We start from the raw sequence: 56,818 nt of genomic DNA, 5'->3' as shown, positions 1-56,818 counted from the left end.
TTGCCTGCACCTCAAGCCTGCCGGAGTTGCTGATGCCATTGGTGTCCTGCCAGGCGATGCGGCGCTGCCTGTCGTCCGTGGTTACCGCCGAATCCCATTCCACGGCGCGGTTTGCCATGGTTGTGGTCCAGCGCAGATGCGTGTCATCGATCCGCTCCACGTGTTCAACGTTGTCCATGAATTGCCCGTAATCCTCGAACCGGGTGAGATGGTTGAAGAGTGTTTGAGCGGGAACGTCCACGTCGATAGAATGTTGAATCGTTGCCATGCCTGATGTCCTTTCATTGCGGGAAATGGAACGCCTGACCGTTCCGCGGTTCATCGGACATCAGAGTGGAAATCGATCGACAAGTTGCCCTTTCGCCCAAGCCGGGCGATCGGGCATTCGATAGAAAACGTGACGGCAAGGCTTGCATGAAAGCACCAGACACATCAGGCACATCAGGCACCTTGATTATTCTTCCGCGCCTTCTCCAGCGCAGGCTTGAGAAGGCGGCATCGCAATTCATCAGCGAGGGAAATGCTTTTTCGGTGGACTTCGCGCATCCGCCCGGTGAAGCGGCACTGGTTCCAGCGGACTCGATTTCATGGAGAATTTTCAAGAATCCAGTTGCGTTGTTCCTCGGCGGCATCGCTGCCGTGCTGCTCGAACTTGCCGAGCCCAAGGTGCGCAGCGGGGTATGGGGCCATACGAACTTTCGTTCTGCGCCGCTGCGGCGCATGCAGCGTACCGGCTTTGCCGCCATGGTGACAGTGTATGGCGCCCGCAGCGCGGCCGAGGAAATGATTCGCCATGTCGGGCGCATGCATGCGAGTATCAGCGGGATCACGCCGGACGGCAGGGCTTATCGTGCCGATGACCCTGCGCTGCTTTCCTGGGTGTACGCAACTGCAAGCTTCGGCTTCATCGAAGCCTATCACGCCTATGTGCGCCGGCTTGCGCCGGAAGACTTCAGCCGTTTTTATACCGAGGGCCAGGCTGCCGCTGGCCTGTACGGGGCAAGATGCACGATCGGCTCCCGGCCTGAAATGGCTGCCTTGCTCGACCAGATGGGCGGCGCGCTGGAACCCTCAAGCATCCTGTTCGAATTCCTGGACATCATAGAAAACGTTCCGGTATTGCCATCCCCGCTGTATCGGCTCCAGCCCATGCTGGTCAGGGCGGCGGTCGAACTCGTGCCGCCGGCTCTTCGCGCGCGGCTCGGGCTCTCGCAGCACTGGAGCCTGCGGCCGTGGCAGCGCGGCGTTGTCGCCCGGCTGGGTGCGCTCTCCGACCGGGTCCTGCTGACCTCGTCACCCGCGGTTCAGGCGTGCCGGCGTATTGGCCTGCCGGATGGTTATCTCTACAGGAGCGCCGGCTAGAACGGCTTCGCCCTGACCGGCTTAGGCGAGGTCGAGGCGGATTGTTTCTGGGACAAGGCGTGGCGAGGCGACATGGCGGGCTCGGCGGCCCCGCACAACGCGGTACCAGAAGCAATCCGCCTGGGGTCGGCAAGCAGGTCAGGGCGAAACCGCTCTAGGTGCGTTCTGATCTCTCGCAGCCTTGCGAAGCTGTAGGCTATTCAAGTCATGAGAACTCTCGGCGGAACCAAGGCAAGAATTGCCATTATCCGCTATGCAACAACTGGCCTGTGATACAGAGCGGAGCCGGCTTAATTACCTCTCGGAGGGCCCTTGGATGGCTAAAACCCATTTGAATCAAATCGAAGGCGACAATCGCACATGATTGTGGAACTTCCCAAGTCTGGTAACCACATAAAATAACTGAATATTTTTGCAATACATACATGGCAATTGTAGTCGAGACCCCGCATGACTTTCATAGGACTGTTAAGGAAAAAGTTTTGTAAGCGTTGAATTGAAGTAAATCGTGTTTCATCGCATTCACGATGATTAGCCGGGTTCAGTTGGTCTGGCTCGACATAGCTTTATCAAAAAATTTAAAGTTGCTGAGATTTATTATTCATTTCATTTCTGCGAAAGGACTACAGTATGGCGATCCCTCCCAACAGCCGTCGCAATTTCGACCCGAGCGTATTCAATGAGTCAGATATGCGTAAGACTGATGGTAGATACGTTGCGACTGACTACCAAGCCACCCTGGAACTTAGGAAATTTATCAAAGATAATTCGTCGGACGGATTTATTTCGAAGGACCAGCTCACTGAAGGCGTCGCAACGGGAACGGTGAATATTGGCGGGAAAGACGTTTCGCTCAACGAGAAGCAAAAAGCGGCTTTCGCGAAGCTTGCCGCTGACGACTACAGTCTTTTTAATAGACTGGATGCCGGCACCAAAGGGGTAAAATCCTATGATGGCTTTGTTGGTGTAGTGGATTGCAATGACGCGATTCAGGACTCCGCAAAATTGCACGGAAGTGATAAGTCGAAGAAAGGATACTGGACTGATGCTGCCAAAACCATGTCGGAAAGTGAGGCAAAAAAAATCCTATTGGATGTCTTCGGAGATGACAGTCCAGATGATTCACAGAGGTCTATGGAATGGGTAAGAGGTTGGGCTAATAACCCTGCGGCGTACACTGACATTGATCCGGAGCGGGCTCATGCAGCAATCGTGCTGTTGTCTCACCTTGACGAGGTCAACCAGAAAGGTGGCGACCCGAATATGATTACCAAGGGAGAAATACGCAATTGGAAAACTGATTGAATCAGCCCGCATCGACAAGCGATGACGTGCGGTCCATGACGTGCAGTATCTCTCTGCCGAGGACTTATCGACAAAAACCCGCAGGAGGTAGGTCACTGTGATCTTGATAAATCCGGATTGGTAAAAGCAACTCGCGTCCGTCGCATAAAAAACAGATAGACGGGAATCGAATTTACATTCGCAATCTTAAAATGCAATTGCGATGAGAAACTACCGGTCAATCCGATAGTGAATGGTTTTCGTGGCCGTTTTCTAATCTTCGGTCCAGCAGCGATGTGCTCGCTGACATGAAATCACTTGAACGAACTGGACGGAACAAGCAGATTAATCTGTACCGCACGACACTGGTTGCCAGCCGGTTTTGAGCAATGAAAGACGAAGCCGGCGAAATTCGGCGACGCCAAATATCAATGAATTCAGGTCGTGCTGCGTGCCGCTTCTGCAAGCTGCAGCGCAAGCCGCTGATGCCGCTCAATCAGCGGACCGGTTTCCACTGTCGTGCAGCGGCCGTCGCGCACGACCACGCGGCCGTTGATGATGCTGCACCATACATTCGACGGCGTCGAAAAGACCAGCGCCGCGACCGGATCATGCAGTGCGCCGGCAAATCCGATCTGGTCGAGGCTGAACATCACGATATCGGCCGACATGCCGGGTTTCAGCGCGCCGATATCGTCCCGGTTCAATACCTTGGCGCCGCCCAGCGTCGCAATTTCAAGTGCCTCGCGCGCGGTCATGGCGTCCGGTCCGAAGCCCACCCGCTGCAGCAGCATCGCCTGGCGCACCTCGCCCAGGAGATGGCCCGAATCATTGGAGGCCGAGCCGTCGACGCCAAGGCCGACCGGCACGCCTGCGTCGCGCATCTTGCGCACTGGCGCAATGCCCGACGCCAGCCGCATGTTGGAGCAGGGGCAGTGCGCCACGCCAGTCCCGCTGCGCGCAAACAGCGCAATACCGTCGTCGTCGAGTTGTACGCAGTGCGCATGCCATACATCGTGCCCCACCCAGCCGCAATCCTCCGCATACTGGGCCGGCGTCATGTTGAATTTCTCCCGGCTGTAATCGATGTCGGTCCGGCTCTCTGCAAGATGCGTGTGCAGCGAAACGCCATAATGGCGCGCCATTGCCGCTGACTCCCGCATCAGGTCGCGCGACACCGAGAACGGCGAGCAGGGCGCCACCACGATGCGCCGCATCGCATGGCGGGCCGGGTCATGCCATGTCTCGATCAGGCGCTGCGTATCCTTGAGGATATCGGCTTCCTCTTCCACAACGCGGTCGGGAGGCAGGCCGCCCTTGCTCTGGCCCACGCTCATCGAGCCGCGCGCGGCATGGAAGCGCATGCCGATGCGCTGAGCCGCCTCGATGCTGTGGTCCAGCCTGCATCCGCTCGGATAGATGTACAAGTGATCGCTGGTGGTGGTGCAGCCGGACAGCATCAGTTCCGTCATGGCGGTCAGCGTCGAGACTTCCACCATTTCCGGCGTGAGATTGGCCCAGATCGGATACAGGTTCTGCAGCCAGTTGAACAGCTCGCCGTTCTGTGCGCCGGGAATGACGCGCGTCAGGCTCTGGTACATGTGGTGATGAGTATTCACGAGGCCGGGAAGTACGACGCAACCGCCGGCGTCGATCACCTCGTCCGCCTCCTGCGGCAGGCTTTCGGTGCTGCCGACCTGTTCGATCACGTTGCCGCGCACGAAGACTGCGCCGTCGGCGATCTCGCGCCGGGTATCGTCCATCGTGACGAGGACGCGGGCATGTTTGACAAGGAGGGTTTGGCTCATGATCTGGCCTTCGATAGTTGGAAGCGTTTGTGCGCAGCGGACGCCTGCATTCCCGGTGCGGCAGTCGGCATGCTAACCGATATGCAGGAAATTCCTATCCATGTTGAATGATAGATAAATTATGCAAAACGATATAACGGCCATGTCTTGCGGAATATGAGTACCTTGTCTCGGCGAATGGTTCAGCACTCTTTCACTTGAGGAAGGATTGACAACGTTTTAATAAAATGCGGGCGTGGGCGGTGAGGAAAGATGCATGGTGTTCGTTTTCCTGCCAGCTGCAGGAAGCACAGTTTCCATTCGGCTTGAACCTGCAAATTCCCCTCAAGCACGTCTCGCGCAATTCTTATCGAACCATTCGATTTAATTCGCACGACTCAGCATTTTCTTGTATCGTTCGTTGATAAATGCTGTAGTCGCAACGAAAAATATGCTCTCAATAAATACTTCGACAGACAGTTCTTTCCAAGACATTGCGCCCCCATCCTCCGTTCATGCCGATCAGGGGCTCGCATTCCCTGGCACCGGTCTGCGTGTGCGGGTCTTGCTCATAGACGATCAAGCCATCGTGGCCTATGCCGTCCAGCAATTGATCAAGACTCAGGAGGATATCGAATTCCTTGCAGTCCAGCACGCCGACCGCGCAATGGCTGCCGCATTGCAGTGGCTGCCCACCGTGATCCTGCAGGACCTCGTCATGCCCAATACCGACGGGTTTGAGCTTGTGCGCCGGTTTCGCGAGCATCCGCGCACGCGCGATATTCCCATCGTCGTGCTTTCCACCAAGGAAGATGCGGAGGTGAAAGCGCAGGCCTTCGCCGACGGTGCCAACGACTACCTGATCAAGCTGCCCGCACAGGCGGAAATGCTGGCGCGGCTACGCTATCACTCGGCGGCTTATGTGCATCATCTGCAGCGGGATGCGGCCTATACGCAGCTGAGCCGCGAGCTCAACATGGCGAGGAGAATGCTGCTCGGCCTGCTGCCGGAACCGGGCCATATCGGACCGGCGCATTTCGACTGGCTGTTCCAGGCATCAAGCTACGTCAGCGGCGACTGCTTCGATTATTTCCCGATCGACAGCCGCCACCTGTGCTTCTACGTGGTCGATGTGTCGGGACACGGCGTATCGGCCGCAATGCTGGCTTTCAATGCGCAGCACCAGATTCGCGCATCCGACCGCCAGGCCGCAGCCATGATCGGGCAACATGGCGGCATCGGCCCGGCGGCGGCGGCAATGGTAACGGATTTCAACAACCGTTTCATGCAGATGCGCGAAACCAGCCTCTACCTCACCATGGTGTACGGCATCCTGGACCAGGAAACAGGCGACGTGGCGCTGGTGCAGGCAGGACATCCTCCGGCCATGCTTATGCCGAAGGAAGGACCACCCGTGCCCATCGGTGATGGCGGCTTGCCGATCGGATTTGTCAGCGATACGCAGTATGAAAGCCATCTGCTGCGGCTGGAGCCGGGCGCGCGGCTCTATCTGTATTCCGACGGCATCACGGATTGCCAGAACATGCATGAAGAATGCTACGGCGCCGGCCGCCTGCAACAGGTGCTGGAGTTCGGCCGCAACTTGCCGCTCAAGGATGTCGGAGAGCGCTTGCACCATGCATTGCGCCATTGGCAGGGCGGCATAGACAATTTTGCCGACGACGTCACCTTCCTGGCGATCGAGTTCAAGCCGTGATCCATGCACTCAAACCGCAGGCGGCAATGCGGCGAGCTTGCAGAACCTTGGCCCGCCAATGCGGCCAAAGTGGAAAATAACCCTTCTAGCACTCATGATCGCCGCTCCCATACCTTCCGATGATGCACAGCGCGTGGAGAATCTCGACAGTTACCTCCTCCTGGATACGCCGTTCGAAGCCGTCTTTGATGAAATCGCTTCGCTCGCCGCGAAGATATGCAGCGTTCCCTATGCGCTGATCACGCTGGTCGCCAAAGACCGGCAATGGTTCAAGGCCGCGCATGGCTTGAAGAATCTCAGGGAAACGCCGCGCGACATCAGCTTCTGCGGACACGCCATCCTGCATGACGAAGTCTTCCACGTGCCGGATGCGTCGGAGGATGAACGCTTCAGCGACAACCCCTTCGTCACCGGGGAATTGTCGATCCGGGTCTATGCCGGCATGCCTCTGACCAGCGAAGAGGGCTACAAGCTCGGCACGCTCTGCGTGCTGTCGGATCGTCCGGCCCGGCTCAACGACTGGCAGCTTGAATCCCTCAAGCAACTCTCCACCGTCCTGTCCGCGCTCCTCAAGGCAAGAAAGCGGGAAGCGCGTCTCGCCTTGCTGGGCCAGGTGCTCAATCAGCTCGACGACGAGGTGCTTCTCGTGGACGGGCGCTCGACCGAGTGTATCTATGCCAACGCCGCCGCCTGCGCTGCGCACGACTGCGCCGACACCAGCCTCGCCGGCCGCAAGCTGGCCGATCTCGTGCAGATGGAAGGGCGCCAGGAAAAGGAGCGGCTGGTCGATACCTTCCGCACCGGGCAGCGCGACAGGGCATTGCTGGAACAGCGGCGCGTCGGCCCCGCCGGTGAAGAACGCCACCTGGAACTGAGAATGCAGAGGCTGACGCAGAATGGCCTGCAGGTCATTGTCGCCATCGGCCATGATGTCTCTGAACAGAAAAGGCTGGAACAGGCCCGGGCTGAACTGCATGAAGACCTTGAAAAGCGCAATCTTGAATTGTCGCGTGCCTATGCAAAGCTGAGCGAGGAAATGGCGATTGCGAGGGAAATGCAGCAGCGCTTCCTGCCTGCGCCGAAATGCATCGACAGCGTCCGTTTCGACTGGTTGTTCCGGGCATCGAGCTTTCTCGGGGGAGACATCTTTGACTTCTTCCCGCTGGGGAACCGCTATCTCTGCTTTTACGTTATCGATGTATCCGGGCACGGCCTGTCGGCGTCGCTGCTGGCCTTCTATGCCCAGCGGCAAATGGTGTCCGGCCGCCAGGACATGCTGCAGTTGCTGCAAGCGAAGCAGGGAGATATCGGGCAGGTTGCGCCGATGGTGGTCCGGGATTTCAATTCGCGCTTTACCTCGATGACCGAATCCGGCCTGTACCTGACCATGGTGTTCGGCATCCTCGACCGCGAATCCGGCGAGGTCGCCCTGGTACAGGCAGGGCATCCCCCGGCGCTTCTATGCAGACCGGGTTCGCCCGGCGTCGAAGCGGTAGGCAGTGGCGGTTTGCCTATCGGCATCCTGGACCAGGCCGACTATGAATCCCATTTGCTGCGCCTGGCGCCGGGTACGCGTCTCTACCTGTATTCGGACGGCGTCCCGGATTGCGAGAACGGCGACGACGAAGTGTTCGGCCAGGAGCGCATGGAGCGCGTGCTGTCGCAGACGCGCGACCGGCCGCTGCAGGAAGTCAAGGAGGCGATTAACCAGGCGCTGACCATCTGGCGCGGCGGAGACGAGGGCTACAAGGACGACATCACCTTCCTGAGCATGGAATTCGGGACCGATCCGAAACGCGGCACCGAACAAAGGTTGCCGAATTGAAGGTCCGGTGGCGCAGTCAAGGCAGCAGTCAGGTCGGCAGACAGAGTTTGCTGGCAGGCGCCGTATCGCTTGCAGCCGCGGCAGCCCCGCTGTTCGCAACCGCGTTTCCGGCGCAGGCTTCGGACTGGAACCGGCCTGCGTTGCCCGCGCCGGATACGCACTCCGCAAGCGCGTCCAGAGAGGTACCGACCGCTATCGCACCCTCTGCATTGGCGGTCGACACCGCCGAAGCCGATGCCGGGGCGCGCCCGCTGCGGCTGCGGCTGGGCTTCGATTATCCGCTCCGGACCAGCGCCGGCGGCGATCTCGGCGCCGGCACGCAAGGTTCGCCGGCGGTCTCGCCGACGCTGCAGGCGGAGCTGAGATACAACCCAGTGAGTTACTGGTTCGGCAGCGCTACCTTCTACCGTTATCTGATGGGCGACCGCCAGCGGCCGTGGAATCCGGACTTCACCTATTCCTTCGGCTACGACGACTGGCATCCGAATACCTTCAGCCTGGTCTATGGCAATTACTCGGGTAACCGCCTGCGTCCGGAAGGCGCGGAAACGGTCAGCCGTTTCCGGCAGGGTGTCTGGTCGCTGGGCTACAAGTTCGTGATGCCGCAATTTCTCGATCCGCTGTTCAAGGCCGCGGACGATCACCAGGTCAACTGCAGCGTCAATGCCAACCTGACGCAGCGCTATACCGATCTCGCTACCCAGTCGCTGAAGAAGAACAAGCGCACGCTGTCGCTAGGCTGCCGTTACAGCCTGCCGAACAACCTGTACGCGAATGCCACCGTCTTCCATTACCCGGACCGTGCGCAGCAGCAACCCTGGGATCCGGACTTTACCTACGGCTTCGGTTATTTTGATTGGCTGCCCGGTACTGTTACCATCCAGTACAACAATTACGCCGGAAACCGCTATCCGGGGCGCGAGACGCCCGGGCAGGGCGGTTTCCGGCGCGGAAGCATTTCGGTTTCCTGGTCGGCGAGCTGGTAGGCGGCAGGATGAGCAGGCAAACTTCTTGTCGATGACATGGTCAATCGGGAAAGGATTCCTTGAATGCCGCACCTCAAAAAATAAAATGGAGAAAGCATGGAATTGATTGAAGTCAGCAGGGAACGTGACATCGCCATCATCAAGCCGCAGCTCAAGCGCATCGATGCTTCGGTCGCCCTGTCGTTCAAGGAAGCGGTGCTCAAGGTGGTGGAATCCGGCGAGAAAGCCATCGTCCTCGATCTGGAACTGGTGCAGTTCATGGATTCGAGCGGCCTCGGTGCCATCGTCTCGGTACTAAAGGCGCTGGGCACGCGCGGCCTGCTGGCGGTGTGCAACGTGAAGGGCGCCGTGCTCAGCCTGTTCAAGCTGACCCGGATGGACAAGGTGTTCCTCATCGCGGAAACGCCGTCCGACGCCGTCGACAAGCTGAGCTGAGGAGGCCGGCGTGAAGGCAATGATATTGGCCGCCGGAAAAGGCACGCGCGTACGGCCGCTCACCAACGTGATGCCCAAGCCCATGATTCCGCTGATACGCAAGCCGGTGATGGAGTCCATCATCGAGCACCTCGCGCAGCACGGCTTCGACCAGATATTCATCAATACCAGCTACCTGTCCTCGGCCATCGAAAACTACTTTCGCGACGGCGAGAGGCTGGGCGTGCAGATCGCCTATTCCTATGAAGGCCAGCTGGAGAACGGCCAGTTCGTCGACCGCCCGGTCGGCTCGGCCGGCGGCATGCGCAAGATACAGGATTTCTGCGGCTTCTTCGACAGCACCTTTGCCGTCCTGTGCGGCGACGCGCTGATTGATGTCGACCTGGGCGCGGTCCTGGAATTCCATCGCAGCCGCGGAGCGGCGGCCACCATCGTGACCAAGGCGGTGCCGCTGGAAGAGGTCAGCAAGTACGGCGTGGTGGTGACCGACGACGACGGCCGCGTGAAGAGCTTCCAGGAAAAACCGAAAGCCGAGCAGGCCCTGTCGACCAATGCCAACACCGGCATCTACATTTTCGAGCCTTCGGTATTCGACCATATACCTTCCGGACAGGAATACGATATCGGCGGCCAGCTGTTTCCGGCACTGATCGCGAAGGGCGCTCCGGTCTATGCGGTGGCCCAACCTTTCCAGTGGGTCGATATCGGTTCCGTCACGGACTTCTGGCATGCGACCCGGCTTGCGTTGAGCGGCGAGGTGCGCGGCTACCGCCTGCCCGGCGTCGAAATCCGGCCAGGCGTGCGCGCCGGGCTCGGCATCCGCGTCGACTGGTCGAAAGTCCAGATCAGCGGTCCGGTGTATATCGGCAGCGGCACCTCCATCGGCGACGGCGCAGTGATCGAAGGGCCAGCCGTGATCGGGTCCAACTGCGTGATCGAAGCCGGCGCGCAAGTCAGGGCGAGCATCATCGGCGACTATACGCGCGTGGCATCGGTGGCATCGCTGAGCGAGCGCATTGTTTTTGCCGGCAAGCTGATCGATCCCTACGGCGAGGTGGTCGACATCGCGGACGCCGATATCGGCTGGCTGCTCGACGATGCGCGCAAGGCGCTGATCGATGATCCCGCGCACGACATGCTGCGTGAAATCGTGCAGCAGAGCGAGCCTGCGCAATGAGCGAGCGATGACGATGCCTGCGACGACCGCGCCTGCGGACACTGGCATGCCTTCCCGCATGATCCGCAAGGTCGAGTTCAGCGTGCCTGCCCGGCTGGAGGAGGTGCGGTCCATTGCCGAATCGCTGCGCGCCTTCATGGCCGACGGCATTCCGCCGGAAGCGCGCGACGCCATCGAACTCGGCATCGTCGAAGCGCTGACCAACGTGGTCTCGCATGGCTATGCGGGCATGCACCCGGCGGCGATGCAGCTGCGTTTCGAGCAGTCTCAGGACGCCGCCATAGTGGAACTGTTCGACACCGGCAAGCCGATCCCGCAGGAAAACCTGGACCGCGACAGCGCGGCGCCTTTCGAATTCGACCCCGATGACCTAGCCGCGCTGCCCGAGCATGGAATGGGGCTTGCACTGGTCAGGCTGTCGTTCGACGCCGTCCAGTACCAGTCCGTCGACGGCGTGAATCGCCTGACCATGGCCAAGCGGTTCGGAACAAGCGCGATGGATAAGGAGTCCGATCCTTAACAATGTCCTTTACAGGAAGTGCGAGCGCAACAGCATCGTTACCGATTCATCAAGATAGGCAGGAGCAACGCTTGGCATTCTATTTCAGCAAATTCGAACACCGCAGGCCGCCACCCCCATTGGCGCATTCCCCGGCCATCGAGCTGATATGGCAGTTTCTGGTGGTTGTCGCGCTCATCCTGGGCGCCAACTACATCCGTTGGCGCTGGACCGAATCCCTCAACTTCGATGCCTTGTGGTTCGCCATTCCGCTGGCCCTGGCCGAGACGCTTGCCTATATCGGCCTGGTGCTGTTTGCAATCAATCTATGGCAGGTGCGGGACTATCCGCGTCGTCCTCCGCCGCGCACCCTGGCCGAATGCGCCGACACGCACGGCGACGATGACCGGCCGATCTCGGTCGACATCTTCATCACCACCTACAGCGAAGAGGAAGAGCTGGTGCGGCTGTCGATCCGCGATGCCAAGGCCGTCCGCTATCCGCACCCGATCGACATGCGCGTGCATGTCCTCGACGACGGCCGCCGCCCGCTGATGCGCCAGGTGGCCGAAGAGGAGGGCGTCAATTACATCACCCGCTCCAGCAACATCGGCTTCAAGGCCGGCAACCTGCGCAATGCGATGGAGCATACCAGCGGCGACTTCATCATCATCTGCGACGCCGACACCCGGCTGTTTCCCACTTTCCTGGAACATACGCTCGGCTATTTCCGTGATGTGGATGTCGCCTGGGTGCAGACGCCGCAATGGTTCTACGATATCCCCGAAGGCGAGAGCCTGCCCCGGTGCTGGGAGCGCAAGGCCGGCCGCATCGGGCGCTGGCTGGGCGTCGGCGTGCAGCGTCTGGTCGGGCCGGTGCGCGTAGGCGAAGACCCCTTCGTCAGCGATGCGCAGATGTTCTACGACGTCATCCAGCGCCGGCGCAACTGGGCCAATGCCGCGTTCTGCTGCGGCGCCGGTTCGATCCATCGCCGGGAAGCGGTGATGCAGGCGGCGCTGCGCGCGTATGCCATCAAGGTGGACAAGGAAGTCGAGAAATACGCATCCGACATCAAGGACCCATCGCTGCGCGAAGACTTCAGCGGCGCCATGCGCACCCAGGTGGCGCTGGAAACCGAATTCACGCCTTACAAGTTCCATGTCTCGGAAGACATCTACACCTCCATCGTCCTGCACAACGATGTGGCCCGGCGATGGAAGTCGGTGCTGCATCCTGAGGTGGAATCGAAGATGCTGTCGCCGCAGGACCTGCTGTCCTGGATGATCCAGCGCTTCAAGTATGCCGGCGGCACCCTCGACATCTGCTTCCGCGACAATCCCCTGTTCCAGGGGAAGATGAGCTGGGCCCAGCGGACGATGTACCTGTCGACCTTCTGGTCCTACTTCGGCTGCATCTGGAACATCGTGTTCATCGCCGCGCCGGTCATCTACCTGTTCACCGGCATTCCGCCGCTGTCGTCCTATTCGAACGCGTTCTATCTGCACTCGCTGCCTTTCCTGCTTGCCACCGAACTGGCCTTCATGTTCGGCATGTGGGGCGTGCGCTCCTGGGAGGGCAAGGCATCCTACCTGTCGTTCTTCTCGATCAATTTCCGCGCGCTGTGGACCGTGCTCAAGGGAGAAAAGATCAAGTTTCCGGTGACGCCGAAGGAAAGGCAGGAAGGGAATTTCCTGCATCTCGTGATTCCGCAGATGACCGTGATTGCATTGACGGTCGCCGGCATCGTGTACGGCGCCTACCGGGTGTTCGGCCTCGGGCATTCCCATGAGCTGCAGAGCCTGGTGGTCAATGCCGCATGGGGCCTGAACAATATCCTGGTCATGCTGCCGATGGTCAGGGCAGCGCAATGGACGCCGCCGGAGGAAGACACTCCGGCTGCTTCCGCAACCGAGTCGGCGAGGATCGCATGAACAAGGAAAATCTCTTGCGCGCACGCAGCAATATCGTTTTCATCCTGGCGCTGGCGGTGGGCTTCGCGCTGGTGATGTGGATAGAGAAGCACAGCGGACCGCCGCAGGCGGGTAGCGCATCGGCAAACGCTCAGGGCGCACGGATTCAATACAGCAGCGACATGCCGGCGCCCGCCGAACCGAAACCGCTGAGCGACCAGGAACGGGAATGGGCACGCATCGCCTGGAAATATTTCGACAACAATACCGACCCGAAAACCGGCCTGGTCAATTCCGTCGACAAGTATCAGGCCGCCACTATGTGGGACACCGGGTCCACCATGCTGGCGCTGATTTCGGCGCACCGCCTCGATCTGCTGGCGGAAAAGGAATTCGATGCGCGCATGTCGAAACTTCTCGACTCCCTGGCCGGCATGCCGCTGTATGACAACCTGCTGCCGAACAAGTCCTACAGCACCGCCACGCTGGAAATGGTCGACTATACGGGCAAGCCGGCGGCGCAGGGCATCGGCTGGTCTGCCATCGATATCGGCCGCATGCTGGTGCCGCTGACCATTGTGGCCTGGAATTTTCCGCAGCATACCGAGGCCGCGCGGCGCGTCGTCGGCCGCTGGCAGCTGGCGCGAATGTCGCGCGACGGCGCGCTGGTCGGCGTTCACGAGACCGAAGGCGGCAAGCTTGAGCTGCTGCAGGAAGGCCGTCTAGGCTATGAGCAATATGCGGCCAAGGCCGCCGCGCTGCTCGGGACGGATGCCGCCGAGGCGCTCGACTACAAGGCGCAGCTCGAATTTGCGGACGTGTACGGCATCAAGGTGCCGCATGACCGCCGCGACGCGCGAACCTCGGGCGGGCACAACTACGTAGTCAGCGAACCCTATCTGCTCGACGGCCTGGAATTCGGCGGCGACCGCATCTCGCGCGAATTCGCATGGCGGGTTTTCCGGGCGCAGGAGGAGCGCTTCCGCCAGACCGGAAAGCTGACCGCCGTCACCGAGGACCACGTGGACCAGGCGCCCTACTTCGTCTACAACACCGTGTTTAGCAACGGCAAGACGTGGAACACGCTGACAGAGAAGGGCGAGGATGCCGGCCGGTTGCGCAGCCTGAGCGTCAAGGCGGCATTCGGCTGGCATGCACTTTACCGCAATGACTACTCCGGCAAGCTGATCAAGGAAGTCGCAGCACTGTATGATCCGCAGCGCGGCTGGTATGCGGGCAAATATGAAGAAGGCGGCGCAGCCAACAAGGCGCTCACCGCCAATACCAATGCCGTCGTGCTGGAAAGCCTGGCCTATATCGCCGGCGGACGGCTGCTCGGCCATGCACAGGGAGAAAAACCATGATGCGATCCTGCATCGCTGCCGCTGCCGCCGGCTTGCTGCTTTGTTCCCAGGCTCCGTCGATGGCCGCCGGCTGCATCAGCGGCGAACTGCCGGCAGCGCGCTATGTCCAGCGCAGCGGCCCGCTCAACGAGGCGGAAATGAATATGGCCCGCATCGCCTGGAAGTATTTCGAGAACAACCTGCAGCCGGAATCGGGACTGGTGAATGCGGTGGACGGATATCCTTCCACCACCATGTGGGACACGGCTTCCTACCTGGCCGCCATTGTCGCCGCGCATGAGCTTGGGATCATCGAACGCAGGCAGGCGAGCGAGCGGATCTCCGCCGCGGTAAACACCTTCAACCGCATGGCCTTCTTCCGCGACGAGCTGCCGAACAAGGTGTATCACACCAAGACGGTCGAGAAGTCCGACTATGCCAACAAGCCCGGTGAGATCGGCTATTCCGCCATCGACCTCGGCCGGCTGCTGATCTGGCTTAGGATCGTCAAGGAGCGCTATCCGGAGCAGGCTGACCCGATCGACCGTTTTGTGCTGCGCTGGAACTTCGATCACATCGTAGACCGCAGCGGCATTCTGTACGGCTCTCGCCTCAATGAAAAGAAGCAGGTCGAGTATGTGCAGGAAGGCCGCCTCGGCTACGAAGAGTATGCGGCCAAGGGTTTCGAACTGTGGGGCATATCCACTGAAATGGCGTCGAAGCCGGAGCCGTATGAATTCGTGAATACGCATTGCGTCGACGTGCCTTTCGACTCGCGCGATCCGCGCAAGACCTATCAGCATAATTACGTGGTGTCCGAAAGCTATGTGCTCGACGGCATGGAATTCAATTGGGATCTGCCGCTTGACCGCGACACCAATGATCGCCGCCACAGCCACGGGTGGATGCGCGAATTTGCGCAGCGCGTCTACCAGGCGCAGGAAAACCGCTATCGCGACACCGGCATCATCACGGCCCGTTCCGAGCACCAGCTCGATCAGGAGCCCTATTTCGTGTACGACACGGTGTACTCGGACGGCTTTACCTGGAACACCATCACCGACACCGGCAAGCATGTACCGCAGTTCTCGGCGATCTCGCTCAAGGCTGCGCTCGGCATGTGGGTGATGTGGAAGTCCGACTATACCGATTTGCTGTTCAACACCATCGCCAAGACTTATGACCCGGCAAAGGGCTATTACGAGGGCATACTCGAAAACGGCAAGGGACCGATCAAGACCTTCACTGCGAACAACAACGGCATCATGCTCGAAGCCTTGCTGTACAAGGCCAAGGGCAAGCTGCTCAAGTGGGGCGAACGCCGGACGGGCCTCTGGGAAAGAACCGCCGGCAACGCCTATGGCGACAAGGCGCGCACGCGCTTCAACATGCGCCTGAACGAGGCGGCCTCCTGCGGCGGAGCGGGACCATGCTGAAGCGGCGCGCATTGTCGGCCGCCTGCGCACTGGCGGCGGGCGCGCTGCTGGCTGGATGCGGCGTGGTTTCAAGCCAGCTGGGCAAGGCCAGGGACGCCGCGCTGCATGAAGGCGACGTGGGCCGCTACGGCCGCCTGAATGCGCAGGAACTGCAATGGGCCAAGGTCGCCTGGCGCTATTTCGAAAACAACACAAATCCCGACAACGGACTGGTCAATTCCTTCGACCGCTATCCGACCTTCTCGATGTGGCATGCGGCTGATTACATGGCCGCGCTCGCCGCCGCACATGATTTCGGCTTGATCGATGCGCGCGAATTCGACTCGCGCATGTCGCGCCTGCTGAAATTCCTCAACACCATGGACCTGTCCGAGGGTAGCGTTCCCAACAAGCTCTACAACTCGCTGACCGGAAAAATGGTCAGCTATGCCAATCAGCCGGGCGATATCGGATGGTCGGCTATCGAGGTCGGCCGGTTGCTGACCTGGATGAGGATCATCGGCGGCCGTTATCCGCAATACCAGGAATATTTCGACAAGGCGGTGCTGCGCTGGAATTTCTGCCAGGTGATCGACAACTGCGGCGCCATGTCCGGCGTCTCGCGCGAGAATGGCCAGCGCAGCAGCTACCAGGAGGGCAGGCTGGGTTATGAACAGGTCGGAGCGGCCGGTTTTGCCGCCTGGGGATTCGATGCGTCGCGCATCTGGAATTCACCCCGGATCGAGAGCGTCACCATACTCGGCGTGCGCGTGCCCTATGATGCGCGCGATCCGCGCATCACCGGCGCCCCGAGCAGCGCGCTGACCATGCCCTATGTGCTGATGGGCATGGAACTGGGCTGGCGCTATCCGGGCGGCGTCGATGCGCCACCTGCTGGAGCCGACTACCGCGACATGGCCGAGCGCATCTACCGGGCGCAGGAAGCGCGCTTCCGCCGCGAAGGCGTGCTGACCGCGCGCAGCGATTACCAGATGCGCGAGCCGCCCTATGCGGTGACCGACGGCGTATTCGTGTCGGGCTTTCCCTGGAATACGGTAGGTGCAGACGGCAAGGAATATGAAAAACTGGCGCTGGTTTCCACCCGCGCCGCATTCGGCATGTGGGTGCTGTGGCCGGGGGAGTACACCGATCGCCTGATGCAGGCGGTGCAGCCGCTCCATCATCCCGAGCGCGGCTGGTTCGAAGGCCGGCTCGAACACAGCGGCGCGGTGCTGGAAACCGTATCCCTGTCCACCAACGCAATGGTACTGGAGACGCTGTTGTTCAAGGTCAGGGGGAGGCTGATGCCGGACGAGACCAGGAAAGGCTATTTCGCGCGCAAGCTCGACGATCCGTTTGCGCGTCCCAATCAGTGCCTCCCTTCGGAGCGGCCCATGTGCACGCCGATCCCGGCAGCGGCGCGCTAGCCATGTTATGAGTTTGGATCGGTGTTACTTGCCGATCCAGACCGAGCTGTATTCGGCCTTGCCGCTTGTGCCGTCGTAATAACCGGGGAAATGGATCGCCGTGTCGAGATTGTCGCCATACCAGGCATTCATCATCAGCTTCATCGGCACGGCAAGGCTGACCGCTTCCCGGCGCACCTCGATCCATTGTCCGGCATCGTTCATCACATGCCAGGCAATTGCATCCGGCTGCCAGATGAAACGGTATTTGCGGCTGCGCTGGTAAGGATCGATGCCGAGCGCGGCCAGATCGATATCGCGTGGCGATTGCACTCCGGCGACCCAGAAATTGGTATGCAGCAGCGACGTTCCACCGATGAACTCGATATCGATTTCATGATGCGTGCTCGTCCGCGAAGTGCCGTCGTAGAGGAAAAACGAGCTGACGGTGCCGCGCACATCGGACGGCTTCATGTCCACGACGAAGCTGCCGTATTGCCAGGTTTGCCTGGTGCGTACCTCGGCGCACTTGCCGGAATTGCCGGAAAAACTCAGGCGCAGCACGCCCTTGCTCTTCGAGACGTCCTGGTCGGAGAAGGTGCAGCCGAACGGATGGCCGTTGACCCAGGTCGCAATCTCCCATGCGCTGCCCAGACTTCCCTTGCCGCTGAAATCGTCATAAAACAGTTGTGTGGACTGTGCATTCACACCGGCTCCCGCAGTCAGGCCCACCAGGCCCAGCACGCATGCCAAGGCCGCAAATCGCTGTTTGACCTTCATTCTTCAGTTTCACTTCATGCCAATTGGATAAACCGGCAATCCAGCGGCGGTGTGGCCATTGGGAAAACGGAGGCACCTCGCTGATATTGCCATCTGGAAACCATATCATGGAAGGAGGCTTGGACAGGGATAAGTGAAGAGGCCGCGCAGCGATGCGGCAAAAATTGTGGCTGGAAATCCACAAGACTTGTTGAGGTGTCAGATCGCTTGCGCCCTGACTTGATTGCCGATTCCGGACGAAATTGCTCTAACGCGGAATCCAGCGGAACAGGAAGCGGGTCTTCACCATCGCCCAGCACAGCAGCAGCATGCCGGCATGGATCGCTGTATTGATCCACACATTGTCCATTGCCGGCAGCGGTGTGTTCGAAATCAGCAGGATCAGATAGATATGCACGAAGAAAACATACATGGATTCCTGGCCGAGCGGAATGAACAGCCAGCCCAGGCTGCGTTCGATCGGCTTCCAGGCTGCGGTCAGCAACGCAAACAGGCTGATCAGCAACACCAGGGTATTGAGCAACCGGCCCGGTCCCAAGTTGTATTTGACGAAATAGCTTTGATACCACTGCAGGAAGACGTCCGGCGGGATGAAGGTCGCGACTGCCCAGCGCGGAAGCGTGTCGAGCGGATGGTTGAGCGAAAAGGCCGCGAATAGCATCGACGAGACAATGCACAAGCCCAGCAGCGTATGGCCCGTCCTGGTGAGAAAGAACCGAAGAATGCGTTGCTTGTGATATCCGGCTGCGACGCCATGCACGAAGATCAGCTGCCATGCCATCAGCGGGAATGCATATTCGAATTGGCCACCGGTGATTCTCAATGCGGCCGCGCCGGGTTCCGGCTCCAGTGCAAAGTAATTGATCAGATACGCCGCCCAGCTCAGCACAAGGAGCGAGCCGGTCCGGCCGCGGTAAATTGCCGAAAAGATGATCGGCGTGAGCAGGAACAGTACGACATAGAGGCCGACAACCTGGAACTGGTCTGGCACCGCCTTGAGAAGCAATACTTCGAAGAAAGTCAGCACACCGTTGTCCGCCGGGGGATACAGCGCATAGCTCCGTCCGCTGACCGGATCGGTGAAACTCGTGAGAGCGGTGGTGTCAAGTCCTGGAACAAGTCGCAGCAAGGCAACGGATCCGGCGACGAGGATCGCCAGCTTGTAGAGCGTCCAGGCGCGGCGGAACAGCTTGATGTTGCAAGGCCCGGGTCCTTCGCTCTTCAGTTTCTTGCCGTAGACCGCGCCGGTGACGATGCCCGCCAGGATGATGAAAGCTTCCGCCGATGACACGACGCCAACCCTTTCCCAGGCAATCAGGGCGAACCAGGATTGATAGCGAAAATGAGTCGTAAACAGTAGGACGAAGACCAGTCCGCGCATGAAGTCGATACGCAGATCGCGCGTGGCGTCCGACTCGGCATAGCGCCATGGATGACGAGACGAATGGAGCGGTATAGCGACGGCGTTTCCACTCAAATTGAATCTCCCGAGGTGTCCTTCAGCCTGATCAGTGATCGAATGCAGCGCCATGTGTCTTTACGAAAAGACATTGCATTGGATTGACTGGTCAATCCATTAACAAGACCATGCGTGGGCAAAATGATTCCGGGATTTGGAGAAGGGTATTGCATACGCCGCGAGCAGCCTTGCAAAGCATCCGCAGCAAGGAAGCGCAACGAATCTATGCGTCGGGTTGGCTATTGCGAAGTCCTGGGTTTTTCATGGGCGCATGTCATTGTCTGCAGCCCGCGATGATTCCGGACCGGTCCGTCAACGTACCAGCAGCGATTTCGCCGTCGAGGAAATCAGCTCGCGCAGCCATTTGTGTTCCGGCGCCTGGTGAACTCGCTCGTGCCACAGCTGGTAGAAGCGCATCGCCGGAAATGCGATGGGCACCTTGAAGGTCTTCAGCGGCAGGTTCTTTTCATAGAAGCGCATGAATTGGCGGCCGGTGGTCAGCACCAGGTCGCTGCGCGTGAGCATATAGGGAATCAGGCCGAAGTAGGCGGACTCGACAACCACGTTGCGATGCAGGTTTTGCTTCGCGAGGAAAGCTTCGATGACGCCGAAATACCCGGCCAGCATCTGCGACGGCGCGACATGCGGCAACGACAGGTAGTCTTCGACCGTCATGTCGTCCGCTCCGGTGCGCAGCGCGTACGCGCAGTCGGCGCGCATGATGCAGGCGATCTCGTCCTCGAACAGCTTCGACATGTGCAGGTGCTGCGGCGGCTCATCCCAGTTGGCGATCACCACGTCGAGTTCGCCGTCCGACAGCAGGCGCAGGTAATCGATCTCGGGACCCAGGCCGTAGATCACGACGCGGCTCTTCGGCGACTCGCGGCGCACGCTGGCGACGATATTGGGGAGGAACTGGCTGTCGAGATAATCGGGTGCGGCAATGTGGAAGGTGCGCGCCTCATGCTGCGGCAGAAAGGCTGTTTTCTGGGAAAAAAGCTTTTCCGTCTCGTCCAGTATGCGCTTGGCCGGTTGCAGCAGGCTTTCGCCGTGCTGGGTCGGTACCATGCCGCGGGCGCCGCGCACCAGCAGAGGGTCTCCCGTCAGTTCGCGCAGCTTGCGCAGTGACGCGGAGATCGAAGGCTGGGGCTGGTTCAGTTTCAGGGCGACGCGCGAGACATTCCTTTCCGACAGGAGCAGGTACAGAATGCGGATTAGATGAATGTCCAAATGATCTGGCAAGCCTGACATTGCGTGTCTCTATATTGGGTTTGTTATGCGAAATATACTTGATGCCGGATGCTCCGGGCTATAAAAAAGTCTATCTTGTCAACCTGTCGGTTCACACAGGTGCACGCTTATTCCGGGTATATCGGAATGCCATGCCTGCGCCCGCGCATTCTGTGCGCAGGCGTTCGCATACCGGTTTGCCGGGCATGCCCGGGCGACGCGCGGACTGTGTGGAACTCCGATGGAGTGTGAGTTGGAGGCAGGGCGACCTGCCTCCTTTTTTATGTACGGGCTATCGGTTATTGGCCATTTGTTATCGGCCCGAGGGTCAGGGATCGATGACCGCGGCGCAGGCATCGGTGGGCAGCGCGGCGGCATGGCCGACGATCGGAACCATCTTGATGCCGGCGGAGGCGATCCGGCAGGGCGCGGCAAGTACGCCGCAGCCGGAGAGAGTGACGGGAAGAAGAATGGCGGCTGCGAGGAGTCGAAGGCGAATCATGGGGTTCTGCCAGGCGACGCTGGCCGCCCGTGTAATCCGGAAATGAAGTGGAATCGCCAATATACCGCGCCGATGCCGGGAAGGAACAGGCCAGATACACGCCGGATACAATTCAACGGTCGTATGTTGCTGATCCCGTACGCGGTGCCGCATGTTCCGGCGCGCCGGCGTGCCTGGCCGGTTGAAATCCGGAGGAATTGCGCGGCACCGAAGCCGCAGCCTTCACCATGCCCCGCACGAGCAGGCCGGCGCCGAAGGACGCATAGGTCATGAACAGCGAGACGCGTGATACCCGCTTCTCGAAGCCGGGACGCAGCCGCCGCGGCGTCATCCGATAATCAACGAAGCAGGCCATGGCGGCGGTTGCCGCCCCGCCGGCGACCGCCTTGCCGAAGCCGGCAAGATCCATGCGATCGGCATGCTCGCTGAACCATTTTTCATAGAGCACCGCCCATAGCGTCACCGACGCATGATGGATGCCGTAGCCGATGACGGTGTGACTCAAGCTCGGCTCGTCATGATAGGCCGCCTGTTCGCCGTACACCCACTGGCTGGTGGCATTGGTCGGCCCGTACGGCGTGTCGGCCTCGCGCACGCCGCGCATGGTCAGCACCGCGGTCGATGCCATGCTGGCGATGCTTCCCGATACCAAACCATCCTTGAATGCTTGTTCCCACGACTTCATCGTTCCTCCTGGCAATCGGGCTCCTGCGGGCGACCGGTTTTCCGGCGTCGCCGGCTCAATGAACTCGGAGCGATACTTGCCGGTCGTATAACAGACGCACAAAACAGGAGCATGGTTCCATAAGGAGTCGCGATTGGTCGTATTGCTAACCGGGGGCAGCGGATTCATAGGAAGCCATCTTGCGGAGGCGCTGCTCGCCGCAGGGCACCAAGTCGTCTGCGCGGTGCGTAATCCCGATGCGCGGCGCGATCCACGCTTCCAATACGTCGCCGCGGACTTTACCCGGGACTTCGACGCCTCCGCATGGATGCCGCGTCTGCAGGGCGTCGATGTCGTCGTCAATGCGGTCGGCATCATCCGCGAACGCGGCGTCCAGACGTTCGACGCCATCCATGTGCGAGCGCCGATCGCCCTGTTCGATGCCGCCGCCCGCTGCGGCGTCAGGAAGATCGTTCAGATATCGGCGCTCGGCGCCGACGAACTGGCGCAAAGCCGCTATCACCTCAGCAAGAAGCAGGCGGATGATTTTCTGTCCGGGCTCGCAGTGCCCTCGGTCGTCGTGCAGCCATCGCTGGTATTCGGGCCGGGCGGCACCAGCGCCCGGCTGTTCACGGCGCTCGCCAGCCTGCCGCTGATCGCGCTGCCGGGAGGCGGGCATCAGCAGGTGCAGCCGGTGCACCTGGACGATCTGGTTGCCGCGATCATGGCCTTGCTTGAAGATGATCGCGAATCGCCAACAAGTCCGGGGGGAAGAGTCGCCATCGTCGGGCCGGAACCAATGTCTCTCCGGCAATTTCTGGCGACGCTGCGTACCGCGCTGGGGTGGCCGCGCGCGCATTTCATCCCGGTGCCGATGCCGCTGGTCAGACTGGGCGCTTCTGCTGGACGGCTGCTGCCGGGGAGCCTGCTCGATCCTGAAACCCTGCAGATGCTCGAGCGCGGCAATACCGGCAGCGCCGCCCGCATTACCGAGCTGCTGGGAAGACCGCCGCGAGCGGTACGCGACTTCATCGCACCGCAGGACAGGGCGCAGTCACGGCTGCAGGCAAAGCTGGCCTGGCTGCTGCCGGTACTGCGGATCAGCATCGCGCTGGTGTGGATCGTGACCGGCATTGTGTCGCTCGGACTGTATCCGGTGGAGGACAGTTATGCGCTGCTGGCGCGCACCGGCATCACCGGGGCGATCGCACCGCTGATGCTGTACGGCGCGGCGCTGCTCGACCTGGCCTTCGGCATCGGAACGCTGATGCTCAAGCGGGGGCGGCGCTGGCTGTGGCTGGCGCAGCTTGGCCTGATTGGGTTCTATACGATCATCATCAGCTTCCGCCTGCCGGAATTCTGGCTGCATCCCTATGGCCCGCTGCTGAAGAACCTGCCGATGCTGGCCGCGATCTGGCTGCTGCTCGAGCTTGAGGAACCTGACGAACCGCGCGCACGGAACAAGCACAATCCGGTCAAACCCAAGGAGCGCTGATGGACTATGTCACTGTCAAATGGCTGCACATCCTGTCGTCGACCTTCCTGTTCGGCACCGGCATCGGTTCCGCCTTCTACCTGCTGTTCGCCACCATTTCGCGCGACATACGCGCCATCGCCGTGGTGACGCGCATCGTGGTGCTGGCCGACTGGCTGTTCACGTCGACCACCGTCATCATCCAACCCCTGACCGGCTATATCCTGATCCGCCTCGCCGGCTTTCCGATGAATAGCCGCTGGATCGTCTGGTCCGTCATCCTGTACGTGATTGCCGTGGCCTGCTGGCTGCCGGTGCTGTGGCTGCAGATGAAAATGAAGCAGCTGTCGCGCAGCGCGGCCGATGCCAACACGCCGCTTCCCGACGCCTACTGGCGCTATTTCAAGGTCTGGGTACTGCTCGGCATACCGGCGTTCTTCGCCTTTCTCGCCATCTTCTACCTGATGGTGGCCAAGCCGGCATGAAAAAAGGGGAGACCATGGTCTCCCCTTTCATTGCCGGTGTCGCGCCGCGTGGACCGATACCGGATTAGACAATCAGCGGATCAATCGCTTTCCAGGAACGTCTTCAAGCGGTCGGCGCGCGACGCGTGGCGCAGCTTGTTCATCGCCTTGTTCTCGATCTGGCGAATGCGTTCGCGGGTGACGTCGAACTGCTTGCCCACTTCTTCCAGCGTGGCGTCGCTCGCCATGTCGATGCCGTAGCGCATGCGCAGCACCTTGGCTTCGCGCGGCGGCAGCGAGTCGAGCACGTCGCGGATCACGCTGCGCATCGATGCATGCATCGCCGCATCGGCCGGCGCCAGCGTGGTGCTGTCCTCGATGAAGTCGCCCAACTGCGAATCGCCGTCGTCGCCCATCGGCATGTCCATCGACACCGGTTCCTTGGCGATCTTCATGATCTCGCGCAGCTTCTTCTCCGGCAGGTCCATCTTGGCCGCCAGCGTCGCCAAGTCCGGCTCCGAGCCGGTTTCCATCAGGATCTGGCGCGAGATGCGGTTCATCTTGTTGATCGTTTCGATCATGTGCACCGGCACGCGAATGGTGCGGGCCTGATCGGCGATCGCGCGGGTAATGGCCTGGCGAATCCACCAGGTGGCATACGTCGAAAACTTGTAGCCGCGACGGTATTCGAATTTGTCCACCGCCTTCAGCAGGCCGATGTTGCCTTCCTGAATCAGGTCGAGGAACTGCAGGCCGCGGTTGACATACTTCTTCGCGATCGAGATCACCAGGCGCAGGTTGGCCTCCGTCATTTCGCGCTTGGCCTGGCGTGCGCGCATTTCGGCAGTTGTCATCTGCTTGTTGATCTTGCGCAGTTCGGCCAGCGGCACGCCGGCAGCTTTCTCCAGTTCGATCAGCTTCTTCTGGTATTCCTTGATTGCCGGGCTGTTGCGGCGCAGGATCGGGCTGTACGCATGCTCCTGTTCCGCCTCGCGGTCGACCCATTCCAGATCGGTTTCATTGCCCGGGAAACCGCTGACGAAGCGAGGACGCGGCATGCCGCACTTGTTGACGGCGATATCGAGGATCTGCCGTTCGATCTGGCGGATTTCATCGACGCGCGAGCGCAGGGTGTCGCACAGCTTCTCCACCAGCTTGGCGGTGAAGCGCAGGCCGAGCAGTTCCTGGGAAATCACCTGCTGCGACTGCAGATAGGCCGGCGAGCCATAGCCTTCGCTGTCGCGCGCGGCCCGCATCTTGTCGAATTCTGCCGAAACGGTGTCGAACTTCTGCAGTGCCTGCCTGCGCATGTCGGCGAGCTGGGCCTCGCTCATGCTGGCGGCCGCGGTGCCGCTGCCGCTGTCTTCTTCCTCGTCCTCGTCGAGATCTTCCTCGAGCTCCTCTTCCGCTTCATCTTCATCGGAAGCCGCGGCCGCGGCCACGACCTGAGGCTCGTCGTCCTGCGTGCTGAGGTCCACCAGGCTGTCCACCACGTCGTCGATGGCGGCTTCCTCGCTGCGGATTCTTTCCGCCTGGGCCAGGATTTCCGCGATGGTGGTGGGGCAGGCCGAGATGGCTTGCATCATGTCCTTGAAGCCTGCCTCGATGCGGCGGGCAATATCGATCTCGCCCTGGCGGGTCAGCAGGGGCACGGATGCCATCTCGCGCATGTACATGCGCACCGGGTCGGTGGTGCGGCCGAAATCCGAATCCACGGTCGACAGCGCGGTGGCGACCGCCGCTTCGGCGTCGTCATCGTCGTTGCTGGCCGTGGCCACGTTGTCCGACAGGAGCAGGGTCTCGGCGTCGGGCGCCTGTTCGTAGACCGTGATGCCCATGTCGCCCAGCGTGGAGATCAGGCCCTCGATGACTTCCTGGCTGGTGGATTCCTCGGGCAGGTGGTCGTAGATCTCCGCGTGCGTCAGAAAGCCGCGTTCCTTGCCGGAGCGGACCAGTGCCGCGATCTTCTGGCGGCGCACCGCGAGCTGTTCCTCGGTCATCCCTTCTTCGGTGCTGCGGCGGTCACGCGCCTTGCGGGCCGCATTGATTTCCGCCCGTTCGACCGCGTTCAGCGCGGCGACTTCGTCATGCTCCGGGCGGAATTCGGAAGGACGGCGGCCACGGCGGGCTGGCACCTTGACGGACGGCAGCGTATAGGCCGAGGTATCGATCGCGGCAACGGTGGACGGATCGACCGTGACCACCGGCGCCGGCGCGGAGACTTTCGCCGCTGCAGCAGGAGCGTCGGCGGCCGGCTTGCGGCGCACGACCCTGGCCTTGGGTGCCGCGCCGGTTTCCTTCTCCGGCGCCGGTGCGGTTGCCGCCGCCATATTGTCGCCGGCAGGCGCATCCACGGCAGCCGGTTTCGCGGCCAGCCTGGAGGCAGCCTTGCGCACCACCACCTTCACGGCGGGCGCCGGGGTTTGCACTGCCTGAACGTCGCCCGCCTCCAATGCTTGCGGTGCGGTGGCGCCGGCGTCCGGCGCCGCCGCCACGCTCGGCGTGATGAGCCGGGAACGCCTGGTCACCACGGTTACCGTGGTCGGTGCCTGGACGTCATCGGCGGCAGGTGTGACGGTGCGGACCGCAGCCGGATTGTTCGCGGCGTCGGCGCTACGGGGTTTGGCAGTCAGTGTCAGTGTCTTTGCAGGCTTTGTCATTGCGTAGGTATTGGGCAACTGGGACAGCATCATGGTTCAGGCGCGAATGGGCGCCGCCGCTTCCGCATGGCGGGCTGGCATGCACGCATGGGATCGAATCGCGCGCCGCCGGTTCTGCCGTGCGGTCATGAAGTGCTGGCTTACATGTCGGTATTCAGGGTAATCAAATTCGGGTGAAGTTTCAGTGCTGCTGCATGAGGCCCGGTTCTCGACGGCGGGCTGAGTGGAACTCCAAGGCAGTCGGTAGAGCAGGGGCCGTATTATATTGGTCTTTTAAAAAATATTCACGGCGAAATATTTCGAATCCAGGATCAAAATAAAAAACATCGGATCACAGAAGACTCTAGGGGTTCCTCAGCGGAGTGCTTTTTGGAAGATATCCTCGTTTCAGACTGGAATGACTTTGTCGCCTTGTCAGGCGAACTTGACGGTTGGGCATTCCGCGGCCAGCAGGATGCGCGATGGCCGCTGGTGAGTTCCCTGTCGCGCTATCTCGGCGCCTTCATCCCGGACCGCTCGACATGGCGCAGCCGCGAAGAACGCGCCATCCGCATCTTCCGCCGCAAGGCGCACAACTATCTTCCCGACCGTCATGTACTGGACAACGACCTGCGCTGCCTCGCCCTGATGCAGCACCACGGTGCGCCGACGCGTCTCCTGGACTTCACAAAGTCGCCGTTTGTGGCCGCATTCTTTGCGCTGGAGAACGCTGTCAGCCATTCGGCGGTGTTCGCGCTCAATACGCCGGCGCTGTGGAATGCGACACCGGCCGCCATTCCGACGCTGACCCGAGACGCCATCGATCCGCGCCTAGACGGGAACTTTGCGCGCTATTTCCTTCAAAACAACAGCGACATCGTCTGGATCGGCGAGCCGGAAGAGATGGACCGCCGGCTTGTCGCGCAGTCGGGAACCATGGTGGTGCCCGGCGTGCTCGACAAGTCGCTGGACCAGATACTCCAGGCCTACCGCTGCAACGGCAGTTTGATCAAAAAGCTTGTTCTTTCGCAAACCATGCGCGAGCAGGCGATGAAAGCCTTGTACCGTATGAACATTACCAACGCTTCCCTGTTTCCGGATCTTGACGGCTTGGCCCGCTCGATCCGGGTCGAACTGGAAGTCGTCTGGACGGCCGCCGCGCCTGACGGTTTCGGAAACGGCGCCCTCTGACGGAATGCTTATTGAACACAATATGGAGACGACATGACGGATACCAAGAACGCCAGGGATGACCAATTGCGCGAGGCCGCGCTGGAATACCATCGCAGCCCGACGCGCGGAAAGATCGAGGTCAATGCCACCAAGGCGCTCTCCAACCAGCGCGACCTGTCGCTCGCCTATTCGCCGGGCGTGGCCTATGCCTGCGAGGAAATCGCGCGCGACCCGGCCATGGCGGCGGAATACACCTCGCGCGGCAACCTGGTGGCGGTGATCACCAACGGCACCGCGGTGCTCGGCCTGGGCGACATCGGTCCGCTGGCGGGCAAGCCTGTCATGGAAGGCAAGGGTTGCCTGTTCAAGAAGTTCGCGGGTATCGACGTGTTCGATATCGAACTGGCCGAGCATGACGCCGACAAGCTGGTCGATGCGATCGCGATGCTGGAGCCGACGGTGGGCGGCATCAACTTGGAAGACATCAAGGCGCCGGAATGCTTCTATATCGAAAAGAAGCTGCGCGAGCGCATGAATATCCCGGTCTTCCATGATGACCAGCATGGCACGGCCATCATCTCCGGTGCGGCGCTGCTCAACGGCCTGAAGGTGGTCGGCAAGAACATCGGCGATGTGAAGATCGCGGTATCCGGAGCCGGCGCCGCCGCGATCGCCTGCCTGGATACCATGGTGAGCCTGGGCGCGCGCAGGGAAAACATCTTCGTCGCCGATTCCAAGGGAGTCATCTACCACGGCCGCGATGCAAAGATGGAGGAAAACAAGGCCCGCTATGCGCAGGAAACCGGCGCCCGCAAGCTGGCGGACATCGTTGACGGCGCCGACGTGTTCCTCGGCTGCTCGACGGCCGGGGTGCTCAGCGCCGACATGGTCAAATCCATGGCCGACAAGCCCATCATACTGGCCCTGGCCAACCCGGAGCCCGAGATCCGGCCGGAAGTGGCCAAGGCCGCGCGGCCCGACTGCATCATCGCCACCGGCCGGTCGGACTACCCCAACCAGGTCAACAATGTGCTGTGCTTCCCGTACATCTTCCGCGGCGCGCTCGACTGCGGCGCCACCAAGATCACCGAGGAAATGAAGCTGGCCTGCGTGAAGGCCATCGCGGAACTGGCCGAAGCCGAGACCAACGACGCGGTGGCCATGGCCTACGCCGGGCAGGAACTGAACTTTGGCCCCGAATACATCATTCCCAAGCCCTTCGACCAGCGCCTGATCGAGAAAATCGCGCCGGCCGTCGCCAGGGCCGCCGAGGAATCCGGCGTGGCCACCCGCCCGATCCGCGATCTCGATGCCTATCGACAGCAGCTCAGCCACCTGGTGTATTACACCGGGCTGATGATGAAGCCCGTGTTTTCCGCCGCCAAGGCTTCACCCCAGCGCGTGGCCTATGCGGAAGGCGAGGAAGAGCGCGTGCTGCGGGCGGTGCAGACGGTGATCGACGAGGGACTGGCCAGGCCCATCCTGATCGGACGCCCGCATGTGATCGACATGCGCATCCGAAAGGCGGGCCTGCGGCTGCGGCCCGGCGTGGATTTCGAACTGGTCGACCCCGAGAACGATCCTCGCTACCGGACCTATCATGAGGCGTACCACGAGCTGCGGGGACGCTATGGCGTGACGCCGGATGTGGCCAAGGCCGCGCTGCGGCGCTCGAACACCCTGATCGGCGCAATGCTGGTGCACATGGGCGACGCCGACGCGCTGTTGTGCGGCACGGTAGGCCGCTTCGAAGGACATCTCGAGCATATCCGCGATGTCATCGGAACTGCCCCGGGCGCCAGCGTGCTCGCCACCATGAACGCGCTGATGCTGGAGAAGTACACGCTGTTCATCGCCGACACCTATGTCAACGACGATCCGAGCGCGGAAGAGCTGGCGGCGATCACCCGCCTGGCGGCGGCCGAAGTACAGCGCTTCGGCATGCAGCCCAAGGTGGCGCTGCTGTCGCATTCGATGTTCGGTTCGTCGGACCGTCCCTCCGCGCGCAAGATGCGAGCTGCGCGCGACATCCTCTCCGCGGTTGCTCCCCAGCTGGATGTCGAAGGCGAGCTGCAGGGGGATGCCGCGCTGGTCGAGGAAGTACGCCGCCATTTCCTGCCCGGCACCAGGATGACCGGTAGCGCCAACCTGCTGATCATGCCGTCGCTCGACGCCGCCAACATCGCCTTCAACCTCCTGAAGATCACGGGTGGCTACGGTGTGACGGTCGGCCCCATCCTCCTGGGTACGGCCAAGCCGGTGCATATCCTGAATCCGGCCGCGACCTCCCGTCGCATCGTCAACATGACTGCGGTGGCGGTGGCCGATGTGTCGGCGTTCAAATCGGTGGATCACGGATAAACGGCACCTGCTGCGACTGTCTGGCATGCCGTTCTTTCATGGCGGTATGTCTGGAATCATACCGACGAACAATTTCATTCCTCCCGCGTCCAACCGTGAATGCTGTCATTGAAGCAAGCGGAACGGGCCGCGTCGGCGGTGCCGTCCTGCTTGCCGTTTGCTGTTTCCCCTTTTCCCATATCCAGATCAGAAGATGAATGAGCATTTGCAGAGCGTCGTACGCTATCTTGAGGAAAACCGCCTGAAACTGGTCACTGCCGAATCCTGCACCGCCGGCATGATCGCTTCCGCTCTCGCCGATATTCCGGGCTGCGGCAGCTGGCTGGAATGCGCCTTCGTCACGTATTCGCCGCAGGCAAAGATCAGCTGCCTCGGCGTCAAGGCGGAAACCATCGAGACTTACAATCTCACCAGCGAAAATGTTGCCAGGGAAATGGCGGAAGGCGCATTGCGCATCAGCCGCGCCAATGTCGCGCTATCCGATACCGGCGTCGCAGGTCCGGATGCCGGCGACGGCGGCATCCCGGCCGGGACCATTTGTTTTGCGTGGTCATTCCAGATCGACGACAGGATCACGACATTCTCGGAAACCCGGCGTTTCCAGGGCGACCGCAATGAAGTGCGCCGGGCCGGAAGCGAGTATGCGCTGAGCCGTGTCTGGCATTATCACAATGAAATGTTGCAGAAGAAAAGCGCGCCCTAGCCGGGATGTGCCTCATTTCCGCGCCTGTGCCCGCGCCAGGCGGCGAGCAGTTTGCCCGCCGGCCTCCAGAATGCGCCCTCGCCCTGCTCGGCGCGCTCCAGGACCCAGCGGCTTCCTTCCATTCGAACTCCATCGAAAGCGGTTCGCAGGACTGTGCGGCAATGAGTCGCCATCGTGGCGGGGGACCGGTAGACGAGTACCTGCTCGAAAGGCTGATAGGTGCCGAGCAGGGCGGTCTTGTAAGCATAACGGCCATGGCCGAAGTGAAAGCGCGTGCAGCCGCGCTCAATGGCCGCGCAAACCGTCAGATAGCAGCACAGCATGCCCAAGCGATAGTCGTCGTAGGCGGCATCATGCGCATTGACCTTGGAAATGAAGCTGGAGCCGACATGAAACACGATGGCGCCGCCAACGATGCGGCCATCGATCGAGGCCACGCCTACCTTGCCGCAGGCACGCACAAGCCGAAGTATCCTCAGCGTCTCTTCCTCATCGATGAACGATGACTTGTTCTTTTGCCGCATGCGCGCGCGGTTCATCTCGATGATGGCCCGCACATGCGCTTCGTCCACGCCTTCCTTTTCGGCTACACGATAATCAAAGCCGGGGTAGTCGCGCTGCAGCCGGTTGCGGTGGCGCTTGATGTTCTTCCGGGTAGCGCTGCCGAGAGCGGCAAGATAGCCGGCTTCATCCGGCGGCAAGGCGGCAATGAAATCCTCGGCGCACAGGAAGCGCTGGCGCGGGTAAGCCCGCAGGCTGCCCTGCACCTGCACCGCATGAAACCGGACGATGGCGGCCGAGGCATGACGGGCGAACATGTGTGAGCAAAAACGCTGCACTTCATGTTCGGGCAGGCACATGCCTTCGTTGACCACACTTATAGTTGCGCCAACGACGCGGTAGAGCAGGATCGCCGTGAGCTCGCCGTCCGCGCCGGCCACATAGGTATGCACGCCGTCCAGCGTATCGCAGGTGCGGAAATAAGCCAGGCTCGAATACAGGGTGCCGTAGAGGCGCTCCAGATGCCATTCCGCGAACGGCGGAATGACACCGGCGAACACTTGCACCTCCTCACCGCCGCGACCTTCATCTGCGCGCGATGACAAAGCGCCATGTTGCGAACCGGCTGTCTGCTCGAACGCCATGCCTGCACTCAGCGCGGCACCGTGAGGATCATGCGGGACTTCCATATCGCCTCGGGCAAAGTATCGCTTCCGTCAACATAGGATGGACCGCGCGGCCTCGTTTGGAGATGCATCAAGCCGGTACGCGGCTCGAGTGCATAAGCGTTGCGTTGTGTTGTTATTACGCCTGTTGTCCTATAGTCAGCTGACAGCCTGCAAACTGTGTTGTATGCGCTCGACGTTCGAACAAACGGTTACATTGAAGTCTTGAAGATGATGGCTCGACACAGGTAAAGTTGGCTCGATCGCGAGGGAGTACCTTCCTCTTCACTCTGAATCAGTTTTACATCGAGGTAACAGATGCAACCGAAATTAGCCAATCGAGATGAATCCGCCTGGGACAAGGGCGACTATGCATATGATTTGGGCGATACGTTCGAAACCGGCATTGTCAAGGCGGCAGAGGAAGGCATTCGGCCCGGCTCCAACGGTTATGCGGCATTCATTACCGCGTTCTCGCGCCGTGTACGCAGCAAGCAGGTTTCGCCCCGTAAAGCCGCGGTCAAGCCGGCTGCCGATGCCTCGCAATCCGGATCGGCCGTCGTGCTGACGCCCGACTTCATGCGCACCGCGTCGTAATATCGTATCGAAATAGTTTTGCTGTGGCTCCGGCAACCGGCATGGGCCAAGCTGTCCGGCATTGAAATCCTTGCCGATGGTGCATCCGTGCATCCATGCACCGGCGTGCCGTGACAGGCGATGCTCGTGCGACGCGCCGTCGATGCAACCTGCTGCGGTATTGCGCTGCTTCGTACGACGAGGTGGTGACAATGGGTATCCCGCGGAAGCTTGACGCCGCTGGCGTTTCATCATCGCCGGCGGGAGCCGGGATGCCTTGTTCGAATCGGGATTTGCCGCAAGCTCTGGCAGAGCGATAAGGCAATCTTGCTGGCGAAGCTCAGGTCTTCAGCCCCTCAAGCGGTGCGCGACGCGTCCGCGTTTCCTCGCTTGCTTTCCGCTTTGATCCGCTTTTTCCGTTTTTTCCTGCCCTGTCATTGAAGCGCCGCCGTTTTTGCACTTGTGCATGAACGGCGGCATTGCTTCATGATCTTCTCCGGCGCCTAGCTCACTTGGCAAGTTCGTGCAGCTTTTCCTTCACATCCTTCCACTCCTCGGCATCCGGAAGCGGATCCTTGGTCTTGGTGATGGAAGGCCAAATGCGGGCGAGTTCGACATTGAGCTTGATGAATTCCTGCTGGTCGGCCGGCACATCCTCTTCGGCATAAATGGCATTGACCGGGCATTCCGCTACGCATACGGCGCAATCGATGCACTCGTCGGGATCGATTGCAAGAAAATTCGGTCCTTCACGGAAGCAATCTACCGGGCATACATCAACGCAGTCGGTGTAACGGCAGCGGATGCAGGATTCGGTCACAACGTGGGTCATAACAGTCCTATCTGAAAATTTTTCTGAAACTGATTTGCATTGGAGCTGCCGAGCAACCCGCCGCAAAGCCTTGTATTTTAGGACATTCGAGTGTTTCCCACAAACCGGACTTAGACAGATTATGAATAAGCAAATACGGCGGCCTCGCTGAATGGTCCCGTGCTTTTGCCATTGCTCTTGCCGGCCCTACCGCATTATTGCTTTAAAGACAAGTTTCCGCGTGATCCGGTTCATTGGGAGATTGATATCGGCAAGACCGGGTGCATCCCGAAAGGGTGTAGGTTCAGTAACACTACGTAGATGGCACGCGGAAAGCGCCTGAAGTTCCGAGATAAAATTGCCGCCATTAAAATCACTATCAGGGAGACGGCAGTGCAGTCCAGATTTTTCATTGGCTTGGCCGGCATGGCGCCGCTATGGTGCCATGCGGCCGAATTGAATGGCAGCGGCCTGTCGGCTTGGTGGGGCGTGCCCTTCGCCGGATTGCTGTTGTCGATTGCGCTCTGTCCCCTGATCGTTCCCGGCTTCTGGCACCACCATTTCGGCAAGGTGACCCTGGCCTGGGCACTCGCGTTCCTGCTTCCGTGCGCCGCCGTGTTCGGCATGGGTACGGCCGCCGGGGGCGCCGTGCATGCGTTCGCCGGAGAATACATTCCCTTCATCATTCTCATCGCCTCGCTGTTTGTCGTGGCGGGCGGCATCTGCGTGCGCGGCAACCTGCACGGAACGCCGGCGCTCAATACCGGCCTGCTCGCCATCGGAACGGTACTGGCCAGCTTCATGGGTACCACCGGCGCGTCGATGCTGATGATCCGGCCGCTCATCCGCGCCAACGACAACCGCAAGCATGCCGCGCATATCGTTGTATTCTTTATCTTCCTCGTCGCCAATGCCGGTGGCTCGCTCACGCCCCTGGGGGATCCGCCGCTGTTCCTCGGTTTCCTGAAGGGAGTGGATTTCTTCTGGACCTTCAATCACATCTTTCCCGAAACGCTGTTCCTATGCTCGGCATTGCTGGCCATCTTCTATCTGCTCGATCTTCATTACTATCGCAACAAGGAAGAGGTCCTGCCGCCGCCGGCCGACCCCACACCGGATTCGCCGATCAGCTTCGAAGGCAAGGCCAATTTCGCCTTGCTGGCGGCGATCGTCGGCCTGGTGCTGATGAGCGGGCTCTGGAAGCCGGGCGTGAGCTTTCCCGTCTACGGCGTGGAAGTCGAATTGCAAAACCTGGTGCGGGACGTGCTGCTGGTCGCCATCATCTTCATTTCCTTGCGCGTGACGCCGAAGTCGGCCCGCGAAGGCAACGAGTTCGGCTGGGGGCCGATCCAGGAAGTCGCAAAATTGTTTGCCGGAATCTTCATCACCATCACGCCCGTGATCGCCATGCTGCGTGCCGGCGAGGCCGGCGCGTTCGCCTCGGTCGTCAGGGCGGTCACCGATACCAGCGGCCAGCCGATCAATGCCATGTATTTCTGGGCATCCGGCATCCTGTCGTCGTTCCTCGATAACGCGCCGACCTATCTGGTATTCTTCAATACCGCCGGCGGCGATCCCCAGGTCCTGATGACGACGCTGGCCGGGACCCTGGCGGCGATTTCATGCGGCGCGGTATTCATGGGCGCAAACAGCTATATCGGCAATGCCCCCAACCTCATGGTCAAGGCGATCGCGGAGGAGCGCGGCATCAGGATGCCGTCCTTCTTCGGCTACATGGCCTGGTCGTGCGCCGTGCTGGTTCCGCTATTTGTTGTGATGACCTTCATTTTCTTCCGGTGACAAGCGATGACTAAACCCAGGATTCTCGTAACGCGCGCGGTATTTCCCGATGTGGTCGAAAGGCTGGAGCAGCATTTCGAAGTGGAAGCCAATCCGGAAGATGCCGCTTATACCAAGGCCGAGCTGATTGCGAAGCTGCAGGACAAGGATGGCGTGTTCACCACGCCGAGCACCAACATGAGCGAGGATGTGATTCATGCCTGTCCCCGGCTCAAGGCAATCTGCAACATGGCGGTCGGCTTCAACAACATCGACCTTGCCGCGGCGACCCGGGCCGGCATCATGGTAACCAATACGCCCGATGTGCTCAATGAAACCACCGCGGACTTCGCCTGGGCGCTGCTGCTGGCAACGGCAAGGAGAGTCACGGAATCGGAGCATTATCTGCGGGCCGGCAAATGGCAGAAATGGCGCTACGACACCTTGCTGGGCATGGACATCCACGGCGCCACGCTGGGCATTCTGGGCATGGGCCGCATCGGCCAGGCCATCGCGCGCCGCTCGATGGGCTTCGACATGCGCGTGATCTACCATAACCGTTCGCGGCTCGACGAGCAGCGCGAGGCGCGCGCCAACAACGCGCGTTATGTCAGCAAGGAAGAACTGCTGCGCACGGCTGACCATCTTGTCCTCGCCCTGCCGTATTCGCCCGATGTGCATCACACGATTGGAGCCGATGAACTGGCGCTGATGAAGCCGAGTGCGACGCTGATCAATATCGCCCGAGGCGGCATCGTCGACGATGCCGCGCTGATTGCCGCATTGCGGGCGAACCGGCTGGCGGCCGCCGGGCTCGATGTGTTCGAAAACGAACCAGCCTTCGACCCCGGGTTCCTCGATCTTTCCAATGTTGTGCTGACGCCGCATATCGCGAGCGCTTCCGAGCCCACGCGCCGCGCAATGGCCGACTGCGCGGCCGCAAACCTGATTGCCGCATTGACGGGCGCAGCGCCTCCCAATATCCTTAACCCGGAAGTGAACAAGAAGGTTTAGGTATGGCGGATATCAGTATCAGGCAGCAACATTCTCTCAGTCACCAGGGAGCGAAGGCTGCCGCGCAGGAAGTCGCGGAACAAATGGCAAGAGATTTCGACATGGCGCTGCAGTGGGACGGCAATGTATTGCTGTTCCAGCGGTCGGGCGTGTCGGGCGCATTGACTCTTCTTGAAAGGGAAGCCCTGCTGGAAATCAGGCTTGGTTTCCTGATGAAGGCATTCGCGGCAAAGATAGAGGAAAAGGTTGCGGCAAAGATGGAGAGAGTCTTTGCCGCGGCGTAGCCGATCGAACGGTGGTTACTTCGAACGGTCGCTCATTTTCACATCGGCTCGTAAGCTCAGCTTTTCAGCTCAGCCTTTCAGATCCGCGATCAGATCGACGTACTGCTGCATCGCGTCCTCCTGGGACACGCCTTTCAGTGCATCCCATGCATCATATTTCGCGCGGCCGATCATATCGGTGAAACCGGGGCGTTCGCCGTCGGCATCGCCGGCGCTTGCCTGCTTGTAAAGGCCGTACAGCTTCAACAGGGTCATGTTGTCGGGGCGTTCCGGCAAGTTTTTGGAATCGGCGACCGCTTGTTCGAACTGGTTTTGAAGGCTCATGCTTTTCGTTCCTGGTATCTTCATATTGATATTCTGATCGGCCGGAGCGCTGCAGGCCGACCGCCTGTGTGGCCGGAGCCAGTGCTGCAAAAAATATCACAGAAAAAATGGGCGCCAAAGTAAAGCTCTAGAGGAAACTCTCGGCCCGCTATGCCGGACATACAGCGCACTCTGCCGTTCCGGTTTCATTCGTCGTCGTCACCAACGACGGCCCCGCCGACCGCGACAGCGCCCTTGGCCACGGTGGTGGCCGTGCCAACCGCGATTGAGCCGGCCGCAACGCCCACGCTGACGGCGGTGCCTGCAACGGACACTGCCGTCGTCGCGACGCTAACCGCTGCGCAACCGTTAATGTGAAGGATGGTGGTGCTGAGGAAAACGTAAAGCAGGACTTGCTTGAATGGCATGGCCGAATCCAGTAAAGACCGCAGACGCGGTCAGGGTCGTTGAAATCGCTGCGGCTTCAGTACTATCCGGACCGCCTGGCCTGCATATCAGCAGGCCAGGCGGCTCAGCCGTGACACCCGGTTAAACCGGGTGCAGCGTTGCAACTACTGGCTACGGAGTAATGATGCTCTTGAGAAAGAGCGGTCAGACACCCAAAAGTTCAACTTCGAAAATGAGGGTCGCGTTCGGCGGGATGACGCCGCCGGCGCCGCGCGCGCCATAACCGAGCGATGACGGAATGATGAGCTTGCGCACGCCGCCGACCTTCATGCCTTGCACGCCCTCATCCCAGCCCTTGATCACATGGCCGGCGCCCAGCGGAAATTCGAAGGGGTCGTTGCGGTCCTTGCTGGAGTCGAATTTCTTGCCTGCGCTGCCGTCGGAATTCTGCAGCCAGCCGGTGTAGTGCACGGTGACATGCTGGCCGGCCTTGGCTTCATCGCCGGAGCCGACAGTGACTTCTTCATATTGCAAACCGGAAGCGGTCATGGTGGTGGACATGTTTTTCCTTTGTCGTTTGTTCAAGGTGCTGCGATTGTAGCAGTTGTCGACGGCGGCTTCGGGGCAGGCCCGTGTCATCGATCCTGCCTACAGAAGCGTGAGCGGCAGCGCCCGGACGATGATCGCTTCCTGCCGAAAGCGCTGTTCCAGAATGCCCCGGTAGGTATGCCACCACGCGTTGTCGAGCGACTCCGTCATGACCTCGTAGATGACGATATCGTCGTTCATGGTGGTCGAGGCATCTTCCTGCCACAATCCTTTGGCCGGAGCGCGCGTATAGGCGGTTAACCCGCCGAAGCGGCCGATCAGTTCCTCGCGTGTCTTTCCGAACAATTCGGCTGGCTGCGGAGCCGCGGCATTGTCATACAGCGGTAAGAGAATCTGGATAAGGTGCATGGGCATATCGGTGGTGTGGCTGGTTGTCGCCAATGGTGTGGTCAGTGATGTGAACTCAACGCATCGACGTGTCAACGCTTGCGCATGAACGGCCGTTACTGCGCTGGCTTGGCTGCACTTGAAAACGTGCAAATCGCATTCCTGCCAATTTTGACATGCACGCTTAACAAGCGCATCGATTGCGCAACACGCCAGAGATATTCTTCATTAAACGCGGTTTCTGCAAAGTAAAATAAGAGCCGCATCCTTTTAGCTAGTGGTTTCCATGCTCCGACCTCTTGTCCTTGCCTTTTCCGCATTACCCACCCTTTTGCTGGCCTCGGCCGCGCATGCGAACGTCGTCGTGGTGCTGAACTCGCGCGACGCGAGCGTCAGCCTGATCGATCAGACAACCTTCAAGGAGGTGGGGAACATCAATGTCGGCAAGGAGCCGCATCACCTGATGGCCACTCCCGACAGCAAGTCCCTCATCGTGGGCAGCGCCGTCGGCAACGAACTGGTATTCCTCGATCCGAAGACCGGACAGATACAGAGCCGCATCAAGGACATCATCGATCCATACCAGATCGGTTTTTCGCCCGACCAGAAATGGTTCGTGTCCAACGCACTGCGTCTCGACCATGTCGATATCTACAGCTACAACGGCAAGGACCTGAAGCTGTCCAAGCGTCTTCCGCTTGGCAAGCTGCCCAGCCACATGGCGTTCAGCGCCGACAGCAAGACCGTCTTCGTCACGCAGCAGGGGAGCAACGAGATCAGCGCCATCGATCTCGCCACCCAGACCGTCAAATGGACCATCCCGGTAGGAAAGCTGCCGGCGGGTATCGTCATGACGCCGGACGACAAGCACCTCCTGGTCGGCATCATGGGTAGTGATTATGTCGAGGTGATCGACTGGCGCGCGCAAAAAACCGTCAAGAAGATCAGGACGGGCGAGGGCGCGCACAACTTCCGCGCGATGGGCGACAAGCGTCATATCTTCGTCTCCAACCGGGTCTCGAATACCATCAACGTCATCGACCAGCAGACGCTGGAAAACGTCGGCACCATCAACGTGCCGGGCGGGCCGGACTGCATGGAACTGGCCGACGACGGCAAGACCCTGTGGGTGACGCTGCGCTGGGTGAAGAAGGTCGCGGTGATCGATGTCCCGTCCAAGAAAGTGGTGCGCACCATCCCGGTCGGCCGCTCTCCGCACGGCGTGTATTTCGCCAACCACGCTCCGCGGATGTAATGAACCGAGCACTGGCCGCCGCCTGCCTGTGCGCCGCGACCGTGCCGGCGGCACTGGCAGCGGGCGCCCAGCCCGAAAGCTGCAAGGGCACGCTTTATTTCACCTTCGATACAGGCAGCCAGTCGCAAGCGCAAACCATCGCCGACACGCTGGCTCGACACAAGGTCCGCGCCACCTTCTTCCTTGCCAACGAAAAGACGGTCAACGGCGACCACTCGCTCGATCCTTCCTGGTCCGGCTACTGGAAAGCGCGGGTCGCCGAGGGTCATGCGTTCGGCAGCCATACCTTCGACCATGTTTATGTCCAGCGAGACTTGCCCGACGGACGCCTGGAAATGAAGCCTCAGTTCGGCCCCGATGCGGGAAAGAAGCTGGCATGGACCGCCGCCCAGGTTTGCGACGAGCTCAGGCGGGTCGAGACGCGCTTCACGGAGCTGACCGGAAGCAGGCTCGACCCGCTGTGGCGCGCTCCCGGCGGCAGGACCACGCCGGGGCTGCTGGCGGCAGGCAAGTCCTGCGGCTATGCGCATGTCGGGTGGACCGACGGACCCGGTTTTTCCGGTGATGAACTGCCCAGCGACAAGTGGCCGAACGCGAAGCTGCTGGAGCGGTCATTGAAGGGATTGAAGGATGGTGATATCTTCGTCGCCCATCTCGGCATCTGGTCGCGCAAGGATCCCTGGGCGCCGGCGGTTCTCGATCCCCTCATCGCAGGGCTGAAACAAAAAGGCTTCTGCTTTGCCACCTTGCGCGAACATCCGGCCTATCGCGCGAAACGCTGAGCATCGCCGGGCTGCCGCGCTGGTTTGCTTCACTGGCTTGCCTTACTGGTTTCAATAACAACAATTCATTGCGACATACGCCGAATCATGATTCATATCCTGGTTGAATGGTTCTCGGAGGTGCATGGCTGGCTGTTCCAGGCAGTTGTGCATCCGCTCCTCTATGCCTTTTCGCTTGGCGATATCACCGAGGAAGCCTTCGACGGCACCGAATGGTTCCTGATCGGCCTGATCGAGCTGACCCTGCTGTTTCTGATCCTGCGTCCGCTCGAAGCCTGGATTCCGGTAAAGAAAAACATAGATCCGGCGGCGCGGCGAATCGATTTCCTCTATACCTGTGTTCACCGCCTCGGCGCGTTCACCCTGGCCGTGTTCTTCCTGCTCGATCCGCTATTCGATGCCATCGCCGGCCACCTGCGCCTGGTCGGCGTGGTGCACTTCAATCTGGAATCCTTGTGGCCGGGCGTGACCGACATTCCGCTGGTCGCATTCTTCATCTATCTGGTCGTGCTGGACTTCTTCGATTACTGGTATCACCGCTCCAGCCATCAGATCGGCTGGTGGTGGGGGCTGCACAGCCTGCATCACAGCCAGGCTGACATGAACCTCTGGTCGGACAACCGCAACCATCTGCTCGACGACCTGCTGCGCGATGTCTACATGGCGGCGATCGCCCTGGTCATCGGCGTGGAGCCATCCCAGTACCTGCTGCTGGTAGTGGTATCGCGCATGCAGCAGAGCCTGCAGCATGCGAATGTGCGCATCCATTTCGGAGCCATCGGAGAGCGCCTGATGGTGTCGCCGCGATTCCACCGTACCCATCATGCGATCGGCATCGGCCATGAATCGGCCGGCCAGCGCAAACTTCGGGGCTGCAACTTCGCAGTGCTGTTCCCGGTCTGGGACATCCTGTTCGGCTCCGCCAACTTCAGCAAGGAATTCGCCGATACCGGCGTGCGCGATCAGCTGCCTCCGCCGCAAGGCAAGGGCCGCGACTACGGTTCCGGTTTCTGGGCGCAGCAGCGGCTCGGACTGAAGCGCATGCTGGAGTTCTCCATTGGGAAGGCCTCCTGATGCAAAAAATCCTGTTCGCTTTCGGCAAGGCGCTGCTGTCGCAGCTGCATATCAGGATGCTGCTGCTGACCGTGCTGCCCTTCATCGTTTCGATGGCGATCTGGGGCGTGCTGCTGTGGCTGGGACTGCAGCCGATGATCGACTGGCTGCATGCCTATTTCACAGACAACGGCGGCTTCCGCGTCGCCGGCGACATGCTCGGCTGGCTCGGCCTGGGCGCGATCAATGCGGTGCTGGTGCCGCTGATCGCGATGTGGGTCCTGCTGCCGCTGATGATCCTGACGGCGCTGCTGTTCGTCGCCGTGATGGCCATGCCCATCATCGTGAAGCATGTCGGCAGCCGCCATTATCCCGAACTCGATCAGAAGAAGGGCGGTTCCCTGTTCGGCAGCCTGTGGGTCGGCGGAACTTCCTTCTTGGTCTTCGTCTTCCTGTGGCTGGCGACGCTGCCCCTAGCCCTGTTCCCGCCGCTCACTTTCGTCGTGCAGCCTGCGCTGTGGGGATGGCTGACTTATCGCGTGATGGCTTACGACGCGCTGTCCGAACACGCGAGCGCGGAGGAAATGAAAACGCTGCTGCGCCGGCACCGCTGGCCGCTGCTGGCGATCGGCGCCATCACCGGCGCCATGGGCGCGGCGCCCACCCTGCTGTGGCTGGGCGGTGCGCTGTCGGTGATCTTTTTCCCCTTGCTTGCAGCCGGCGCGATCTGGCTGTACGTGCTGGTGTTCGTATTCACCGGCCTGTGGTTCGAGCATTACTGCCTCGATGCACTGCGGCAATATCGCTCGGCGCCGGCTTCCGCCGCAGTCCTGACGCCTGCCGCATCGATGAAGGACATCAACTGATCGCTACCTGATTGATCGACCTTCGGCCGGATCGCGGCGACTGAGGCATAATGCCCTTTTGACCACTTCCCATCTGCCATGGCCTTCGGACTGATCATCATCGGCGACGAAATCCTCTCCGGTAAGCGCACCGACAAACATTTCCCCAAAGTGGTTGAAATGCTCAATGCCCGGGGACTGCAGTTGTCCTGGGCGGAATACGCGGGTGACGACCGCTCGCGCATCACGTCCATCCTGCAGCGCGTTTTCGAAGGTGACGATATCGTGTTTTCCTGCGGCGGCATCGGCGCAACGCCCGATGATCACACGCGGCAGTGCGCCGCGGCGGCGCTGAGGTTACCTCTGGCGCTGCATCCGGAAGCCAAACTGAAGATCGAGGAGCGCATCGCCGATGTCGCGCGCGAGGCAGGCAAGGAGCCCGACTACAACGCGTCCGACAATGCGCACCGGCTGAAGATGGGAGAGTTTCCGCAGGGCTCGGACATCATTCCCAATCCCTACAACAAGATCCCCGGTTTCTCCGTCGGCCATGGCGTCGGCGGCGCAACCTATTTCGTCCCGGGTTTCCCGGTGATGGCCTGGCCGATGATCGAATGGGTGCTCGATACCAAGTATTCGCATCTGTTCCAGACCGTCCCTCGCCTGGAGAAAGCGGTGCTGGTGTTCGAGCAGGCCGAATCGACGCTGACGCCGCTGATGGAAGCAATCGAAGCACAATATCCACTGGTCAAGGTGTTCAGCCTGCCGAGCGTCGGCGACGCCAATACGCGCCGGCATATCGAACTCGGCGTGAAGGGAGCGCCGGACCAGGTGGAGGCTGCCTACACGAAGATGCTGGTCGGCCTCGACGGGTTCAATGCCGAGTACCAGCCGGTTTGAAGAGATGAATCGAAGGCGCGCCTGGCGCGCCTTCGATTCATCTTTATTTTCTCAAGTTCTCATTTCTTCACTTCATCCAGCAAACCCTGCCTGCGGATGAATTCGACTACCTTCTCCACGCCGTCGCCGCTGCGCAGGTTGGTAAAGATGAATGGCCGCTCGCCGCGCATCTTCTTCGCATCGCTGGCCATGATGTCGAGGTTGGCGCCGACATAGGGCGCGAGATCGGTCTTGTTGATGATCAGCAGGTCGGAACGGGTGATGCCCGGGCCGCCCTTGCGGGGAATTTTTTCGCCGCCGGCCACATCGATTACATAGATGGTCAGGTCCGACAGTTCCGGGCTAAAGGTGGCGGCGAGGTTGTCGCCGCCGGATTCCACCAGGATCAGGTCGAGGTCGGGAAAGTCCGCGCTCATGCGGGCGATGGCTTCGAGGTTGATCGATGCATCTTCGCGGATCGCGGTATGCGGACAGCCGCCGGTCTCCACGCCCATCAGGCGCTCCGCCGGCAAGGCATCGGCGCGCAGCAGGATCTCCATGTCTTCCTTGGTGTAGATGTCGTTGGTAATGACGGCCATGTCGTAATGGTCGCGCATCGCCTTGCACAGCATTTCGCACAGCGCCGTCTTGCCGGAGCCGACCGGGCCGCCGATGCCAACGCGCAGGGGATTGGAAGTAGTCGTCATGTGTTGTCTCTATGTATTCGAAAAAAATCGGGATGGCTCAGGAGCGGTATAGCCGGCTGTACTGAACTTCGTGCCGCATTGACAGCAGCGACAGGCTTGGCGACCAGTTGGAAAGCTCGTGATCGGCAAGCAGCATCGCCTGCTGCGCCGCGATCTCAAGCTCCGGCTGCAGCGACAGCAGCAGGCGCTGGCCGGCCACCTGGCCGAGCGGAACCGACTTGACGCAGACCAGCACTTGGTTCTCGGCCCAGGAAAACAGCATGCCCAGCAGCGCGGCCTCATGCGGCACGTCGAGCGCGACGGCGGCGTAAGCCAGCGCGGTGGGCAGTGGCACTTCCGGCTGCGTCTGCAAGATACCGCGCAGCGCATCGTCGCCGATCTTCAGGTCGATCGCCAGCTTCGCCAGCGAATAACCCATCTGTATCGTCTCGGCGCGGAATTCCGCAGTGTCGCGGGCGGCGACGAAGCGCTCGTTCCATTCCGCCACGCGCGCCGCATCGCGCGCCTCGAAGGCCTGCAGCAGCCGCCACAGCACCGGCGCCTCGAAGCGTGCAACCACATGATGCAGCGTGTCGATGATCCAGCCGCGCGCCGTTGCCTCGTCATGCACCGTGCCGTTTTCCAGTGCCGCTTCCAGTCCCTGCGAATAGCTGTAGGCGCCGATCGGCAGGGAAGGGCTGGCCAGCTGCAACAGGTGCAGCAGTGCGGTCGCCTGCATCTCAGCCCTTGTCCGACGGACGGTGGATCTTCTGGCGCAGCGGGATCGGCGCCAGCGGATGGTGGTGATCATCGCCGTGGTGGTGATGGCCTCCGCCGTAGGCACCCGACTCCGGTTCGAAGGCTGCCAGTTCCTCGGTCACCGTCGCGCCCAGGCCTTCCAGCATTTCCTTGAGAACGGCGTCCTTGCGGATGCGCAGAAAGCCATTCTGCGGGTCGCCACTCGCTTGCTCCACCTGCGCCTGGGTATGGCGGTTGCCGAGATGGAAGGCGCAGCGCAAGAGATTGCGCGGCGTGTCGCATTCGACGCGGTAGGTGGCCTCCTTGGCTGCCGTGATTTTTACGATGCGCCCGTCGTCGCCCTTGAGCAGGTCGCCGTTGCGCAGCACCGTGCCGCGCACGGTGAGCACCGCAACGTCTTCGCCCGAGGCGAGTTGGGCACGCAGGCGGCTCTTTTCGCGCAGGTCGTAGGGGAGGACGAGTTCGCCGTCGATCTTGTCGGCCTGTTCTATTTTCGTATGAAGTGTCAGCATGTGGTCAGAAAAGAAAATATCGCTGCGCCATCGGCAGCACCTTCGCCGGTTCGCAGACCAGCAGCTCGCCGTCCGCCCGCACCTCGTAAGTCTCGGGATCGACTTCCATCACGGGAGCCAGGCCGTTGTGGATCATGTCGGCCTTGCGCACGTTGCGCGTGTTCTTCACCGGGATCAGTGTCTTGTTCAGCTTGAGCGCCTCGCCGACGCCGGCATCGAAACCCGCCTGCGAGACGAAGGTGAACGAGGTGCGCAATGCGCCGCCGAAGGCGCCGAACATCATCCGGTAATGCACCGGCTGCGGGGTCGGGATGGATGCGTTCGGATCGCCCATCTGCGCCGCCGCGATCATGCCGCTCTTGAGGATCATCGACGGCTTGACGCCGAAGAAGGCCGGCTTCCACAGCACGATGTCGGCGATCTTGCCGACTTCCAGCGAGCCGACCACGTGCGAGATGCCGTGCGTGATCGCCGGATTGATCGTGTACTTGGCGATGTAGCGCTTGGCGCGGAAGTTGTCGTTGCGCGAGGAGTCCTCGGCCAGCGAGCCGCGCTGCACCTTCATCTTGTGGGCGGTCTGCCAGGTGCGCATGATGACTTCGCCGACGCGGCCCATGGCCTGCGAATCCGAAGACATCATGGAAATCGCGCCGATGTCGTGCAGGATATCCTCGGCCGCGATCGTCTCACGGCGGATGCGCGATTCGGCGAAGGCGATGTCTTCCGCGATCGCCGGGTCGAGATGATGGCAGACCATCAGCATGTCGAGATGCTCGTCCAGCGTATTGACCGTATAGGGCCGGGTCGGATTGGTGGAGGAGGGCAGCACATTGCCCTGACCGACCGCCGCGATGATGTCCGGCGCATGGCCGCCGCCGGCGCCCTCGGTATGGAAGGTGTGGATGGTGCGGTCCTTGAAGGCGGCCAGCGTATCCTCAAGGAAGCCGCCCTCGTTCAGCGTATCGGTATGGATTGCGACCTGGATATCCATGCGGTCGGCCACCGACAGGCAATTGTCGATGGCGGCGGGCGTGGTGCCCCAGTCCTCGTGCAGCTTGAGTCCGATCACGCCGGCGCGGATCTGCTCTTCCAGCGGCGTCGGCAGGCTGACATTGCCCTTGCCGAGGAAGCCCAGGTTCATCGGGAAGGCATCGGCTGCCGACAGCATCGAATGGATGTGCCAGGGGCCCGGCGTGCAGGTGGTCGCCGCGGTGCCGACGGCGGGGCCGGTGCCGCCGCCGAGCATGGTGGTCACGCCCGACATCAGCGCTTCCTCGATCTGCTGCGGGCAGATGAAATGGATATGCGAATCGATGCCGCCCGCGGTGACGATCATGCCTTCGCCGGCAATGATCTCGGTGGCGCCGCCGATGGCCATGGTGACGCCGGGCTGGATGTCCGGATTGCCGGCCTTGCCGATGTTGGCGATGCGGCCGTTCTTCAAGCCGATGTCGGCTTTCACGATGCCCCAGTGGTCGAGGATCAGCGCATTGGTGATGACGGTATCCATCACATCCTTGTGATTGCGCTGCGACTGGCCCATGCCGTCGCGGATCACCTTGCCTCCGCCGAATTTCACTTCCTCGCCGTAGATGGTGAAATCCTTCTCGACTTCGATGAACAGTTCGGTATCGGCCAGGCGTACGCGGTCGCCGACGGTGGGGCCGAACATTTCGGCATAGGCTTGACGGGAGATGCGGCTCATTTGAGTCTCCCCATGACCTTGGCATTGAATCCGTAGACCACGCGGTTGCCCGCCAGCGCGACCAGTTCCACGGTGCGCTGCTGCCCGGGCTCGAAGCGCACCGCGGTGCCGGCTGCGATGTTGAGGCGCATGCCGTAGGCGGTTTGCCTGTCGAACTGCAACGCGGAATTGACTTCGAAGAAGTGAAAGTGCGAGCCGACCTGGATCGGGCGGTCGCCGCTGTTGGCCACGGTGACGGTCGCGGTTTGCCGGCCGGCGTTGAGTTCGATCTCGCCGTCCTCGATCAGCATTTCTCCAGGAATCATGTTTTCTCCTATGGAATCGGGTGATGCACGGTGACGAGCTTGGTGCCGTCGGGGAAGGTGGCTTCCACCTGGATGTCGGGAATCATGTCGGCGACGCCGTCCATCACGTCGTCGCGCGTCAGGATCTTCGTGCCCTCGGACATCAGCTCGGCGACGGTGCGGCCGTCGCGCGCGCCTTCCATGATGGCTGCGGTGATCAGCGCGACCGCCTCGGGATAGTTGAGCTTCAGGCCGCGCGCCTTGCGCCGTTCGGCCAGCAGGGCGGCGGTAAAGATCAGGAGTTTGTCTTTTTCTCTTGGAGTCAGCTCCATCCGGGTTCTCCGCTTTGAAGTGTTGTGAGTAGGGGATTGCGGTGCTATTTCAGGTGTTCCAGATGCGCGGCACGACCGCTTCGCGGCCGGTCAGCGCCGGCCGCAGAAGCCGCCAGGCATCAAGCATCAGGCGGCGCGCCACCTCGCTCGAATCACCGAGATGCCGGACCACCACGACCGACTTCATCTGCGTGACGCCGAACGAACCGGCCGGCGCATCGATCTCGCGCAGTGCGGCAATTACGCTGCCGGGCAGCTGCCTGCCGACCGCGATCAGCGTCGCGCATACGGTGCGGCCGGCCAGGCCGAGAGGACTGCTCATGGCGGCGGTGCCGGCCTCAAGCCTGCCCTGTTCGAACCAGACCAGCCTGCCGTCGCGCCGGATGCCGGTGCGCTGCTCGACTGTGCCGGCATTGAACGATTCACCCGAAGCGGTGCGGCCGAAACACAGAATCTCGCAGCCGATATAGCTGGCGTCCTTGCCGAGTTCGACCTGATGGTCGAGCCGGACATGGGCGGCATCGAAGAAGATGGTTTCCTGCGGCAGCCATTCCAGCGTCGCACCGTCGCCGGTCGATAGATGGATGTTCTGGCGCGAGACATGGCCGTTGGCCTTGTACCACTTCGCCGCGCCGGGCGTAGCCAGCAAGGCGCTGGCCTGCGCGCCGACGCGCGCGCGCAGGTCGAGTTCGTCGCCGCCGACCACGCCGCCCGGCGGATGGATGACGATCGCATGGCACACCGCATTGCCTTCCGGGTAGAGCGGCTTCTGTACGCGCAGCGGCCCCGCATGCTCGCGCTCCACCAGCCTGGTGGTGCCGCGGTCGGACTCGAAGCCCAGCGACAGGCGGGCTTGCCAGCGGGCATGTGCTGCGGGAGCGAAAACGGCTTCGTCGGCAATTCGTTTCATGCGCAGACTATACCGCCAAGTGCCGCTTGATGTCCTCGCCGCTCATCTGCGCCTGCACGCCGGACGCCACCACTTCGCCGCGCGACAGCACGACGAATTTGTCGGCCAGCTCCTGCGCGAAGTCGAAATACTGTTCGCAAAGCAGGATTGCCATGTCGCCGCGTTCGCGCAGCAGGCGGATGACGCGGCCGATGTCCTTGATGATCGAGGGCTGGATGCCTTCGGTCGGCTCGTCGAGGATGATGAGCTTGGGGTCGGCCAGCAGCGCCCGCGCAATCGCCAGCTGCTGCTGTTGGCCGCCGGACAGGTCGCCGCCGCGCCGGTGCAGCATTTCCTTGAGCACCGGGAACAGTTCGAAGACTTCGCCGCGTATCTTCGACGCTTGGCGGCCCGGCTTGACCGCCATGCCCATCATCAGGTTTTCTTCCACGGTGAGGCGGGCGAAGATTTCCCGGCCCTGGGGCACATAGGCGATGCCGAGGGCCGCGCGTTCATGCGGCTTGAGTTTGGTAATGTCGCGGTTGTCCAGCCTGACATTGCCGGCGGCGACCGGCAGCACGCCCATCAGGCATTTCAGCAGCGTGGTCTTGCCGACGCCGTTGCGGCCGAGCAGGGCCAGGCACTGGCCCTTCTGCAGATCGAGCGAGACGCCGCGCAGGGTATGGGAGGAACCGTAGTATTGATTGAGCTTTTCGACGTTGAGCATGTTCTTGGTCCAGGTGTGGATGAATGAGCGCTCAGCGCCCCAGGTAGACTTCAATGACACGTTCGTCCGACTGCACCTGCTGCATCGTGCCTTCGGCCAGCACCGAGCCTTCATGCAGCACGGTCACCTTGCCGTCGCGCGCGATCTCGTTGACGAAGGCCATGTCATGCTCGACCACCATGATCGAATGCTTGCCGCGCAGTTCGTTGAGCAGTTCGGCGGTGCGCGCGGTTTCCGCATCCGACATGCCGGCGACCGGCTCGTCGAGCAGCAGCAGCTGCGGTTCCTGCATCAGCAGCATGCCGATCTCCAGCCATTGCTTCTGCCCGTGCGAAAGCAGGCCGGCGGGACGCTGCTCCTGGCCGTTCAGGCGGATCAGCTTGAGGATTTCCTCGATCTTTCCCTTCTGCTCCGAAGTCAGGCGAAAGAAGAGGGTCGGCTTGACCCGCTTGTCCATCTTCATCGCCAGCTCCAGGTTTTCGAACACCGTGTGCTGTTCGAACACGGTAGGGCGCTGGAACTTGCGGCCGATGCCGGCATGCGCGATCTCGAATTCCGTCATCCTGGTCAGATCCATGGTCTGGCCGAAGTAGGCAGTGCCGGAAGCCGGGCGTGTCTTGCCGGTGATGACGTCCATCATCGTCGTCTTGCCGGCGCCGTTGGGGCCGATGATGCAGCGCAGTTCGCCGACCGAGATGTCGAGGTTGAGCTTGTTGATTGCCTTGAAGCCGTCGAAGGATACGGTGATGTCTTCCAGGTACAGGATGGCGCCGTGCGTGGTGTCGACGCCTTCCCGCTTGACGCGTCCGTAGGAAGTGCCGTGATCCGCATGCTCGCTCTGCACGTCGAGTTCGCGGTTCCTTGCCATGTCGTTCATGCTGCCTCCACGGTTTTCTGCTGTTTCTGCAGCTTGCGCGCCAGGCCGACGATGCCCTGGGGCATGAACAGCGTGACGAGGATGAAGATCATGCCGAGCGCATACAGCCAGAGGTCGGGAAAGGCGGCTGTAAACCAGCTCTTGAGACCATTGACCGAAAACGCGCCGATGATGGGGCCGATCAGCGAACCGCGCCCGCCGACCGCGGCCCAGATCACCATTTCGATCGAATTGCCGGGCGACATTTCGGACGGATTGATGATGCCGACCTGCGGCACGTACAGCGCGCCGGCGATGCCGCACAGGACCGCCGACAGGGTCCAGACGAACAGCTTGAACCACAGCGGGTTGTAGCCGATGAACATCAGCCGCGACTCCGAGTCGCGCACGCCCTGCAGCACCCGTCCGAGCTTGGACGTCACGATCCAGCGGCACAGCAGCAGCGCGCCGAACAGCGCGCCCAGCGTGACCAGGTACAGCGTCGCCTTGGTGCCGGCATCCGTGATCGAAAAGCCAAGGATGCGCTTGAAGTCGGTGAAGCCGTTATTGCCGCCGAAGCCAGTATCGTTGCGGAAGAAGAGCAGCATGAAGGCAAAGGTCATCGCCTGCGTGATGATGGAGAAGTACACGCCCTTGATGCGGGAACGGAAGGCGAAGTAGCCGAACACGAAGGCCAGCACGCCCGGCACCAGCACCACCAGCGCCATGCTGTACCAGAAATTGTCGGTGAACGACCAGAACCAGGGATAGGCTTTCCAGTCGAGGAAGACCATGAAGTCCGGCAGATGGCTCTGGTAGACGCCGTCCTTGCCGATGGCGCGCATCAGGTACATGCCGTGCGCATAGCCGCCGAGCGCGAAGAACACGCCGTGGCCCAGCGACAGTATGCCGGTATAGCCCCACACCAGGTCGAGCGCCAGCGCGGCCATCGCGTAGCACATGAACTTGCCGATCAGCGCCACGGTATAGCTCGACACGTGCAGCGCATGGCCGGGCGCGAAGCTCAGGTTGAGGATGGGCAGCAGGGCCAGCAGGGCCGCGCACACCACGATGCCGGTCCAGGCCGGCCGGGAGAAGAGGGAAGACGTCATTCTGCGCTCCTGCCTTTCATGGCGAACAGGCCCTGCGGGCGTTTCTGGATGAACATGATGATGAAGACCAGGATGACGATTTTCGCCATCACCGCGCCGGCGAAGGGTTCGAGGAACTTGTTGACTTCGCCCAGGCCGAACGCGGCGATCACGGTGCCGGCCAGCTGGCCGACGCCGCCCAGCACCACCACCATGAAGGAGTCGACGATATAGCCCTGGCCGAGGTCGGGGCCGACATTGCCCAGCTGCGACAGCGCCACGCCGCCGAGGCCGGCGATGCCCGAGCCGAGGCCGAAGGTCATCATGTCGATCTTGCCGGTCGAGACGCCGACGCAGTCGGCCATGCGCCGGTTCTGCGTCACGGCGCGCACGAACAGGCCGAGGCGGGTCTTGTTGAGGATGGCCCAGACCGCGGCCACCACGAACAGCGCGAAGAAGATGATCACGATGCGGTTGTAGGACAGCACCAGCGAACCCATCACGGTGATGCCGCCCGACATCCAGGACGGATTGGAGACTTCCACGTTCTGCGCGCCGAAGATGGAGCGCACCAGCTGCATCAGCACCAGGCTGATACCCCAGGTGCAGAGCAGGGTTTCCAGCGGCCGGCCGTACAGCCAGCGGATGACTGTGCGTTCGAGCGCGATGCCGACCGCCCCGGCGACGAAAAACGCCGCGGGCAGCGCCGCCAGCAGATAGAAGTCGACCGCGCCCGGCAAATACTGGCGGAACACGAGCTGGCAGACGTAGGTGGTATAGGCGCCGATCATCAGCAGCTCGCCGTGCGCCATGTTGATGATGCCCATCAGGCCGAAGGTGATCGCCAGTCCGAGCGCCGCCAGCAGCAGCACGCTGCCCAGCGATACGCCGTAGAACAGGTTGCCGACGAACTCGGTGCGGGTTTCGCGCGCATTCATGGCGCTGATGGTGCCGACGGCGGCAACACGCACCGATTCATCCGGTTCGACGTAGCTGCCGTCAGGATTTTTCTCCAGCAGCTGCATCAGCAGCGGCTTCAGGTTGGCGTTGGTACTGTCCTTGAGCGCCTCGACCGCCGCCTTGCGGGTCGCTGCATCGGGCGACTGCAGATTGGCTGTGGCGGCCACCAGCTGCAGCACGGACTTGATCTCCGGGTCGCTTTCCTTCTCCAGCGCCTTGGTGATCAGGGGCAGTTGGCCAGGGTCGGCATTCTTTTCCATGGACCTCGCCGCCGCGAGGCGTTCGCCGCGGTCGGCCGACAGCAGGCGCAGGCCCGACATGGCGCCGTCGATCGCGCTGCGCAGGCGGTTGTTGACGGTAATGCCGTCGATGCCGTCCGGTGTCGGCACGGTGGTGCCGCTTTCCGGATCGAAGGCCTTGCCGTCTTCGACTGCATAGACGCGGCCTTCCGGCGTCGCGTACAGGTTATCGTTCTTCAGCGCATTCAATACCTTGACCGCATCGTCGCTGGCAAGGGCTGCGATCTTGTTGACGGCTTCGATGCGCGCATCCGGATCGTCGCCGGCAAGCGGCTTGAGCAGGGCTGGATCGATCGCCGCATGGGCCGTGAGCGCCGTTGCGCACAGCCATCCGATGGCGAGGATTCTTTTGAGTGGGTTCATTTGCGATGTCTTGGGACGCACGGAAACGACGGGCGTAAAAAAGCCGGAGGGTGGAACTGGGAGCCACTCTCCGGCTCATGGTGCTTCATGGCCGGCATCTCATCGATGAGATGCCGGCATGCGCTTTAAGGCGATTACATCTTCTGCTTGGCCTCGTTGCCGGCGATGAACGGGCTCCACGGCTGGGCGCGCAGCGGGCCCTTGGTCTTCCAGACCACGCTGAACTGGCCATCCGGCTTGATCTCGCCGATCATGACCGGCTTGTGCAGGTGGTGGTTGGTCTTGTCCATCACCAGTTCGAAGCCCGACGGCGACTTGAAGGTCTGGCCGCCCATCGCCGCGATCACCTTGTCGGTGTCGGTGGACTTGGCCTTCTCGACCGCCTGCTTCCACATGTGGATGCCGACATAGGTGGCTTCCATCGGGTCGTTGGTGACCACGGTGTCGGCGTTCGGCAGCTTCTTCTCCTTGGCATACGCTTTCCACTGCTTGATGAAGGCTTCGTTGGCCGGGTTCTTGACCGACTGGAAGTAGTTCCATGCCGCCAGGTGGCCGACCAGCGGCTTGGTGTCGACGCCGCGCAGTTCCTCTTCGCCCACCGAGAATGCCACGACCGGCACATCGGTTGCCTTCAGGCCGGCGTTGCCGAGTTCCTTGTAGAAGGGCACGTTGGAGTCGCCGTTGATGGTGGAGATCACCGCTGTCTTGCCGCCGGCCGAGAATTTCTTGATGTTGGCGACGATGGTCTGGTAGTCGGAATGGCCGAACGGCGTGTAGACCTCGTCGATGTCGGAATCCTTGACGCCCTTCGATTTCAGGAAGGCGCGCAGGATCTTGTTGGTGGTGCGCGGATACACATAATCGGTGCCGAGCAGGACGAAGCGCTTGGCGCCGCCGCCATCCTTCGACATCAGATACTCGACCGCGGGAATCGCCTGCTGGTTCGGTGCCGCGCCGGTGTAGAACACATTCTTCTCGAGTTCCTCGCCTTCATACTGCACCGGGTAGAACAGGAGGCTGTTCAATTCCTTGAATACCGGCAGCACCGATTTGCGGGAGACGGAAGTCCAGCAGCCGAACACCACCGCGACCTTGTCCTGGGTGATGAGCTGGCGTGCTTTTTCCGCGAACAGCGGCCAATTGGATGCCGGGTCGACCACCACGGCTTCGAGCTTCTTGCCCATTACGCCGCCCTTGGCGTTGATTTCATCGATCGTCATCAGCGCGACATCCTTGAGCGAAGTCTCGGAGATGGCCATCGTGCCCGACAGCGAGTGAAGGATACCGACCTTGATGGTGTCAGCGGCAAGAGCCTGCGGCATCCATGCGGAAGCGGTTAGCATGAGGGCGCCGGCAGCGGTCGCTTTCAAGAGGGTGCGACGAGACATTGATGCTCCTAAGAGTTTATTGGTGGTTCGATGGTGTGCGATGTTGTGCGATGGCTCGCAAGCAAGCTTTAGCAGTTTGCGTGCCATGCATTTGCCCCACGGCAGAAAGTTCCTGGAGCGGATTAACGCCCAATTCAAGTGCGCGCAATCAAGCCGGCCATGCGGGTGCGCTCTCTTTTGGCGCTGCCGAAACCCTTATTGGTGCGAAAAATGCGAGCTGGCTGTGCAGCGCGGGGAAATGCCTTGATCGATCTCAGGAAACGCCCGGCGGCCGGCACGCTTTGGTGCGTGACGGCCATCGGAAGCTGGAAGTGGGGGGCGGCTCAGGAATTAGGGCTAGGCGGATTCGGAAGGGAAGGTGACTACATGATCGGCGCCGAGGCGGATCCCGATCTTCTCGCCGATCGCGTGATCGTGATGCGAGGGCACCAGCGCCAGCAGCTGCTGGCCGCTCGGCAGCTTCAGGGTATAGAGGAACTCGGCGCCGCGAAACGCCTTGCGCACGACTTCCGCCTGCAGCGGGCTGGCGTCGTCATGCACGACATCGTCGGCGCGCAGCAGCACGTCGACCACCTGTTCCGTTCTTTCCGTTGTCGAACAGGCATTGATGCCCTGCCAAAGCGGCAGGCTGCCGAGTTCGATATGCACCTGCTGGCGGGGCAGGTCGACCGTCCCCGGGGTGAACACGCCCTGGCCAATGAAGTCGGCGACGAAGCGGCTTTCGGGCCGGTGATACAAGTTGTAGGCATTGTCCCATTGGACGATGACGCCCTGGTGCATGACGCCGATCTGGTCGGCGATGGCAAACGCTTCGTGCTGGTCGTGCGTCACCAGCACCGCTGTCGTGCCGAGCTCCTTCAGGATGTCGCGCACTTCGAGCGCAAGCCGCTCGCGCAGATCGACGTCGAGATTGGAAAAGGGCTCGTCCAGCAGCAGCAGGTCGGGTTGGGGCGCAAGCGCCCTGGCCAGCGCCACCCTCTGCTGCTGGCCGCCCGACAACTCATGTGGATACTGCCGGGCGTGCGAGGCTAGGCCGACCAGCGACAGCAGGCGGTCGACGCGCTGCCTGCGTTCGTCGCGCGACAGCCTCTGCAGGCCGAATGCGATGTTTTCCCAGACCGACAGGTGCGGGAACAGCGCATAGTCCTGGAATACAACGCCGACGCCGCGCCGCTCCGGGGCTTCGGTGAAGCCGGCATGGCTCAGCTCCCGGCCGCCTAGGGCGATGCGCCCGCCAAGCAGCGATTCGAATCCGGCGATCGCGCGCAGCACGGTGGTCTTGCCGCATCCCGAAGGACCGAGCAGGCAGCCGATTTCCCCGCGGGCGAGCGAAAACGACATGCCGTGAACGATTTCAGTGAATGTCCGGCCAGCGGAATAGCCGACCCGGATCGAGTCGATGTTCAGATGATGTTCGGACCTGGCGGCGATAGTCATAATATTGCAAAGATGGAAGACGTCATTGATTATAATTCTCATTTACAGAGACCGTACACCACGCTTAGGATTTCATGCGCTTTTCCGCACCCCGCCGGCCCCGCAAATGTTGCCATGGAGGCATACACCCGCTGCTGCTCCTTTCCCTGATCATCGCCGTGCTGGTCGGCATCCCGATTTTCGGCGTTGTCTCCAACCTCGTCATCCCCGGCCAGGATTCCGGCGCCGGCACCTTCCAGCATCTGTGGGCAACGGTACTGCCGGAATACCTTGGCAACAGCTTCGCCATCGCCGCCATCGTGGCGGTGCTGGCGGGAATAGGCGGCGTCGGCTGTGCCTGGCTGGTGGCGGTCTTCGATTTTCCCGGCAAGCGTTTCTATGAATGGACGCTGGTCCTGCCGCTGGCGATGCCGGCCTATGTGGTGGCCTACGCCTACACCGATTTCCTGCAGTTTGCCGGGCCGGTCCAGACGGCGCTGCGCAATGCCTTTGGCTGGCAGGCCGGCGACTACTGGTTTCCGCAGATACGGTCGGTCGGCGGCGCCGGCATCCTGTTCGCGATGGTGCTTTATCCATATGTCTACCTGCTGGCCCGCACCGCCTTCCTGGAGCGCAGCCCGCGCATGTGGGATGCCGCGCGCACATTGGGGGCAGGTCCGTGGGGCGCCTTCTTCAAGATCAGTCTGCCGCTGGCCAGGCCCGCCGCCGCCGCCGGCATTGCGCTGGCGCTGATGGAAACGCTCGCCGACTACGGCGCGGTGGCTTACTTTGGCGTGCCGACGCTGACGACGGGCATTTACAAGTCCTGGTATTCCTTCTCGGACCGCACGGCCGCCGCGCAGATCGCCGCCGTGCTGCTCATCGCCATCACCGTGCTCATGGTGATGGAGCAGAAGAGCCGCGGCCGGTCCCGTTACTATGCGGTCGGCGCCCGCGCCCGGCTGCAGCAGACAATGCGCCTGGGCGGCCTGCATGCCTGGCTGGCATCCGCGTTCTGCGCGCTGCCGGTGCTGCTGGGCTTCTTCATCCCGGTGGCCATCCTGCTGCGGCTGATGCTGGGCGAGGAGACCCTGCAGCTCAGCGACAGATTCATCGCCTGGTTCAAGAACAGCGTACTGCTGGCGTCGGTCACGGCGGTGATCGCCGTCATCATTTGCGTAGTGCTCGCCTATGCGGCGCGGGTCACGAAAAGCAGTGTCCAGGCCGCATGCAACCGCATCGTCAGCATGGGCTACGCGGTGCCGGGCGCGGTGATCGCGGTTGGCATCCTGATCCCGCTGGCGCGGCTCGACACCTGGGCCAACGAACACGGGATAAGCATGCTGCTGACCGGCAGCGTTGCGGCACTGGTCTATGCCTACCTGGTGCGTTTTCTCGCCGTCTCGTACCAGACGGTACAGGCCGGACTGGTCAAGATCACGCCGAGCATGGATGCCAGCGCCCGGGTGCTGGGCCATGGATTGATGTCGATGCTGCTGAAAGTGCATGCGCCGTTGCTGTGGCGCAGCGTGGTCACCGCCGGGCTGCTGGTGTTCGTGGACGTGGTAAAGGAATTGCCGGCGACGCTGACGATCCGCCCATTCAATTTCGACACGCTGGCGGTCATTACCTACCAGCTGGCGGCCGACGAGCGGCTGGGCGAGGCGGCTCTTCCCGCCTTCACTATTGTGATGATCGCGCTCATTCCCGTTGGCGTGCTGGCGCGTTCCATTGCCAAGGCTGAGCGATAACAGGTGTTGACCGGCAAATGAAAAAGCCCCGCAATGCGGGTAATGCCGTTCAGTTAAGACTGAGCGGCATTTTTCTTTTCGGGTGTTGTAAACGGTCGCGAGGGCTGTTAACCT

General features: G+C 61.3%; 54 protein-coding genes (1 of these 54 cut by a window edge). 27 read left to right on the top strand and 27 right to left on the bottom strand.

The window, feature by feature from the left end:
* A protein-coding gene (locus RY831_RS22380; RefSeq protein WP_326508596.1) for an SRPBCC family protein crosses the window boundary here: on the bottom strand, window positions 1-268 show its beginning. It extends 302 nt beyond the left edge of the window; 268 of the gene's 570 nt are visible here — the first part of the coding sequence; its start codon is at window positions 266-268; its stop codon lies off the left edge, out of view.
* A 146-nt stretch (window positions 269-414) separates the two neighbouring features.
* Between RY831_RS22380 and RY831_RS22375 the strand changes: the two genes are divergently transcribed.
* A complete protein-coding gene (locus RY831_RS22375) occupies window positions 415-1,362 on the top strand; it encodes an oxygenase MpaB family protein (RefSeq protein WP_326508595.1) in 948 nt (315 codons plus the stop codon).
* A 630-nt stretch (window positions 1,363-1,992) separates the two neighbouring features.
* Window positions 1,993-2,667: a hypothetical protein gene (locus tag RY831_RS22370; RefSeq protein ID WP_326508594.1), complete on the top strand. Its 675-nt coding sequence runs from the start codon at window positions 1,993-1,995 to the stop codon at window positions 2,665-2,667.
* Window positions 2,668-3,083: 416 nt separating this feature from the next.
* Here RY831_RS22370 and RY831_RS22365 read toward each other — a convergent pair whose 3' ends face one another.
* Entirely contained in the window at window positions 3,084-4,454 is a 1,371-nt protein-coding gene (locus RY831_RS22365) for an 8-oxoguanine deaminase (RefSeq protein WP_326508593.1), read from the bottom strand.
* 544 nt (window positions 4,455-4,998) lie between these two features.
* Here RY831_RS22365 and RY831_RS22360 point away from each other — a divergent pair.
* The 10 genes from RY831_RS22360 (at window position 4,999) to RY831_RS22315 (ending at window position 17,167) form a co-directional block, all read left to right on the top strand.
* A complete protein-coding gene (locus RY831_RS22360; protein WP_326508592.1) occupies window positions 4,999-6,150 on the top strand; it encodes a PP2C family protein-serine/threonine phosphatase in 1,152 nt (383 codons plus the stop codon).
* 94 nt (window positions 6,151-6,244) lie between these two features.
* Window positions 6,245-7,975: a SpoIIE family protein phosphatase gene (locus RY831_RS22355; protein ID WP_326508591.1), complete on the top strand. Its 1,731-nt coding sequence runs from the start codon at window positions 6,245-6,247 to the stop codon at window positions 7,973-7,975.
* A 47-nt stretch (window positions 7,976-8,022) separates the two neighbouring features.
* Window positions 8,023-8,961 (top strand): hypothetical protein, encoded by a 939-nt coding sequence (locus tag RY831_RS22350; RefSeq protein ID WP_326508590.1) that lies wholly within the window; start codon window positions 8,023-8,025, stop codon window positions 8,959-8,961.
* A 96-nt stretch (window positions 8,962-9,057) separates the two neighbouring features.
* Window positions 9,058-9,396 (top strand): STAS domain-containing protein, encoded by a 339-nt coding sequence (locus tag RY831_RS22345; protein ID WP_326508589.1) that lies wholly within the window; start codon window positions 9,058-9,060, stop codon window positions 9,394-9,396.
* A gap of 19 nt (window positions 9,397-9,415) precedes the next feature.
* Entirely contained in the window at window positions 9,416-10,573 is a 1,158-nt protein-coding gene (locus RY831_RS22340) for a nucleotidyltransferase family protein (protein ID WP_326508629.1), read from the top strand.
* A gap of 7 nt (window positions 10,574-10,580) precedes the next feature.
* Window positions 10,581-11,093 (top strand): ATP-binding protein, encoded by a 513-nt coding sequence (locus RY831_RS22335; RefSeq protein WP_326508588.1) that lies wholly within the window; start codon window positions 10,581-10,583, stop codon window positions 11,091-11,093.
* Window positions 11,094-11,164: 71 nt separating this feature from the next.
* Window positions 11,165-13,003 carry a glycosyltransferase family 2 protein gene (locus tag RY831_RS22330; protein ID WP_326508587.1) on the top strand — a complete coding sequence of 613 codons (1,839 nt, stop codon included), beginning with the start codon at window positions 11,165-11,167 and terminating at the stop codon, window positions 13,001-13,003.
* Entirely contained in the window at window positions 13,000-14,346 is a 1,347-nt protein-coding gene (locus RY831_RS22325) for a DUF3131 domain-containing protein (protein WP_326508586.1), read from the top strand. Before RY831_RS22330 ends, RY831_RS22325 begins: the two co-directional genes overlap by 4 nt.
* The gene (locus tag RY831_RS22320) at window positions 14,343-15,761 is read left to right on the top strand and encodes a DUF3131 domain-containing protein (protein WP_326508585.1); all 1,419 of its coding nucleotides are present in this window, start codon (window positions 14,343-14,345) and stop codon (window positions 15,759-15,761) included. Before RY831_RS22325 ends, RY831_RS22320 begins: the two co-directional genes overlap by 4 nt.
* Window positions 15,755-17,167, top strand: coding sequence for a DUF3131 domain-containing protein (locus tag RY831_RS22315; protein WP_326508584.1), 1,413 nt, complete (start codon window positions 15,755-15,757; stop codon window positions 17,165-17,167). The genes RY831_RS22320 and RY831_RS22315 overlap by 7 nt, the downstream gene beginning before the upstream one ends.
* Before the next feature lie 24 nt (window positions 17,168-17,191).
* Here the strand turns inward: RY831_RS22315 and RY831_RS22310 are convergent, their stop codons facing one another.
* The 5 genes from RY831_RS22310 to RY831_RS22290 all read right to left on the bottom strand — a co-directional run bounded on the left by RY831_RS22310 (window position 17,192) and on the right by RY831_RS22290 (window position 21,802).
* A complete protein-coding gene (locus RY831_RS22310) occupies window positions 17,192-17,926 on the bottom strand; it encodes a family 16 glycosylhydrolase (RefSeq protein ID WP_326508583.1) in 735 nt (244 codons plus the stop codon).
* Between the two features lie 247 nt (window positions 17,927-18,173).
* Window positions 18,174-19,403, bottom strand: coding sequence for an OpgC domain-containing protein (gene opgC, locus RY831_RS22305; protein ID WP_326508582.1), 1,230 nt, complete (start codon window positions 19,401-19,403; stop codon window positions 18,174-18,176).
* A gap of 294 nt (window positions 19,404-19,697) precedes the next feature.
* Window positions 19,698-20,636 (bottom strand): LysR family transcriptional regulator, encoded by a 939-nt coding sequence (locus RY831_RS22300; protein ID WP_326508581.1) that lies wholly within the window; start codon window positions 20,634-20,636, stop codon window positions 19,698-19,700.
* A gap of 307 nt (window positions 20,637-20,943) precedes the next feature.
* Entirely contained in the window at window positions 20,944-21,117 is a 174-nt protein-coding gene (locus RY831_RS22295) for a DUF6726 family protein (RefSeq protein WP_326508580.1), read from the bottom strand.
* Window positions 21,118-21,229: 112 nt separating this feature from the next.
* Window positions 21,230-21,802, bottom strand: a complete 573-nt coding sequence (locus RY831_RS22290) for a hypothetical protein (protein ID WP_326508579.1) — start codon at window positions 21,800-21,802, stop codon at window positions 21,230-21,232.
* 133 nt (window positions 21,803-21,935) lie between these two features.
* Between RY831_RS22290 and RY831_RS22285 the strand changes: the two genes are divergently transcribed.
* Window positions 21,936-23,276: an NAD(P)H-binding protein gene (locus tag RY831_RS22285; RefSeq protein WP_326508578.1), complete on the top strand. Its 1,341-nt coding sequence runs from the start codon at window positions 21,936-21,938 to the stop codon at window positions 23,274-23,276.
* Window positions 23,276-23,740, top strand: coding sequence for a DUF2269 family protein (locus tag RY831_RS22280; RefSeq protein ID WP_326508577.1), 465 nt, complete (start codon window positions 23,276-23,278; stop codon window positions 23,738-23,740). The genes RY831_RS22285 and RY831_RS22280 overlap by 1 nt, the downstream gene beginning before the upstream one ends.
* A gap of 80 nt (window positions 23,741-23,820) precedes the next feature.
* Here the strand turns inward: RY831_RS22280 and rpoD are convergent, their stop codons facing one another.
* Entirely contained in the window at window positions 23,821-26,379 is a 2,559-nt protein-coding gene (rpoD, locus tag RY831_RS22275) for an RNA polymerase sigma factor RpoD (RefSeq protein ID WP_326508576.1), read from the bottom strand.
* Window positions 26,380-26,748: 369 nt separating this feature from the next.
* Here rpoD and RY831_RS22270 point away from each other — a divergent pair, with 369 nt between their 5' ends.
* The 3 genes from RY831_RS22270 (at window position 26,749) to RY831_RS22260 (ending at window position 30,595) form a co-directional block, all read left to right on the top strand.
* A complete protein-coding gene (locus RY831_RS22270) occupies window positions 26,749-27,549 on the top strand; it encodes an FRG domain-containing protein (RefSeq protein ID WP_326508575.1) in 801 nt (266 codons plus the stop codon).
* 33 nt (window positions 27,550-27,582) lie between these two features.
* A complete protein-coding gene (locus RY831_RS22265; RefSeq protein ID WP_326508574.1) occupies window positions 27,583-29,892 on the top strand; it encodes an NADP-dependent malic enzyme in 2,310 nt (769 codons plus the stop codon).
* Window positions 29,893-30,085: 193 nt separating this feature from the next.
* The gene (locus tag RY831_RS22260) at window positions 30,086-30,595 is read left to right on the top strand and encodes a CinA family protein (protein ID WP_326508573.1); all 510 of its coding nucleotides are present in this window, start codon (window positions 30,086-30,088) and stop codon (window positions 30,593-30,595) included.
* Here the strand turns inward: RY831_RS22260 and RY831_RS22255 are convergent.
* The gene (locus RY831_RS22255) at window positions 30,592-31,785 is read right to left on the bottom strand and encodes a GNAT family N-acetyltransferase (protein ID WP_326508572.1); all 1,194 of its coding nucleotides are present in this window, start codon (window positions 31,783-31,785) and stop codon (window positions 30,592-30,594) included. The two genes, RY831_RS22260 and RY831_RS22255, sit on opposite strands and share 4 nt — an antisense overlap.
* Before the next feature lie 294 nt (window positions 31,786-32,079).
* On the opposite strand from RY831_RS22255, the gene RY831_RS22250 reads away from it, so the two are divergent.
* Window positions 32,080-32,358: a hypothetical protein gene (locus tag RY831_RS22250; protein ID WP_326508571.1), complete on the top strand. Its 279-nt coding sequence runs from the start codon at window positions 32,080-32,082 to the stop codon at window positions 32,356-32,358.
* A gap of 487 nt (window positions 32,359-32,845) precedes the next feature.
* Here RY831_RS22250 and fdxA read toward each other — a convergent pair whose 3' ends face one another.
* Entirely contained in the window at window positions 32,846-33,169 is a 324-nt protein-coding gene (gene fdxA / locus RY831_RS22245) for a ferredoxin FdxA (RefSeq protein ID WP_326508570.1), read from the bottom strand.
* 405 nt (window positions 33,170-33,574) lie between these two features.
* Here fdxA and RY831_RS22240 point away from each other — a divergent pair, with 405 nt between their 5' ends.
* From RY831_RS22240 to RY831_RS22230, 3 genes are read left to right on the top strand one after another with little or no spacing between them, the layout of a single operon-like run.
* Complete coding sequence (locus RY831_RS22240) at window positions 33,575-34,948, top strand: sodium:proton antiporter (protein WP_326508628.1); 1,374 nt, start codon at window positions 33,575-33,577, stop codon at window positions 34,946-34,948.
* Between the two features lie 6 nt (window positions 34,949-34,954).
* Window positions 34,955-35,941: a 2-hydroxyacid dehydrogenase gene (locus tag RY831_RS22235; RefSeq protein WP_326508569.1), complete on the top strand. Its 987-nt coding sequence runs from the start codon at window positions 34,955-34,957 to the stop codon at window positions 35,939-35,941.
* Between the two features lie 2 nt (window positions 35,942-35,943).
* Window positions 35,944-36,225 carry a polyhydroxyalkanoic acid system family protein gene (locus RY831_RS22230; protein ID WP_326508568.1) on the top strand — a complete coding sequence of 94 codons (282 nt, stop codon included), beginning with the start codon at window positions 35,944-35,946 and terminating at the stop codon, window positions 36,223-36,225.
* Between the two features lie 69 nt (window positions 36,226-36,294).
* On the opposite strand, the gene RY831_RS22225 is transcribed toward RY831_RS22230, so the two are convergent.
* The 4 genes from RY831_RS22225 to RY831_RS22210 all read right to left on the bottom strand — a co-directional run bounded on the left by RY831_RS22225 (window position 36,295) and on the right by RY831_RS22210 (window position 37,893).
* The gene (locus RY831_RS22225; RefSeq protein WP_326508567.1) at window positions 36,295-36,549 is read right to left on the bottom strand and encodes an acyl-CoA-binding protein; all 255 of its coding nucleotides are present in this window, start codon (window positions 36,547-36,549) and stop codon (window positions 36,295-36,297) included.
* Between the two features lie 185 nt (window positions 36,550-36,734).
* Complete coding sequence (locus RY831_RS22220; protein WP_326508566.1) at window positions 36,735-36,956, bottom strand: hypothetical protein; 222 nt, start codon at window positions 36,954-36,956, stop codon at window positions 36,735-36,737.
* A 184-nt stretch (window positions 36,957-37,140) separates the two neighbouring features.
* The gene (locus tag RY831_RS22215; protein ID WP_326508565.1) at window positions 37,141-37,497 is read right to left on the bottom strand and encodes an FKBP-type peptidyl-prolyl cis-trans isomerase; all 357 of its coding nucleotides are present in this window, start codon (window positions 37,495-37,497) and stop codon (window positions 37,141-37,143) included.
* 87 nt (window positions 37,498-37,584) lie between these two features.
* Window positions 37,585-37,893, bottom strand: coding sequence for a hypothetical protein (locus tag RY831_RS22210; protein ID WP_326508564.1), 309 nt, complete (start codon window positions 37,891-37,893; stop codon window positions 37,585-37,587).
* A gap of 265 nt (window positions 37,894-38,158) precedes the next feature.
* Here RY831_RS22210 and RY831_RS22205 point away from each other — a divergent pair, with 265 nt between their 5' ends.
* The 5 genes from RY831_RS22205 to RY831_RS22185 all read left to right on the top strand — a co-directional run bounded on the left by RY831_RS22205 (window position 38,159) and on the right by RY831_RS22185 (window position 42,707).
* Complete coding sequence (locus RY831_RS22205) at window positions 38,159-39,127, top strand: YVTN family beta-propeller repeat protein (protein ID WP_326508563.1); 969 nt, start codon at window positions 38,159-38,161, stop codon at window positions 39,125-39,127.
* Window positions 39,127-39,909, top strand: coding sequence for a polysaccharide deacetylase family protein (locus tag RY831_RS22200; RefSeq protein ID WP_326508562.1), 783 nt, complete (start codon window positions 39,127-39,129; stop codon window positions 39,907-39,909). Before RY831_RS22205 ends, RY831_RS22200 begins: the two co-directional genes overlap by 1 nt.
* Before the next feature lie 87 nt (window positions 39,910-39,996).
* Window positions 39,997-40,983 (top strand): sterol desaturase family protein, encoded by a 987-nt coding sequence (locus RY831_RS22195; protein ID WP_326508561.1) that lies wholly within the window; start codon window positions 39,997-39,999, stop codon window positions 40,981-40,983.
* Entirely contained in the window at window positions 40,983-41,828 is an 846-nt protein-coding gene (locus tag RY831_RS22190; protein ID WP_326508560.1) for an EI24 domain-containing protein, read from the top strand. The genes RY831_RS22195 and RY831_RS22190 overlap by 1 nt, the downstream gene beginning before the upstream one ends.
* A gap of 78 nt (window positions 41,829-41,906) precedes the next feature.
* On the top strand, window positions 41,907-42,707 hold the full coding sequence (locus tag RY831_RS22185) for a competence/damage-inducible protein A (protein WP_326508559.1): 801 nt from the start codon (window positions 41,907-41,909) through the stop codon (window positions 42,705-42,707).
* A 59-nt stretch (window positions 42,708-42,766) separates the two neighbouring features.
* Here the strand turns inward: RY831_RS22185 and ureG are convergent, their stop codons facing one another.
* The 13 genes from ureG to RY831_RS22120 form a co-directional block, all read right to left on the bottom strand.
* Window positions 42,767-43,393 carry an urease accessory protein UreG gene (ureG, locus tag RY831_RS22180; protein ID WP_326508558.1) on the bottom strand — a complete coding sequence of 209 codons (627 nt, stop codon included), beginning with the start codon at window positions 43,391-43,393 and terminating at the stop codon, window positions 42,767-42,769.
* Between the two features lie 37 nt (window positions 43,394-43,430).
* Window positions 43,431-44,111, bottom strand: coding sequence for an urease accessory protein UreF (locus tag RY831_RS22175; RefSeq protein WP_326508557.1), 681 nt, complete (start codon window positions 44,109-44,111; stop codon window positions 43,431-43,433).
* A 1-nt stretch (window position 44,112) separates the two neighbouring features.
* Window positions 44,113-44,643: an urease accessory protein UreE gene (gene ureE / locus RY831_RS22170; RefSeq protein WP_326508556.1), complete on the bottom strand. Its 531-nt coding sequence runs from the start codon at window positions 44,641-44,643 to the stop codon at window positions 44,113-44,115.
* 4 nt (window positions 44,644-44,647) lie between these two features.
* Window positions 44,648-46,348: an urease subunit alpha gene (gene ureC / locus RY831_RS22165; RefSeq protein WP_326508555.1), complete on the bottom strand. Its 1,701-nt coding sequence runs from the start codon at window positions 46,346-46,348 to the stop codon at window positions 44,648-44,650.
* Entirely contained in the window at window positions 46,345-46,653 is a 309-nt protein-coding gene (locus tag RY831_RS22160; protein ID WP_326508554.1) for an urease subunit beta, read from the bottom strand. The genes ureC and RY831_RS22160 overlap by 4 nt, the downstream gene beginning before the upstream one ends.
* 8 nt (window positions 46,654-46,661) lie before the next feature.
* A complete protein-coding gene (locus RY831_RS22155; protein ID WP_326508553.1) occupies window positions 46,662-46,964 on the bottom strand; it encodes an urease subunit gamma in 303 nt (100 codons plus the stop codon).
* 49 nt (window positions 46,965-47,013) lie between these two features.
* Entirely contained in the window at window positions 47,014-47,874 is an 861-nt protein-coding gene (locus tag RY831_RS22150) for an urease accessory protein UreD (protein ID WP_326508552.1), read from the bottom strand.
* Between the two features lie 7 nt (window positions 47,875-47,881).
* Window positions 47,882-48,580 (bottom strand): urea ABC transporter ATP-binding subunit UrtE, encoded by a 699-nt coding sequence (urtE, locus tag RY831_RS22145; protein WP_326508551.1) that lies wholly within the window; start codon window positions 48,578-48,580, stop codon window positions 47,882-47,884.
* 31 nt (window positions 48,581-48,611) lie between these two features.
* A complete protein-coding gene (urtD, locus tag RY831_RS22140; RefSeq protein ID WP_326508627.1) occupies window positions 48,612-49,448 on the bottom strand; it encodes an urea ABC transporter ATP-binding protein UrtD in 837 nt (278 codons plus the stop codon).
* 5 nt (window positions 49,449-49,453) lie between these two features.
* The gene (gene urtC / locus RY831_RS22135) at window positions 49,454-50,548 is read right to left on the bottom strand and encodes an urea ABC transporter permease subunit UrtC (RefSeq protein ID WP_326508550.1); all 1,095 of its coding nucleotides are present in this window, start codon (window positions 50,546-50,548) and stop codon (window positions 49,454-49,456) included.
* Window positions 50,545-52,149 carry an urea ABC transporter permease subunit UrtB gene (gene urtB / locus RY831_RS22130; protein ID WP_326508549.1) on the bottom strand — a complete coding sequence of 535 codons (1,605 nt, stop codon included), beginning with the start codon at window positions 52,147-52,149 and terminating at the stop codon, window positions 50,545-50,547. Before urtB ends, urtC begins: the two co-directional genes overlap by 4 nt.
* A gap of 134 nt (window positions 52,150-52,283) precedes the next feature.
* Window positions 52,284-53,537, bottom strand: a complete 1,254-nt coding sequence (urtA, locus tag RY831_RS22125) for an urea ABC transporter substrate-binding protein (RefSeq protein ID WP_326508548.1) — start codon at window positions 53,535-53,537, stop codon at window positions 52,284-52,286.
* 336 nt (window positions 53,538-53,873) lie between these two features.
* Complete coding sequence (locus RY831_RS22120; RefSeq protein WP_326508547.1) at window positions 53,874-54,974, bottom strand: ABC transporter ATP-binding protein; 1,101 nt, start codon at window positions 54,972-54,974, stop codon at window positions 53,874-53,876.
* A 74-nt stretch (window positions 54,975-55,048) separates the two neighbouring features.
* Between RY831_RS22120 and RY831_RS22115 the strand changes: the two genes are divergently transcribed.
* On the top strand, window positions 55,049-56,704 hold the full coding sequence (locus RY831_RS22115) for an ABC transporter permease (protein ID WP_326508546.1): 1,656 nt from the start codon (window positions 55,049-55,051) through the stop codon (window positions 56,702-56,704).
* Window positions 56,705-56,818 lie beyond the last annotated feature (114 nt).

The sequence above is a fragment of the Noviherbaspirillum album genome (assembly GCF_035916955.1).
Taxonomy (GTDB): Bacteria; Pseudomonadota; Gammaproteobacteria; order Burkholderiales; family Burkholderiaceae_D; genus Noviherbaspirillum; species Noviherbaspirillum album.
The sequence above is the reverse complement of the archived record's forward strand: the minus strand, read 5'-3'. Positions and strand labels throughout refer to the sequence as shown.

What these genes read in the sequence shown, in the direction of transcription:
- RY831_RS22265 (WP_326508574.1), top strand. Translation starts at nt 27,583, where the DNA reads ATGACGGATACCAAGAACGCCAGGGATGACCAATTGCGCGAGGCCGCG.
- RY831_RS22260 (WP_326508573.1), top strand. Translation starts at nt 30,086, where the DNA reads ATGAATGAGCATTTGCAGAGCGTCGTACGCTATCTTGAGGAAAACCGC.
- RY831_RS22325 (WP_326508586.1), top strand. Translation starts at nt 13,000, where the DNA reads ATGAACAAGGAAAATCTCTTGCGCGCACGCAGCAATATCGTTTTCATC.
- ureE (WP_326508556.1), bottom strand. Translation starts at nt 44,643, where the DNA reads ATGCTGACACTTCATACGAAAATAGAACAGGCCGACAAGATCGACGGC.
- RY831_RS22300 (WP_326508581.1), bottom strand. Translation starts at nt 20,636, where the DNA reads ATGTCAGGCTTGCCAGATCATTTGGACATTCATCTAATCCGCATTCTG.
- RY831_RS22365 (WP_326508593.1), bottom strand. Translation starts at nt 4,454, where the DNA reads ATGAGCCAAACCCTCCTTGTCAAACATGCCCGCGTCCTCGTCACGATG.
- RY831_RS22315 (WP_326508584.1), top strand. Translation starts at nt 15,755, where the DNA reads ATGCTGAAGCGGCGCGCATTGTCGGCCGCCTGCGCACTGGCGGCGGGC.
- RY831_RS22225 (WP_326508567.1), bottom strand. Translation starts at nt 36,549, where the DNA reads ATGAGCCTTCAAAACCAGTTCGAACAAGCGGTCGCCGATTCCAAAAAC.
- RY831_RS22195 (WP_326508561.1), top strand. Translation starts at nt 39,997, where the DNA reads ATGATTCATATCCTGGTTGAATGGTTCTCGGAGGTGCATGGCTGGCTG.
- RY831_RS22370 (WP_326508594.1), top strand. Translation starts at nt 1,993, where the DNA reads ATGGCGATCCCTCCCAACAGCCGTCGCAATTTCGACCCGAGCGTATTC.
- RY831_RS22150 (WP_326508552.1), bottom strand. Translation starts at nt 47,874, where the DNA reads ATGAAACGAATTGCCGACGAAGCCGTTTTCGCTCCCGCAGCACATGCC.
- RY831_RS22280 (WP_326508577.1), top strand. Translation starts at nt 23,276, where the DNA reads ATGGACTATGTCACTGTCAAATGGCTGCACATCCTGTCGTCGACCTTC.
- fdxA (WP_326508570.1), bottom strand. Translation starts at nt 33,169, where the DNA reads ATGACCCACGTTGTGACCGAATCCTGCATCCGCTGCCGTTACACCGAC.
- RY831_RS22190 (WP_326508560.1), top strand. Translation starts at nt 40,983, where the DNA reads ATGCAAAAAATCCTGTTCGCTTTCGGCAAGGCGCTGCTGTCGCAGCTG.
- ureC (WP_326508555.1), bottom strand. Translation starts at nt 46,348, where the DNA reads ATGAGCCGCATCTCCCGTCAAGCCTATGCCGAAATGTTCGGCCCCACC.
- urtE (WP_326508551.1), bottom strand. Translation starts at nt 48,580, where the DNA reads ATGCTCAACGTCGAAAAGCTCAATCAATACTACGGTTCCTCCCATACC.
- RY831_RS22120 (WP_326508547.1), bottom strand. Translation starts at nt 54,974, where the DNA reads ATGACTATCGCCGCCAGGTCCGAACATCATCTGAACATCGACTCGATC.
- RY831_RS22155 (WP_326508553.1), bottom strand. Translation starts at nt 46,964, where the DNA reads ATGGAGCTGACTCCAAGAGAAAAAGACAAACTCCTGATCTTTACCGCC.
- RY831_RS22115 (WP_326508546.1), top strand. Translation starts at nt 55,049, where the DNA reads ATGCGCTTTTCCGCACCCCGCCGGCCCCGCAAATGTTGCCATGGAGGC.
- RY831_RS22220 (WP_326508566.1), bottom strand. Translation starts at nt 36,956, where the DNA reads ATGCCATTCAAGCAAGTCCTGCTTTACGTTTTCCTCAGCACCACCATC.
- RY831_RS22375 (WP_326508595.1), top strand. Translation starts at nt 415, where the DNA reads ATGAAAGCACCAGACACATCAGGCACATCAGGCACCTTGATTATTCTT.
- RY831_RS22295 (WP_326508580.1), bottom strand. Translation starts at nt 21,117, where the DNA reads ATGATTCGCCTTCGACTCCTCGCAGCCGCCATTCTTCTTCCCGTCACT.
- ureG (WP_326508558.1), bottom strand. Translation starts at nt 43,393, where the DNA reads ATGACGACTACTTCCAATCCCCTGCGCGTTGGCATCGGCGGCCCGGTC.
- RY831_RS22215 (WP_326508565.1), bottom strand. Translation starts at nt 37,497, where the DNA reads ATGTCCACCACCATGACCGCTTCCGGTTTGCAATATGAAGAAGTCACT.
- RY831_RS22340 (WP_326508629.1), top strand. Translation starts at nt 9,416, where the DNA reads ATGATATTGGCCGCCGGAAAAGGCACGCGCGTACGGCCGCTCACCAAC.
- RY831_RS22200 (WP_326508562.1), top strand. Translation starts at nt 39,127, where the DNA reads ATGAACCGAGCACTGGCCGCCGCCTGCCTGTGCGCCGCGACCGTGCCG.
- RY831_RS22320 (WP_326508585.1), top strand. Translation starts at nt 14,343, where the DNA reads ATGATGCGATCCTGCATCGCTGCCGCTGCCGCCGGCTTGCTGCTTTGT.
- RY831_RS22335 (WP_326508588.1), top strand. Translation starts at nt 10,581, where the DNA reads ATGACGATGCCTGCGACGACCGCGCCTGCGGACACTGGCATGCCTTCC.
- RY831_RS22345 (WP_326508589.1), top strand. Translation starts at nt 9,058, where the DNA reads ATGGAATTGATTGAAGTCAGCAGGGAACGTGACATCGCCATCATCAAG.
- RY831_RS22290 (WP_326508579.1), bottom strand. Translation starts at nt 21,802, where the DNA reads ATGAAGTCGTGGGAACAAGCATTCAAGGATGGTTTGGTATCGGGAAGC.
- rpoD (WP_326508576.1), bottom strand. Translation starts at nt 26,379, where the DNA reads ATGACAAAGCCTGCAAAGACACTGACACTGACTGCCAAACCCCGTAGC.
- RY831_RS22235 (WP_326508569.1), top strand. Translation starts at nt 34,955, where the DNA reads ATGACTAAACCCAGGATTCTCGTAACGCGCGCGGTATTTCCCGATGTG.
- RY831_RS22185 (WP_326508559.1), top strand. Translation starts at nt 41,907, where the DNA reads ATGGCCTTCGGACTGATCATCATCGGCGACGAAATCCTCTCCGGTAAG.
- RY831_RS22250 (WP_326508571.1), top strand. Translation starts at nt 32,080, where the DNA reads ATGCAACCGAAATTAGCCAATCGAGATGAATCCGCCTGGGACAAGGGC.
- RY831_RS22310 (WP_326508583.1), bottom strand. Translation starts at nt 17,926, where the DNA reads ATGAAGGTCAAACAGCGATTTGCGGCCTTGGCATGCGTGCTGGGCCTG.
- RY831_RS22205 (WP_326508563.1), top strand. Translation starts at nt 38,159, where the DNA reads ATGCTCCGACCTCTTGTCCTTGCCTTTTCCGCATTACCCACCCTTTTG.
- RY831_RS22210 (WP_326508564.1), bottom strand. Translation starts at nt 37,893, where the DNA reads ATGCACCTTATCCAGATTCTCTTACCGCTGTATGACAATGCCGCGGCT.
- RY831_RS22230 (WP_326508568.1), top strand. Translation starts at nt 35,944, where the DNA reads ATGGCGGATATCAGTATCAGGCAGCAACATTCTCTCAGTCACCAGGGA.
- RY831_RS22255 (WP_326508572.1), bottom strand. Translation starts at nt 31,785, where the DNA reads ATGGAAGTCCCGCATGATCCTCACGGTGCCGCGCTGAGTGCAGGCATG.
- urtA (WP_326508548.1), bottom strand. Translation starts at nt 53,537, where the DNA reads ATGTCTCGTCGCACCCTCTTGAAAGCGACCGCTGCCGGCGCCCTCATG.
- RY831_RS22355 (WP_326508591.1), top strand. Translation starts at nt 6,245, where the DNA reads ATGATCGCCGCTCCCATACCTTCCGATGATGCACAGCGCGTGGAGAAT.
- urtB (WP_326508549.1), bottom strand. Translation starts at nt 52,149, where the DNA reads ATGAACCCACTCAAAAGAATCCTCGCCATCGGATGGCTGTGCGCAACG.
- urtD (WP_326508627.1), bottom strand. Translation starts at nt 49,448, where the DNA reads ATGGCAAGGAACCGCGAACTCGACGTGCAGAGCGAGCATGCGGATCAC.
- RY831_RS22240 (WP_326508628.1), top strand. Translation starts at nt 33,575, where the DNA reads ATGGCGCCGCTATGGTGCCATGCGGCCGAATTGAATGGCAGCGGCCTG.
- RY831_RS22175 (WP_326508557.1), bottom strand. Translation starts at nt 44,111, where the DNA reads ATGCAGGCGACCGCACTGCTGCACCTGTTGCAGCTGGCCAGCCCTTCC.
- urtC (WP_326508550.1), bottom strand. Translation starts at nt 50,548, where the DNA reads ATGACGTCTTCCCTCTTCTCCCGGCCGGCCTGGACCGGCATCGTGGTG.
- RY831_RS22160 (WP_326508554.1), bottom strand. Translation starts at nt 46,653, where the DNA reads ATGATTCCTGGAGAAATGCTGATCGAGGACGGCGAGATCGAACTCAAC.